This window comes from Anoxybacillus sp. CHMUD, from assembly GCF_013096965.1.
GTDB lineage: Bacteria > Bacillota > Bacilli > Bacillales > Anoxybacillaceae > Anoxybacillus > Anoxybacillus kestanbolensis_A.
In genome coordinates this window covers 1-57,671 of sequence record NZ_SDLG01000001.1, presented here as the reverse complement: position 1 = coordinate 57,671, position 57,671 = coordinate 1, and the positions used below count along the sequence as shown (strand labels likewise).

At 41.9% G+C, this 57,671-nt stretch carries 63 protein-coding genes (1 of these 63 running past the window's edge); 57 read left to right on the top strand and 6 right to left on the bottom strand.

Translation table 11 applies throughout. From position 1 onward, the window contains the following. From ETB99_RS00315 to gndA, 3 genes are all read left to right on the top strand, one after another. Positions 1 to 581, top strand: the 3' portion of a protein-coding gene (locus ETB99_RS00315) for a M20/M25/M40 family metallo-hydrolase (protein ID WP_171699649.1). 544 nt of this gene lie to the left of the window's left edge; only the last 581 of its 1,125 coding nucleotides appear in the window; its start codon lies beyond the left edge, outside the window; it ends in the stop codon at positions 579 to 581. Between the two features lie 4 nt (positions 582 to 585). Continuing rightward, positions 586 to 1,053, top strand: coding sequence for a chemotaxis protein CheW (locus tag ETB99_RS00310; protein WP_077428713.1), 468 nt, complete (start codon positions 586 to 588; stop codon positions 1,051 to 1,053). A gap of 64 nt (positions 1,054 to 1,117) precedes the next feature. Next, a complete protein-coding gene (gndA, locus tag ETB99_RS00305; protein ID WP_129000504.1) occupies positions 1,118 to 2,527 on the top strand; it encodes an NADP-dependent phosphogluconate dehydrogenase in 1,410 nt (469 codons plus the stop codon). 37 nt (positions 2,528 to 2,564) lie between these two features. On the opposite strand, the gene ETB99_RS00300 is transcribed toward gndA, so the two are convergent. Further along, positions 2,565 to 3,176 carry a cyclase family protein gene (locus ETB99_RS00300; protein ID WP_171699648.1) on the bottom strand — a complete coding sequence of 204 codons (612 nt, stop codon included), beginning with the start codon at positions 3,174 to 3,176 and terminating at the stop codon, positions 2,565 to 2,567. Between the two features lie 13 nt (positions 3,177 to 3,189). Beyond that, the gene (gene zwf, locus ETB99_RS00295) at positions 3,190 to 4,677 is read right to left on the bottom strand and encodes a glucose-6-phosphate dehydrogenase (protein WP_171699647.1); all 1,488 of its coding nucleotides are present in this window, start codon (positions 4,675 to 4,677) and stop codon (positions 3,190 to 3,192) included. Between the two features lie 120 nt (positions 4,678 to 4,797). Here zwf and rnz point away from each other — a divergent pair, with 120 nt between their 5' ends. Further along, positions 4,798 to 5,736: a ribonuclease Z gene (gene rnz, locus ETB99_RS00290; protein ID WP_171699646.1), complete on the top strand. Its 939-nt coding sequence runs from the start codon at positions 4,798 to 4,800 to the stop codon at positions 5,734 to 5,736. Beyond that, complete coding sequence (locus ETB99_RS00285; RefSeq protein ID WP_077428708.1) at positions 5,733 to 6,050, top strand: CHY zinc finger protein; 318 nt, start codon at positions 5,733 to 5,735, stop codon at positions 6,048 to 6,050. The genes rnz and ETB99_RS00285 overlap by 4 nt, the downstream gene beginning before the upstream one ends. Positions 6,051 to 6,086: 36 nt before the next feature. On the opposite strand, the gene namA is transcribed toward ETB99_RS00285, so the two are convergent. Next, the gene (gene namA, locus ETB99_RS00280; RefSeq protein ID WP_171699645.1) at positions 6,087 to 7,085 is read right to left on the bottom strand and encodes an NADPH dehydrogenase NamA; all 999 of its coding nucleotides are present in this window, start codon (positions 7,083 to 7,085) and stop codon (positions 6,087 to 6,089) included. Positions 7,086 to 7,157: 72 nt separating this feature from the next. After that, complete coding sequence (gene proI, locus ETB99_RS00275; RefSeq protein ID WP_077428706.1) at positions 7,158 to 7,979, bottom strand: pyrroline-5-carboxylate reductase ProI; 822 nt, start codon at positions 7,977 to 7,979, stop codon at positions 7,158 to 7,160. A gap of 438 nt (positions 7,980 to 8,417) precedes the next feature. Here proI and ETB99_RS00270 point away from each other — a divergent pair, with 438 nt between their 5' ends. From ETB99_RS00270 to ETB99_RS00260, 3 genes are read left to right on the top strand one after another with little or no spacing between them, the layout of a single operon-like run. Next, positions 8,418 to 9,365 (top strand): MBL fold metallo-hydrolase, encoded by a 948-nt coding sequence (locus ETB99_RS00270; protein ID WP_077428705.1) that lies wholly within the window; start codon positions 8,418 to 8,420, stop codon positions 9,363 to 9,365. After that, a complete protein-coding gene (locus tag ETB99_RS00265) occupies positions 9,362 to 10,147 on the top strand; it encodes an SDR family NAD(P)-dependent oxidoreductase (protein ID WP_171699644.1) in 786 nt (261 codons plus the stop codon). The genes ETB99_RS00270 and ETB99_RS00265 overlap by 4 nt, the downstream gene beginning before the upstream one ends. An 11-nt stretch (positions 10,148 to 10,158) precedes the next feature. Continuing rightward, a complete protein-coding gene (locus tag ETB99_RS00260) occupies positions 10,159 to 10,476 on the top strand; it encodes an iron-sulfur cluster biosynthesis family protein (RefSeq protein WP_077428703.1) in 318 nt (105 codons plus the stop codon). Between the two features lie 31 nt (positions 10,477 to 10,507). Here the strand turns inward: ETB99_RS00260 and ETB99_RS00255 are convergent, their stop codons facing one another. Beyond that, on the bottom strand, positions 10,508 to 10,714 hold the full coding sequence (locus ETB99_RS00255) for a CDGSH iron-sulfur domain-containing protein (protein ID WP_077428702.1): 207 nt from the start codon (positions 10,712 to 10,714) through the stop codon (positions 10,508 to 10,510). A gap of 187 nt (positions 10,715 to 10,901) precedes the next feature. On the opposite strand from ETB99_RS00255, the gene ETB99_RS00250 reads away from it, so the two are divergent. The 28 genes from ETB99_RS00250 to ETB99_RS00115 all read left to right on the top strand — a co-directional run bounded on the left by ETB99_RS00250 (position 10,902) and on the right by ETB99_RS00115 (position 40,421). Beyond that, the gene (locus ETB99_RS00250; RefSeq protein WP_171699643.1) at positions 10,902 to 12,017 is read left to right on the top strand and encodes a TIGR04053 family radical SAM/SPASM domain-containing protein; all 1,116 of its coding nucleotides are present in this window, start codon (positions 10,902 to 10,904) and stop codon (positions 12,015 to 12,017) included. 210 nt (positions 12,018 to 12,227) lie between these two features. Further along, on the top strand, positions 12,228 to 13,400 hold the full coding sequence (locus ETB99_RS00245) for a nitrate/nitrite transporter (protein ID WP_077428700.1): 1,173 nt from the start codon (positions 12,228 to 12,230) through the stop codon (positions 13,398 to 13,400). 134 nt (positions 13,401 to 13,534) lie between these two features. Next, positions 13,535 to 14,866, top strand: a complete 1,332-nt coding sequence (locus ETB99_RS00240; protein WP_253263513.1) for a NarK family nitrate/nitrite MFS transporter — start codon at positions 13,535 to 13,537, stop codon at positions 14,864 to 14,866. A 67-nt stretch (positions 14,867 to 14,933) separates the two neighbouring features. After that, positions 14,934 to 15,686, top strand: a complete 753-nt coding sequence (gene modA, locus ETB99_RS00235; protein ID WP_216366011.1) for a molybdate ABC transporter substrate-binding protein — start codon at positions 14,934 to 14,936, stop codon at positions 15,684 to 15,686. 2 nt (positions 15,687 to 15,688) lie between these two features. Next, complete coding sequence (modB, locus tag ETB99_RS00230; RefSeq protein ID WP_003394288.1) at positions 15,689 to 16,384, top strand: molybdate ABC transporter permease subunit; 696 nt, start codon at positions 15,689 to 15,691, stop codon at positions 16,382 to 16,384. After that, a complete protein-coding gene (locus tag ETB99_RS00225) occupies positions 16,365 to 17,408 on the top strand; it encodes a sulfate/molybdate ABC transporter ATP-binding protein (RefSeq protein ID WP_171699641.1) in 1,044 nt (347 codons plus the stop codon). The genes modB and ETB99_RS00225 overlap by 20 nt, the downstream gene beginning before the upstream one ends. 736 nt (positions 17,409 to 18,144) lie before the next feature. Next, a complete protein-coding gene (gene cobA / locus ETB99_RS00220) occupies positions 18,145 to 18,873 on the top strand; it encodes a uroporphyrinogen-III C-methyltransferase (RefSeq protein WP_171699640.1) in 729 nt (242 codons plus the stop codon). 227 nt (positions 18,874 to 19,100) lie between these two features. Next, complete coding sequence (nirB, locus tag ETB99_RS00215; RefSeq protein ID WP_171699639.1) at positions 19,101 to 21,530, top strand: nitrite reductase large subunit NirB; 2,430 nt, start codon at positions 19,101 to 19,103, stop codon at positions 21,528 to 21,530. A gap of 12 nt (positions 21,531 to 21,542) precedes the next feature. Beyond that, positions 21,543 to 21,848 (top strand): nitrite reductase small subunit NirD, encoded by a 306-nt coding sequence (gene nirD / locus ETB99_RS00210; RefSeq protein ID WP_035019520.1) that lies wholly within the window; start codon positions 21,543 to 21,545, stop codon positions 21,846 to 21,848. A gap of 15 nt (positions 21,849 to 21,863) precedes the next feature. Then, a complete protein-coding gene (nasC, locus tag ETB99_RS00205; protein ID WP_171699638.1) occupies positions 21,864 to 24,005 on the top strand; it encodes an assimilatory nitrate reductase catalytic subunit NasC in 2,142 nt (713 codons plus the stop codon). 31 nt (positions 24,006 to 24,036) lie between these two features. Beyond that, on the top strand, positions 24,037 to 25,290 hold the full coding sequence (locus ETB99_RS00200) for a nitrate/nitrite transporter (protein WP_253263512.1): 1,254 nt from the start codon (positions 24,037 to 24,039) through the stop codon (positions 25,288 to 25,290). Positions 25,291 to 25,657: 367 nt separating this feature from the next. Next, a complete protein-coding gene (gene moaA / locus ETB99_RS00195; protein WP_077428692.1) occupies positions 25,658 to 26,659 on the top strand; it encodes a GTP 3',8-cyclase MoaA in 1,002 nt (333 codons plus the stop codon). A 4-nt stretch (positions 26,660 to 26,663) separates the two neighbouring features. Next, positions 26,664 to 27,161, top strand: coding sequence for a MogA/MoaB family molybdenum cofactor biosynthesis protein (locus ETB99_RS00190; protein ID WP_006318146.1), 498 nt, complete (start codon positions 26,664 to 26,666; stop codon positions 27,159 to 27,161). Then, on the top strand, positions 27,158 to 27,727 hold the full coding sequence (gene mobA, locus ETB99_RS00185; protein ID WP_077428691.1) for a molybdenum cofactor guanylyltransferase: 570 nt from the start codon (positions 27,158 to 27,160) through the stop codon (positions 27,725 to 27,727). The genes ETB99_RS00190 and mobA overlap by 4 nt, the downstream gene beginning before the upstream one ends. A gap of 154 nt (positions 27,728 to 27,881) precedes the next feature. Further along, positions 27,882 to 29,135 (top strand): molybdopterin molybdotransferase MoeA, encoded by a 1,254-nt coding sequence (locus ETB99_RS00180; protein ID WP_077428690.1) that lies wholly within the window; start codon positions 27,882 to 27,884, stop codon positions 29,133 to 29,135. Next, positions 29,126 to 29,629, top strand: coding sequence for a molybdopterin-guanine dinucleotide biosynthesis protein B (gene mobB, locus ETB99_RS00175; protein WP_077428689.1), 504 nt, complete (start codon positions 29,126 to 29,128; stop codon positions 29,627 to 29,629). Before ETB99_RS00180 ends, mobB begins: the two co-directional genes overlap by 10 nt. Further along, positions 29,610 to 30,065, top strand: a complete 456-nt coding sequence (locus ETB99_RS00170; protein ID WP_077428688.1) for a molybdenum cofactor biosynthesis protein MoaE — start codon at positions 29,610 to 29,612, stop codon at positions 30,063 to 30,065. Before mobB ends, ETB99_RS00170 begins: the two co-directional genes overlap by 20 nt. Then, positions 30,062 to 30,295, top strand: a complete 234-nt coding sequence (gene moaD, locus ETB99_RS00165; protein WP_077428687.1) for a molybdopterin converting factor subunit 1 — start codon at positions 30,062 to 30,064, stop codon at positions 30,293 to 30,295. Before ETB99_RS00170 ends, moaD begins: the two co-directional genes overlap by 4 nt. Positions 30,296 to 30,299: 4 nt before the next feature. Next, a complete protein-coding gene (moaC, locus tag ETB99_RS00160) occupies positions 30,300 to 30,788 on the top strand; it encodes a cyclic pyranopterin monophosphate synthase MoaC (RefSeq protein WP_077428686.1) in 489 nt (162 codons plus the stop codon). Beyond that, a complete protein-coding gene (locus tag ETB99_RS00155) occupies positions 30,788 to 31,801 on the top strand; it encodes a ThiF family adenylyltransferase (protein ID WP_171699725.1) in 1,014 nt (337 codons plus the stop codon). Before moaC ends, ETB99_RS00155 begins: the two co-directional genes overlap by 1 nt. Before the next feature lie 15 nt (positions 31,802 to 31,816). Continuing rightward, a complete protein-coding gene (locus ETB99_RS00150; protein WP_171699636.1) occupies positions 31,817 to 32,506 on the top strand; it encodes a Crp/Fnr family transcriptional regulator in 690 nt (229 codons plus the stop codon). 108 nt (positions 32,507 to 32,614) lie between these two features. Beyond that, on the top strand, positions 32,615 to 33,142 hold the full coding sequence (locus tag ETB99_RS00145; RefSeq protein WP_171699635.1) for a hemerythrin domain-containing protein: 528 nt from the start codon (positions 32,615 to 32,617) through the stop codon (positions 33,140 to 33,142). Positions 33,143 to 33,282: 140 nt separating this feature from the next. Next, entirely contained in the window at positions 33,283 to 36,966 is a 3,684-nt protein-coding gene (locus ETB99_RS00140; protein WP_171699634.1) for a nitrate reductase subunit alpha, read from the top strand. Then, positions 36,956 to 38,431, top strand: coding sequence for a nitrate reductase subunit beta (gene narH, locus ETB99_RS00135; RefSeq protein ID WP_077428681.1), 1,476 nt, complete (start codon positions 36,956 to 36,958; stop codon positions 38,429 to 38,431). Before ETB99_RS00140 ends, narH begins: the two co-directional genes overlap by 11 nt. 15 nt (positions 38,432 to 38,446) lie before the next feature. After that, positions 38,447 to 38,998 carry a nitrate reductase molybdenum cofactor assembly chaperone gene (narJ, locus tag ETB99_RS00130; protein ID WP_077428680.1) on the top strand — a complete coding sequence of 184 codons (552 nt, stop codon included), beginning with the start codon at positions 38,447 to 38,449 and terminating at the stop codon, positions 38,996 to 38,998. Then, positions 38,999 to 39,682, top strand: a complete 684-nt coding sequence (gene narI / locus ETB99_RS00125) for a respiratory nitrate reductase subunit gamma (protein WP_171699633.1) — start codon at positions 38,999 to 39,001, stop codon at positions 39,680 to 39,682. It abuts the gene before it with no gap. Between the two features lie 109 nt (positions 39,683 to 39,791). Continuing rightward, a complete protein-coding gene (locus tag ETB99_RS00120; protein WP_009373834.1) occupies positions 39,792 to 40,031 on the top strand; it encodes a YqkC family protein in 240 nt (79 codons plus the stop codon). A 189-nt stretch (positions 40,032 to 40,220) separates the two neighbouring features. Continuing rightward, entirely contained in the window at positions 40,221 to 40,421 is a 201-nt protein-coding gene (locus ETB99_RS00115; protein ID WP_006318172.1) for a DUF3886 domain-containing protein, read from the top strand. 19 nt (positions 40,422 to 40,440) lie between these two features. On the opposite strand, the gene ETB99_RS00110 is transcribed toward ETB99_RS00115, so the two are convergent. Beyond that, complete coding sequence (locus ETB99_RS00110) at positions 40,441 to 41,355, bottom strand: aldo/keto reductase (protein ID WP_077428678.1); 915 nt, start codon at positions 41,353 to 41,355, stop codon at positions 40,441 to 40,443. A 98-nt stretch (positions 41,356 to 41,453) separates the two neighbouring features. On the opposite strand from ETB99_RS00110, the gene ETB99_RS00105 reads away from it, so the two are divergent. The 21 genes from ETB99_RS00105 to ETB99_RS00005 all read left to right on the top strand — a co-directional run. Continuing rightward, positions 41,454 to 41,993: an NUDIX hydrolase gene (locus ETB99_RS00105; protein WP_006318175.1), complete on the top strand. Its 540-nt coding sequence runs from the start codon at positions 41,454 to 41,456 to the stop codon at positions 41,991 to 41,993. An 83-nt stretch (positions 41,994 to 42,076) separates the two neighbouring features. After that, positions 42,077 to 42,721, top strand: coding sequence for a stage II sporulation protein M (gene spoIIM, locus ETB99_RS00100; protein WP_004889696.1), 645 nt, complete (start codon positions 42,077 to 42,079; stop codon positions 42,719 to 42,721). 104 nt (positions 42,722 to 42,825) lie between these two features. After that, a complete protein-coding gene (gene fur / locus ETB99_RS00095) occupies positions 42,826 to 43,278 on the top strand; it encodes a ferric iron uptake transcriptional regulator (protein ID WP_004889697.1) in 453 nt (150 codons plus the stop codon). A 96-nt stretch (positions 43,279 to 43,374) separates the two neighbouring features. Next, a complete protein-coding gene (locus tag ETB99_RS00090; RefSeq protein ID WP_077428677.1) occupies positions 43,375 to 43,587 on the top strand; it encodes a YqzK family protein in 213 nt (70 codons plus the stop codon). A gap of 7 nt (positions 43,588 to 43,594) precedes the next feature. Next, on the top strand, positions 43,595 to 44,491 hold the full coding sequence (gene xerD, locus ETB99_RS00085; protein ID WP_171699632.1) for a site-specific tyrosine recombinase XerD: 897 nt from the start codon (positions 43,595 to 43,597) through the stop codon (positions 44,489 to 44,491). A gap of 156 nt (positions 44,492 to 44,647) precedes the next feature. Continuing rightward, entirely contained in the window at positions 44,648 to 45,829 is a 1,182-nt protein-coding gene (gene deoB / locus ETB99_RS00080; RefSeq protein ID WP_077428676.1) for a phosphopentomutase, read from the top strand. A gap of 13 nt (positions 45,830 to 45,842) precedes the next feature. Beyond that, positions 45,843 to 46,667, top strand: a complete 825-nt coding sequence (locus tag ETB99_RS00075; protein WP_077428675.1) for a purine-nucleoside phosphorylase — start codon at positions 45,843 to 45,845, stop codon at positions 46,665 to 46,667. Between the two features lie 18 nt (positions 46,668 to 46,685). Then, positions 46,686 to 47,987 carry a pyrimidine-nucleoside phosphorylase gene (locus tag ETB99_RS00070; protein ID WP_171699631.1) on the top strand — a complete coding sequence of 434 codons (1,302 nt, stop codon included), beginning with the start codon at positions 46,686 to 46,688 and terminating at the stop codon, positions 47,985 to 47,987. Between the two features lie 89 nt (positions 47,988 to 48,076). After that, a complete protein-coding gene (locus ETB99_RS00065) occupies positions 48,077 to 49,234 on the top strand; it encodes a D-alanyl-D-alanine carboxypeptidase family protein (protein ID WP_171699630.1) in 1,158 nt (385 codons plus the stop codon). Positions 49,235 to 49,334: 100 nt separating this feature from the next. Then, the gene (gene spoIIAA / locus ETB99_RS00060) at positions 49,335 to 49,685 is read left to right on the top strand and encodes an anti-sigma F factor antagonist (protein WP_035018571.1); all 351 of its coding nucleotides are present in this window, start codon (positions 49,335 to 49,337) and stop codon (positions 49,683 to 49,685) included. After that, positions 49,686 to 50,126 (top strand): anti-sigma F factor, encoded by a 441-nt coding sequence (spoIIAB, locus tag ETB99_RS00055; protein ID WP_004889709.1) that lies wholly within the window; start codon positions 49,686 to 49,688, stop codon positions 50,124 to 50,126. A gap of 13 nt (positions 50,127 to 50,139) precedes the next feature. Next, a complete protein-coding gene (gene sigF, locus ETB99_RS00050; RefSeq protein WP_004889712.1) occupies positions 50,140 to 50,877 on the top strand; it encodes an RNA polymerase sporulation sigma factor SigF in 738 nt (245 codons plus the stop codon). A 78-nt stretch (positions 50,878 to 50,955) separates the two neighbouring features. Beyond that, a complete protein-coding gene (locus ETB99_RS00045) occupies positions 50,956 to 51,576 on the top strand; it encodes a stage V sporulation protein AA (protein ID WP_077428671.1) in 621 nt (206 codons plus the stop codon). Beyond that, positions 51,566 to 51,985 (top strand): stage V sporulation protein AB, encoded by a 420-nt coding sequence (locus tag ETB99_RS00040; protein WP_171699724.1) that lies wholly within the window; start codon positions 51,566 to 51,568, stop codon positions 51,983 to 51,985. Before ETB99_RS00045 ends, ETB99_RS00040 begins: the two co-directional genes overlap by 11 nt. Positions 51,986 to 51,995: 10 nt before the next feature. Then, positions 51,996 to 52,340, top strand: coding sequence for a SpoVA/SpoVAEb family sporulation membrane protein (locus ETB99_RS00035; RefSeq protein WP_077428670.1), 345 nt, complete (start codon positions 51,996 to 51,998; stop codon positions 52,338 to 52,340). Positions 52,341 to 52,351: 11 nt separating this feature from the next. Next, on the top strand, positions 52,352 to 53,359 hold the full coding sequence (gene spoVAD, locus ETB99_RS00030) for a stage V sporulation protein AD (RefSeq protein ID WP_077428669.1): 1,008 nt from the start codon (positions 52,352 to 52,354) through the stop codon (positions 53,357 to 53,359). Between the two features lie 2 nt (positions 53,360 to 53,361). Next, positions 53,362 to 53,679 (top strand): SpoVA/SpoVAEb family sporulation membrane protein, encoded by a 318-nt coding sequence (locus tag ETB99_RS00025; protein WP_129000479.1) that lies wholly within the window; start codon positions 53,362 to 53,364, stop codon positions 53,677 to 53,679. Further along, complete coding sequence (gene spoVAEA / locus ETB99_RS00020; protein WP_077428668.1) at positions 53,676 to 54,278, top strand: stage V sporulation protein SpoVABEA; 603 nt, start codon at positions 53,676 to 53,678, stop codon at positions 54,276 to 54,278. Before ETB99_RS00025 ends, spoVAEA begins: the two co-directional genes overlap by 4 nt. Next, positions 54,235 to 55,704: a spore germination protein gene (locus tag ETB99_RS00015; protein WP_077428667.1), complete on the top strand. Its 1,470-nt coding sequence runs from the start codon at positions 54,235 to 54,237 to the stop codon at positions 55,702 to 55,704. The genes spoVAEA and ETB99_RS00015 overlap by 44 nt, the downstream gene beginning before the upstream one ends. 68 nt (positions 55,705 to 55,772) lie before the next feature. Then, positions 55,773 to 57,092: a diaminopimelate decarboxylase gene (lysA, locus tag ETB99_RS00010; protein WP_129000975.1), complete on the top strand. Its 1,320-nt coding sequence runs from the start codon at positions 55,773 to 55,775 to the stop codon at positions 57,090 to 57,092. Positions 57,093 to 57,250: 158 nt separating this feature from the next. Next, positions 57,251 to 57,671 (top strand): DUF6444 domain-containing protein (locus ETB99_RS00005; RefSeq protein WP_253263511.1); only part of this gene is annotated, 421 nt, incomplete at its 3' end.

Below are 57,671 nucleotides of genomic sequence, written 5' to 3'. Positions count from 1 at the left end.
TGAAAGTGACTGTTCACGGAAAGACGGCTCATGCGGGTGTCGCTCCAGAGCGTGGTGTATCAGCCATTACGATCGCCGCAAAAGCAATTGCGCAAATGCCGCTTGGGCGCATTGACGAAGAAACAACCGCAAACATCGGCCGTTTTGAAGGGGGAACACAAACGAACATCGTATGTGATCGCGTGGACATTTTAGCTGAGGCACGTTCCCTTGTGCCAGAAAAAATGGAAGCACAAGTCGCAAAAATGAAAGAAGCGTTTGAGCGTGTAGCAGAACAAATGGGTGGTCGTGCAGATGTTCATGTGGAAGTGATGTATCCAGGATTTAAATTTGGCGACGGAGATCATGTTGTTGAAGTGGCAAAACGAGCGGCTGAAAAAATTGGTCGTCCACATGAGTTGTTGCGCAGCGGCGGCGGTAGCGATGCGAACGTCATTGCAGGATTCGGCATTCCAACGGTCAATTTAGCGATCGGTTATGAAGATATTCACACAACAAATGAACGAATGCCAATTGAAGAACTTGTTAAAACAACGGAAATGGTCATTGCGATTATTGAGGAAGTGGCTGCAAGGGGGTGAAACGATGCATAAAGTCGTCGTTTTTCAACTATGTAATGAGCAATACGCCATTCCGGTTGAACATGTTGTTTCCATCGAAAAAATGAGCCATCCGACGCTCATCCCGAGCATGCCTTCGTATATGCTTGGCGTTGTGCGCATTCGCGGTGAACTTGTTCCCGTGCTTGATACGTCGCAAATTTTATATCGCCGTCCGTATGCAGAAACAGAAAAAACGCGGCTTGTCGTCGTACATACGGGCGATTTACATGTCGCGTTCATCGTAGACGATGCAAAAGAGATTATTGATATTCCACCACATATGATGAAGCAAGTGAATATGCTTGCTTATCAACAGACGCCATATTTCATCGGGATTGCCAACTTGCCTGATCGGCTCATTACTGTTATCGATCCGACGATATTGTTTGACAATTTAGAAGGAGCAAGCTCAATTAAAGAACATATGAGGAATGAGAAACAGAACACTTGAACGAGAAAAGAAGATTATGGTATGTTCTTTGTTGAACAAACAAAAATAGAAAGGAACGTTTACTATGGCGAAACAACAAATTGGTGTGATCGGTTTAGCGGTCATGGGAAAAAACTTGGCGCTTAATATTGAGAGCCGCGGATATTCGGTAGCCGTATATAACCGTTCGCGTGAAAAAACAGACGAGTTTTTACAAGAAGCGGAAGGAAAAAACATCGTCGGTACATATAGCATCGAACAGTTTGTTAACGCACTTGAAAAACCGCGCAAAATTTTATTAATGGTAAAAGCAGGAGCGGCAACAGACGCAACGATTGAACAATTAAAGCCGTATTTAGAAAAAGGCGATATCGTCATCGATGGCGGCAATACGTATTTTAAAGATACACAACGTCGCAATAAAGAACTTGCGGAACTCGGCATTCATTTTATCGGGACAGGCGTTTCCGGCGGAGAAGAAGGGGCGCTGAAAGGTCCTTCCATCATGCCGGGCGGACAAAAAGAAGCACACGAACTCGTTCGTCCGATTTTTGAAGCGATCGCGGCAAAAGTCGATGGAGAGCCGTGCACGACGTACATCGGTCCAGACGGTGCGGGCCATTACGTAAAAATGGTGCATAACGGCATCGAATACGGCGATATGCAATTAATTGCCGAAGCGTACTTTTTATTAAAACATGTGCTCGGCTTAAACGCACAAGAGCTTCATGAAGTGTTTGCCGAGTGGAATAAAGGGGAATTAGACAGCTATTTAATCGAAATTACGGCAGATATTTTCACGAAAATTGATGAAGAAACAGGAAAGCCGCTTGTCGATGTCATTTTAGACAAAGCAGGGCAAAAAGGAACAGGGAAATGGACGAGCCAAAACGCGCTCGATTTAGGCGTTCCGCTTCCGATTATTACGGAATCGGTATTTGCTCGCTTCATTTCGGCGATGAAAGAAGAGCGCGTCAAAGCAAGCAAGCTATTAGCTGGTCCTGCCGTGAAACCGTATGAAGGAGATCGTGCGCACTTTATTGAAGCGGTACGCCGCGCGCTTTACATGAGCAAAATTTGCTCGTACGCCCAAGGCTTTGCGCAAATGAAGGCCGCATCTGAAGAGTACAACTGGAATTTACAATACGGTAATATCGCGATGATTTTCCGCGGCGGCTGCATTATTCGTGCACAATTTTTACAAAAAATTAAGGAAGCGTACGACCGTGATCCAGCGTTGCCAAACTTATTGCTTGACCCATACTTTAAAGACATCGTCGAAAACTATCAACAATCGCTCCGTGAAATCGTCGCAACAGCAGCGATGCGCGGCATCCCGGTTCCGGCATTTGCCAGCGCTTTAGCATACTACGACAGCTACCGGATGGAAACATTGCCAGCGAACCTTATCCAGGCACAGCGCGACTACTTCGGTGCGCACACATACGAGCGTATCGACAAAGAAGGCGTTTTCCATACGGAATGGTTGAAATAAACGAACCCCCTAGGGCAAATGGCTCTAGGGGGTTCGTTTATTGTTCAAACAATAATACACGCGCTGGGGCGGCGTCGGTGCCGACGAGTTTAAGCGGAGCGGCAACCATCCAATATTCGCCTGCTGGAACGTCTTTTAGCCGAAGTCCTTCGATCACGATAATACCGTGACCGAACAACGTTTTATGCGTTGGGTGTCCCGCTTGGTTGCGTTCGACACCGAGGGCATCAATGCCGACGCCGCGAATGCGTTTTTCTGCTAAATATGCCGCTGCATCTTCAGCAACGTAAATAAATTCAAAGTTAAAAGCGTCGTCGAACGAGTTTTTCGTTTTGAATAAGAGAAAATCGTTTTCTTGAATATCAAAATGAATGAGATCTTCTTTTGTAATGCGATCATGGACGTTTGTGACGTCTAATACTTTGCAGTAGCCGACGAGTTTTTCAAGCGGGATCGTTTCGAACGTTTCACCGTCTTTTACCATATGAAGCGGTGCGTCAATATGCGTACCTGTATGCACATCCATATCAATACGCGATTCGGTGACGTAATCGTTCGTGACGGTTGTTAGTTTCGGTTGTTTTTCCGGTTTATTTTTATACACAGGCATCCCTTCAAAAATTGGAGCGGTGACATCGTACATTTTCATGTTTCGTTCCTCCTTATATTGTTCCATTTAATGGCCACCAGTGGAAGCCGTCTTTTTGCAATAGTTCATCCGCTTTTTTCGGCCCCATCGATCCAGCTTCATAGTTCGGGAAGTCCACCGCTTTCGTATTTGCCCATACTTCAGAAATTGGGTCGACAAAGCTCCAAGAAGCAGCGACTTCGTCCCAGTGTGTAAAGTTTGTCGCATCGCCGCGCATGCAGTCGTATAACAATTTCTCATACGCTTCCGGCGTATTAATGCCGTCGATGCAGTTGTTGCAGTAATCGAGCTTAATTGGTGTCGTTTTCATGCTTTCGCCGCTTTTTTTCGCATTTAAATGAAGGGTGATGCCTTCATCAGGTTGAATATGAATAACAAGTAAATTTGGATGAACGTGCTCGCTTGTGCGATAATATAAATTCATCGGCACATCTTTAAATTGCACAACAATTTTTGTTGATTTTTCTGTCATTCGTTTTCCTGTTCGTATGTAAAACGGCACACCTGCCCAGCGGAAGTTGTCGATCATTAGTTTCCCTGCAACAAATGTTTCCGTATTGGAGTTTGGATCGACACTATGTTCTTCACGATACCCGACGACTTGTTGTCCGCGCACGATACCACGCCCGTATTGTCCACGCACGAAATATGTTTCTACGTCATCGTGCGTCATCGGACGAAGCGCACGAAGCACTTTTACTTTTTCGCTACGAATATCGTCTGTCGTTAACTTAATTGGCGGTTCCATCGCCAAAAGGGCAACCATTTGCAACATATGGTTTTGTACCATATCGCGAAGCGCGCCGGAATGGTCGTAGTAACGACCGCGATCTTCCACTCCAAGCGTTTCGCTTGATGTAATTTGAATATTAGCAATAAAGCGGTTGTTCCAAAGCGGCTCGAAAATGGCGTTCGCAAAGCGAATGACTTCGATGTTTTGCACCATTTCTTTGCCGAGATAATGGTCAATTCGGAAAATTTGCTCCTCCGAAAACGATTGGCGAATTTCTTCATTTAATCTTTGTGCACTTTGTAAATCGTGACCGAACGGTTTTTCAATGACTAATCGCGTCCATCCGTTTGTGGCCGTCACCCCCTCGGATTTCAAGTGCAATGTAATCGTTCCGAAAAACTCAGGCGCCATCGCCAAGTAAAAAATGCGGTTGCCTGGAATATGAAATTGTTCTTCCACATGAGTTAATAATTCATTCAATTGTTCATATGATTGCGTATTTGTTGCATCTAATGAATGATAGTAAAAATGAGAAATAAATTTGTCATCGATCAGTTCTTGTTTCGTTGCTTCCTCAATCGTTTCTCTTACATAGGAACGAAATGACTCGTCAGTATGTGGACGGCGGGCAACACCAACAACCGCAAACTGTTCAGCAAGCTTTCCTTTTTGATAAAGTTTATAAATAGATGGGAATAGTTTACGTTTTGCTAAGTCGCCAGTCGCACCAAAGATGACGATTGTCGCTTTTGGTTGTACGTCGTTCACGGACCATATACCTCACTTTTATTCATTTTTTGAAAGGTTCATGATAATGTAATTTTAGAGGTTTATTGTGGTAAACGCAAATGTTTTATCTAAATGAAAAAAAAGAGAGGAGATTGTTGTGTGGAATTATTGTTTTTAGGGACGGGTTCTGGTGTCCCATCAAAAGGTAGAAACGTATCAGCCATTGCCCTTCAGTTGTTAGAAGAAAGAGGAGCGACGTGGCTATTTGATTGTGGAGAAGCAACACAGCATCAAATTTTACATACGTCTATCCGTCCAAGGCGCATTGAGCGCATTTTTATTACGCACTTACACGGCGATCATATTTTTGGTTTGCCGGGGTTGCTTGGAAGTCGCTCATTTCAAGGTGGAGAGACTCCTCTTTTTGTTTACGGTCCGGCTGGTATTCGTTCGTTTATCGAAACATCACTAACGGTAAGCGGTACGCGACTGAAATATGAGTTGTATATTGAAGAGTTTACAGAAGGAGTCATATTTGAAGATGAGCAGTTTATTGTTACAGCGAAATTGCTTGATCATGGTTTACCTTCATACGGTTTCCGAATTGTTGAAAAAGATTTACCGGGTACGTTGCTCGTTGACGAGTTGCGTGCCCTCGGGGTGAAGCCAGGTCCCATTTATCAACAAATTAAACGCGGAGAGCTTGTTACGTTAGACGATGGAACGGTGATTGATGGACGCAAATTTGTTGCCCCGCCAAAAAAAGGACGTATGATTGCGATTATGGGAGATACGCGTTATTGTGAGGCAAGTGTGGAACTTGCCGAAGGAGTGGACGTGCTCGTACATGAAGCAACGTTTAGTGCAAACGAAGCCCATTTAGCGCGAGATTACTATCATTCCACAACGGTGCAGGCGGCTGAGGTGGCGAAGCGGGCTGGGGCGAAGCAGCTTATTTTGACACATATTAGCTCGCGTTATCAAGGAAATATGTGTGATCAGCTCGTTGAAGAAGCGAAAACGATTTTTCCGAATGTCACGCTTGCCTCTGATTTTTCATCATTTCCGATTATAAGAAAAGGGAATGATGAGAGATGATCGAAGTAAAAGGAAGCGTCATCGACAAACAGACGAGATGCGTACATTACCATAGTGAACGTGATGTCATTGCGATTAAGTTTTATTGTTGTCAAACGTATTTCCCGTGCGTGTACTGTCATGAAGAACATGGTTGTGGCAAGCATGCGGTATGGCCGAAAGAGCGTTTTTATGAAAAAGCGGTTTTATGTGGTGTTTGTCAAACGGAGCTGACGATTGAACAATATATGACAAGCAATTACCATTGCCCACATTGCAACGCGGCGTTTAATCCGGGATGTCAACTCCACGCACATTATTATTTTGAAGTATAAAAAGGATGTCCACGATGTGACATCCTTTTTCGTGTTTTACCATCCTCTTACATATGGTTTCGGTGCTTCAAGCTGAATGCCAAGTTCGTTTGCGGCTGTTTTTGGCCAATATGGGTTGCGAAGAAGTTCGCGCCCGATGAAAATCAAATCGGCGCGGCCGTTGCGCAAAATTTCTTCCGCTTGCCGTCCGGAAGTAATAAGTCCAACAGCACCAGTTGCGACATTTGCTTCACGGCGAATCGTTTCGGCAAACGGCACTTGATAACCTGGATACGCATCAATTTTTGCTGGAACGACGGCGCCAGAGCTGACGTCAATGAGGTCAACGCCTTGTGCTTTCATACGTTTGGCATATTCGACGTAGTCGTTCACCGTTAAACCGTCTGGGTGATAGTCAGAAGCAGAAATACGAACAAACAACGGTCCGCTCCATACTTCTTTTACCGCTTCAATCACTTCACTTAAAAAGCGGTAGCGATTTTCCCCGTATTCATCTGTTCGTTTGTTTGTAAGAGGCGATAAAAACTCGTTAATGAGATAGCCGTGAGCAGCATGAATTTCAATGACATCAAATCCTGCTTCCTTGGCGCGACGTGCACCTTGTTGAAACGCATGAATCGTTTCTTCAATGTCCGCTTTTGTCATCTCTTTTGGCGTGCGCATCGTTTCATCAAATGGAAGTGGTGATGGCGCGATGATTTCTCCGGCAACCATCGCTTTTCGTCCGGCATGGGCAAGTTGGATGCCGATTTTGGCGCCTTGTTCGTGAACAAGTGAGGTAAGTGTACGTAATCCGTCAATATGGTCATCATTCCAAATGCCTAAATCGCGAGCTGAAATTCTTCCTTGTGGTGTCACGGCTGTCGCTTCGACAATAATAAGCCCGACTTGCCCGACAGCACGAGATGCATAATGAATGAGATGCCAATTGTGCACCGTTCCGTCTTCGCGATCGCACGCATACATACACATCGGCGACATAACAATGCGGTTTTTAAAGGTAACATCTCGAATCGTATATGGTGAAAATAACATGGCTAATCCCTCCCACAGTATGTTTCATAACAAATGATACCATGGGTATTTGGAAAAGAAAAACAACTTGCACTATTGAACGGAGGAAAGCAGCGCCTCACCGAGTTCTTTTGAACGTTCAGTCGCTCGTTTAATGCAGGCAATCATCGCTTCTTGATAGCGATAACGTTCAAGTACGCCAATGCCTGCTTCTGTTGTTCCGCCTGGACTTGTCACTTCTTTGCGTAAGATGGAAGGATGCTTATTTGTTGCTTTTAACATATGGGCCGCGCCGATAATCGTTTGTAAAATAAGCTCTTTGGCAATATCACGCTCAAGCCCAATTTCATCCGCTGCTTTTTCCATCGCTTCAACTAAATAGTAAACGTACGCTGGTCCGCTGCCGGATAATCCTGTCACTGCGTGTAAATGCTGCTCATCAACAATCGTAACGATCCCGACTGTTTCAAATAGCTCTTTTGCCATGTGTAAATGTTCAGCTGTTGCATAGGTACCTTTTGCTAGCGCTGTGGCGGATTGCCCGATCGCCGCTGATGTGTTTGGCATGGCGCGAATGACAGGCATTTGTTTTCCAATGAGCGATGCAATTGTATCGGTCGTTACTCCCGCAAGCAATGAAATAATAAGTTGCTGTTCGTTAAATGCATGTTTGATCGACGTCAAGCTATCCGCAACGTCTTTTGGCTTCATCGCTAAAATCACGATATGAGCTTCTTTCACTGCTTTTGCTTTATCTGTGTCGATTCGTACCCCGTATGTTTGTTGCATATATGTCAGTCGTTCCATTCGAGAGCGATTCGTTACGATCATTTGCTCTGGCTTATATAACGTTTGTGTCACCCCAGAAATAAGTGCTTCTGCCATCGATCCTGCACCGAGAAACGTGATTGTCATACTTTCTCCTCCTCGTCTCCAAAATAAAAAAGACCTTTCGTCCGATAAAGGACGGAAAGGTCTTTATTTCCGCGGTACCACCTTTGTTGGCACAATGTGCCCACCTCTTATGCCGGTATCGTCGGCAAGACGGTTAGGTTTGCCTAACAGCTCATAGGGTAGGTTCCATGATAAAGAGGGTAATGAAACCTTTCAGCCAATGGGTTTCACTCTCTTTTACCGTTTATCATGTACTGGCCCTAGTCATCGCTTCGTACATATATGATTTGTTTGCAATTATGCATGAAAAACAAGCGTGTTGTCAATAGGTTTCACGGTTTTATTTTCTGAATTTTTTTAATAAATAAATAAAAATAAATGACAAACAGAGAAAATAAGTGTAAACTGATAAACAGACGAAACGGAAAATTATGATGATATAATGAAGGAGTCAGAAAAATGGAACAGTTACATCGCATTGTCGTTCCCACGCCATTTGCTGTTGGGGATGTGAACATGTATATTATCGAAGGGGATCGTTTAACGCTCATCGATGCGGGTGTAAAAACGGAAGAAGCATGGCATGTGTTCGTTCGTGAATTGCGCGAACTCGGCTATAAACCGGAACATATTGAACAAGTGATCATTACACATCACCATCCGGATCATGTTGGATTACTTGATTATTTACCTTCGACCATTCCCGTCATCGGTCATCGGAAAGCCGCCCCTTGGATTGCAAAAGATGCTGCCTTTTTTGCATGGCATCAACAATATTTTGAGCAGTTTTTAATGGAATGTGGAATTGGTGAAGAAGGAATAGCGAAACTTGGAAACTTCCGACGCTCCCTTCGTTTTTCGTGCGAGCGCTCGCTCACACAAGAAGTGAAAGAAGGGGATGTGATCGAAGGATGGATGGTTATCGAAACGCCAGGTCATGCGCAAAGTCATATTGTATTATATCGTGAATCGGACGGTCTGATGATCGGAGGAGATCATTTGTTAGCGACCATTTCATCGAATCCGTTGTTAGAGCCGCCTGCGATCGGTGAACAAGAGCGCCCAAAACCACTTTTGCAATATAACGATTCATTGAAAAAGTTGTTGAATTATGACATTACAACAATTGTTACAGGACACGGGGAAAATGTGACAGATGTTGCACCACTTGTCGAAAAGAGGTTAGAAAAACAAAAAGAGCGTGCCGAACACGTATGGAAATTGTTGAGTGAAAAACCGATGACAGCATTTGACGTATGCCGTGCGCTTTTCCCAACCGTATATGAACGGGAATTTTTATTGACGATGTCTGAAGCGATTGGTCAACTTGATTATTTAGAAGCGATCGGAGCGGTGAAAAAACAAAAAGATGGTCAAATATATATGTACGAAGTGGTGAGATCATGAAGTTAGCAGGGAAATACGTCGTCATTACAGGAGCATCGAGCGGTATTGGCGAACAAATCGCATACGAAGTAGCGAAGCGCGGGGGAATACCGATATTGCTCGCTCGCTCAAAAGAAAAGTTGGCGCAAATTGCGCAACATATTGAACAAACGTACAACATCCCCTGCGTATATGAATCGCTAGATGTTAGTAATCAAGAAGAAGTAGATGCTGTATTTGATCGATTACTTGCGTCCGTCGATATCGATATTCTCGTCAATAATGCGGGGTTCGGTGTGTTTCGGTATGTCGAGCATATCGATCTCTCAGAAGCGAAGCAAATGTTTGATGTCAATGTGCTCGGATTGATCGCGTGTACAAAAAAAGTGTACACACATATGATGAAGAAGCGGTCCGGCCACATTATTAATATCGCATCGCAAGCAGGAAAAATCGCAACGCCAAAATCGAGCGTATATGCCGCAACAAAACATGCTGTCCTTGGATTTACAAATAGCTTGCGAATGGAAGCGTCCATGTATGGCATTTTTGTCACTGCTGTGAACCCAGGACCGATCAAAACAAACTTTTTTACTGTCGCTGATACGTCCGGAGAATATGTGAAAAACGTGAAACGATGGATGCTTCGTCCGGAATTTGTCGCCAAGCGCGTCGTTGATGTGATGCTTACCCCTACGCGCGAAGTGAATTTGCCGTTTTGGATGCATATAGGAAGTCGCGTGTATCAATTATTTCCATCGGTCGTCGAAAAAATGGGAAAACGGGCATTTTTAAAAAAGTAAGCGAGGTGTAAATGGTGAAAATTACGATCACGGAACGAGCGATCGAACAACTTCGTCGTGTTCGTGGAAACAAGCACGTCAAGCTTACATATGATACAGATGATTGTGGTTGTGCTGTCAATGGAGTGCCTATGTTACTGCTTGTCGAGCAATTAGACGAACATGATGTAGCGATTGAAACAAACGATATGCCGATTTGGATGGAAAAACATCGGCTCATTTTCTTTGATGAACAAATGACGATTGATGTTGTCGATGGGGCAGGATGTTTTCAATTAAAAAGCCCCAATCAAATATTGAATCCGCGCATGTCGCTGATGGAGCGCTAACAAAGTAAAAAGCCCGGAATAAAAGCCGGGCTTATTCGTTTTTTGGTGCGCGAACGACGGATTGAAATTTTCCTTTATGAGATGCATCACAAAATGGCATATTTTGTGAGAGCCCGCAACGACAGAGAGAAAATGTTTCTTTTGTTTCAAACTTGTTTCCTTCCATATCAATTAATTCAACATCTCCGGTCACACGAAATGAACCGTTATCCATCACTTTAATTTGCACTTTCGCCATATATTCCACCTCCTTGTATACCTTATATCGTATATACTATCTATTTTATATTAGAAATGCAAGGACGTGCATATTTGTCAGAACAGTGACAAGATAAATGGATGTGATTTTTTGTGATCAATGTCACATGATATAAATATTCCTTCTTGTACAATGAGAAGTAGTGAGCGAATCGGAGGGATGAAATATGCGTGATTTTCAACAAAATCCGTTTATTGTTATATGGGAGTTAACACGGGCATGTCAGCTCAATTGTCTTCATTGTCGGGCCGAAGCACAGTATCACCGTGATCCGCGTGAATTAACGTTTGAAGAAGGGAAGCGATTAATTGATGATATTTATGAAATGGATCAGCCTCTTCTCGTGTTTACAGGTGGAGATCCGCTTATGCGTCCAGATGTGTACGATATTGCTAAATATGCGATTGATAAAGGACTTCGTGTATCGATGACCCCAAGTGCAACACCAAACGTGACAAAAGAAGCGATCCGAAAAGCAAAAGAAGTAGGCCTTGCTCGTTGGGCGTTTAGTTTAGATGGACCAAACGCTCAAATTCACGATCACTTTCGTGGAACATCTGGCTCGTTCGACTTAACAATGAAAGCGATTCAATATTTACACGAACTCGACATTCCCATTCAAATAAATACAGTCATCTCTCGTTATAACGTTCATGTGCTTGACGAGATGGTGCAACTTGTTGAAGAGCTCGGCTGCGTGCTTTGGAGTGTATTTTTTCTCGTACCGACGGGCAGGGGAAAAAAGACAGATATGATTTCGCCTGTTGAGCATGAAAAAGTGTTTCGTTGGCTTTACGAAACGAGCAAACGTGTACCGTTTGATATAAAAACAACAGCAGGACAACATTATCGTCGCGTTGTTTTACAACAAAAAATGCGAGAACGTCAAATTCACGGTGACATTCGTTATGAAGATGTGCTAATGAAAGGATTAACTGGACAAGTAGACGGACTAGGGCGTGCCCCAAAAGGAGTAAACGATGGAAACGGTTTTGTATTTATTTCGCATATTGGTGACGTATATCCAAGTGGACTATTGCCTGTAAAAGCAGGGAATGTACGTGAACAACCGTTATCCCATATTTATCGCCATTCTCCAATTTTCAAACAGTTAAGAAATCCAGACGGATATAAAGGAAAATGTGGCATATGTGAATTTCGTTACGTTTGTGGTGGATCGCGTTCAAGAGCATATGCGGTTACAGGCGACTACTTAGCAAGCGAACCGTACTGCGTCTACATCCCAAAAGCATGGCGTCAAAAAGAAAGGGTCGGCGAATAGCCGCCTTTTTTCTATTCATCCATACAGGCGATAAGTTCCTTATTTGTGTAAATTGGGAACTTGTCTTTTTTCTACAAACATTTTATTCATATGAAAGAACGTATGAAAGTTTTGTGAACATAACAAAAATTGTGAACAATATAACAGTACTGATCGATAAATTTTTTTACGATAAAATTGTCAAACGATAAAGCGAGGGGGGGAATAAAGATGGAACGATTAAAACAATTTCTTCGAGTTGGTCATTTACCGACACTTCTTTCGTCTTTTTTGTACTTTGATATTAGTTTTATGATCTGGGTGATTCTTGGGGCAACAGGAACGTTTATTGTGGAAGATTTAAGATTGACCCCTGCACAAAAAGGAATGATGGTAGGAATCCCTGTATTAGGAGGAGCGTTGCTTCGTATTCCAATGGGACTATTAGCAGACCGATTCGGTGGTAAGAAAATGGGAATGATCGGAATGGTTTTGACATCCGTGCCTCTTTTATGGGGTTGGTTGTTTGCTGATACATTGACACAAATTTATGCGCTTGGATTGTTATTAGGAGTAGCAGGAGCTAGTTTTGCCGTCGCTCTTCCTTTAGCAAGCCGTTGGTATCCGAAAGAACATCAAGGTTTGGCGATGGGAATTGCAGGTGCGGGAAATAGCGGAACGGTTTTAGCAATGTTGTTTGGTCCTCGTATCGCAGAAGAGTATGGTTGGAATAGTGTATTTGGATTAGCGCTCGTTCCTCTCTTTGTTGCTTTTATTGTATTTATCATCTTCGCAAAAGAATGCCCGACTGCGGTAAAACCAGCAAAAATATCGGAATATATGCGCGTGATGAAAATGAAGGAAACGTGGTTGTTTAGCTTTTTTTATAGCTTATCTTTTGGTGGATTTGTCGGAATGACGAGCTATTTAACACTATTCTTTTTCGATCAATACGGAGTAGATAAAGTGACGGCAGGAGATTTTGTGACGCTTGTCGTATTTGCGGGAAGCTTTGTTCGGCCAATTGGTGGCTATTTAGCTGATAAATATGGTGGAATGAAATTGCTCGTTTGGCTGTTTACAGGCGCTACTGTTACATTGGTGATTGTCGGTATGCTTCCGTCTGTTTATGTTGCATTAGCTCTTTTGTTTACCACACTTATTTTTTTCGGTACAGCGAATGGGGCACTATTTCAAGTCATTCCAAATGTATTCCCGAAAGAAGTCGGATTATTGACAGGTTTTGTCGGTGCAGCAGGTGGATTAGGAGGGTTCTTTTTACCTAATATTTTAGGTTTATTTAAACAATGGACGAATTCATATTCGTATGGCTTTTGGTGGGTAGCAGCAACTATGTTTGTTGCAATGCTTATTATGAGACGATTGCGAAAAACGATCGCTTAAATATTATTTTTTAACATTGTATGAACGTTTCTGAATATGTGATGCACATCACATTCTTATTTATGTGGTTTCTTTATGATGAAAGTACAACAATCATTTTTATAAATCATACTTCAAAAAGGAGAGATAACGTTATGAGTCAACCATTGAAAACGGCTTCAGAAAACGGTGAACGGACAAGTCGAATTGGTTCTTATTGGAACCCAGAAGACCCAGTATTTTGGGAAAAAGAAGGAAAAAAACATGCTCGTCGAAATCTGTGGATCTCTGTTCCAACGTTAATGTTGGCATTTATCGTTTGGCAAATTTGGTCTATTACTGCAGCACGTTTGAATGACATTGGATTCCAGTTGACGCAAAGTCAATTATTTACGTTAGCCGCTGTTCCGGGGTTAGTAGGTGCAACATTTCGTTTTGTTTACACGTTTGCTGTTGGGAAATTTGGCGGAAGAAACTGGACTGTTTTTTCGACAGGAATACTACTTGTTCCCGCAATCGGTGTAGGATTAGCCGTACAAAATCCCAATACACCGTATTGGCTCATGTTGCTGTTAGCGGCATTCTGTGGACTTGGTGGTGCAAATTTTTCCTCAGCATTAGCGAATATTAGCTTTTTCTTCCCGAAAAAAGAAAAAGGGACAGCACTTGGTATCAACGGCGGTCTTGGAAACATGGGAGTGTCTGTCGTTCAATTTGTGACACCCCTAATCGTAACTATTGGTGTATTTGGAGCGATCGGTGGTGAACCACAAGTACTCGCAGACGGCTCAAAAGTTTGGTTACAAAACGCTGCATTTATTTGGGTCATTCCGATTGTGTTTTTTACGATTTTAGCATATTTCGGTATGGATAACTTACCAAACGCAAAGCAATCTGTATCGGAGCAGTTTGTCATCGTCAAACGAAAACATACGTGGGTAATGACATGGCTATATACAGCGACATTCGGTTCGTTTATCGGGTATGCAGCGGCCTTTCCACTTTTATTAAAATCACAATTCCCAGAACACGTATCACTTGCCTTTTTAGGAGCATTTTTAGCGGCGGCATTCCGTCCGGTTGGGGGATGGTTATCTGATAAATTGGGTGGAGCACGTGTAACAAACTATGTCTTAATTATCATGGGTCTTGGTGCTGCAGCAGTCATGTATTTTACAACGGAAAAACACTTTATCGGATTTATCGTATCTTTCTTGATCTTATTTATTGCTGCAGGGATGGGATCTGGATCGACATTCCAAATGATTCCAATCATCTTCCCGCCAAAAGAAGCGGCACCTGTTCTCGGTTTTACAGCCGCATTTGCAGCGTATGGTTCATTCTTTATTCCGAATTTATTCGGTTGGGCAGCTCAAAATACTGGCACACCAATTACAGCATTTTACTTCTTTATCGCATTTTATGTTGTATCAATTGCATTAAACTGGTATTATTATGCTAGAAAAAATGCGGAAGTGAAATGTTAGAAGAATAAAAGGGGATATCTGTAATAGATATTCCCTTTTGATATATGGAGGGACTAAAGTGAGAAAAATGTGTTTTTTTATTATGATTTTGTTATTAGTGGCATGTAATCCTCACGCCGCCCAACCAAATGCGACACCATCCATTAAAGTTGCGGCAGCTGCAGATTTAACCCATGCATTTAAAGAAGTTGGGGAGCAGTTTAAAAAAGAAATGGGAATAGACGTTACATTTATTTTCGGTTCGAGTGGTCAGCTAGCAGAACAAATTAAGCAAGGGGCTCCATTTGACATGTTTGCTTCAGCGAATGTAGCGTATGTCGATGAACTTATTCGTGACCGTGTTGCTCTTGAACAAACAAAAAACATATACGCCTTTGGGCGCATTGGGCTTGCCGTAAAAGAAGGAGTAGCTGTAACGTCATTACAAGATTTACTGAAACAAGAGGTAAAAAAAGTGGCAATCGCTAATCCAGATCATGCACCATATGGATTAGCAGCAAAACAAGCGTTAATAAAATCTGATATTTGGGAGCAAGTAAAACCGAAGCTTGTTTATGGCAAAAATATTGCTGATACACTTGCTTATGTGGAATCGGGCAACGTTGAAGTGGCGATCGTGGCACTTGCACTAATGAAGGATCATCATCTTCCATTCTACCTTATTGATGAACATATGCACGAACCGATTCGCCAAGCTGTCGTCGTCGTAAAAACGACGAAACATGAAAAAGAAGCGCGCGAATTTCTCACATTTTTAAAAGGACCAATCGGTACAAGCATCATGAAAAAGTATGGTTTTATCATTCCTGAGGAGGAATAATCGTGCAGGCAATGAATCTTTTTCCGCTCTTTTTATCATTAAAAGTAGCAACAATTGCAACAAGTTGTGCACTAGTTGTCGGACTGCCCATTTCCTATTATTTGAGCCGCTCTAACCATAAAATAAGTGATATACTTGATTCATTGTTTACGTTGCCGATTGTATTGCCCCCGACAGTTCTTGGCTATTATTTACTTGTGCTACTCGGGCGATCTAGCCCAATCGGTCGTTTTTTAGAAGATACGTTTGGGATAATGATTGTGTTTACGCCAACGGGAGCGGTTGTTGCTGCATTTGTTGTCGCTTTGCCGTTTTTCGTGAAAACGGCACGTGCAGCATTTGCGAGCATTGATGAGCAATTGCTAAATGCTGCAAGAGTGCTCGGTCGATCTGAATGGGATATTTTTTTCGCCGTTGTCATCCCGCTTTCTTGGCGTAGCATTGCATCTGCAACTACACTTGTCTTTGCACGTGCGCTCGGCGATTTTGGAACGACGTTAATGGTTGCAGGAAGCATTCCAAATGAAACGATGACGATGCCTATTGCCATTTACGATGCGTTGCTTGCGGGGGATAAAAAAATGGCGAATATACTCGTCCTTATCATGACCGTTGTATCTATTGCTTTGTTGTACACAATGAAACGATTAGAAAAACGAATGATTCGAGGAGAAAACGATGCTGTACGTCGCCATTAAGAAAACATTTCCACACTTTCAGTTAGACGCTCATTTTACAATTCAAAACGGAATTGTCGGGATTTTAGGTGCATCGGGATGTGGAAAAAGTTTAACATTGCAAAGCATTGCAGGATTACAGCAGCCGGATGAAGGAATTATTCAATTGTACGATCGGTTATTTTTTCATTCAGACAAACGGCTCCACGTTCCTGCCCGTTACCGAAACGTAGGCTATATGTCTCAACATTATGCCCTTTTTCCCCATTTGACCGTTTACGAGAATATTGCGTTTGGCTTAAAAAAATGGCCAAGAAAGCAAGTGCAACATACGGTTATGAACATGATTGAAAATATCGGATTAAAAGGGTATGAGAATCATTACCCCCACCAATTATCCGGAGGACAGCAACAACGAGTGGCACTTGCACGAACGCTTGTTACAAAACCGAGTATATTATTGCTTGATGAGCCGTTCTCAGCGTTAGATCACCATACAAAACGAGCGATGGAACAACAATTTTTTTCTTATTTACAACAACATTTTTCAGGAATCGTTCTTTTTGTGACACATCATTTAGAAGAAGCCTATCGGTTATGTGACGAACTTATTTTATATGACCGTGGTCGCGTCATACAACAAGGAAAAAAAGAACGTGTATTTCATGAACCAGAAAATGTACAAGCAGCAAAAATTGTTGGATGTAAAAATATATTTCCTTGTACGTTTGTTGAAAAGGGAGACGAGGTGATTGGTTATGTCAACGGTGCACAATTAATCGTCCCTGCACATAGAAAAAAGAGCGGGGCGACATATGTTGGTATTCATTCGCACCATATTCGCTTTGTTGATGATGCGATATGCAACGCATTTCCTTTTCGTATCATTCGTGTTGCTTCACATGTATATACGTATGATGTGACGATACAAACAGATCATTTTATATTGCAAGCTAGTGTGAGTGAAGAAGAGTGGCGACATATGCATAATAAAAAAGTGTATTTGCCACCAGAGCATTTGTTTTTTTTGAGAGAAGGAGGTTGACTCCAAAAGTCCGTTTTTTAGCGTACTTTTGGAGTTAGCCTCTTTTCTTTCCCTCGGCTCTTCTCAACAAGTTGAAGCTATAGGTATGCATAGGGAAAATAGATGGTACGAAAATAGGAATGTTCTTGTATGTTGAGGGTGCTAAACCATCGGAGGAAAATTCCCATGTATGCTTAGTTTATCGAAGAACTCATTGGTATGCAGATATTTTGATCTAAAAAGTACAAAAAGAAGAATGTTTGATTTTTGAAATTTCTCTGCTCGAATAATACCTGTTGCACAATCAAATTGACCCTCGGAGCGCAGACATCACACGACATGGCACTTATCCAGCAATATCCCCTCGAAGTGTGACAACGGATGATTTTCAACAATGGATCGTGCAATATTGCATCGGAACATCCATTCAGTCAGTAGCTTGAATCTCAAGCTTCCTTATAGAACAAACTACATGGGAAATTTTTCTCATTTTGATGAAGTGTTAGGGATACGGAAATATCCAACGTTTTGCATTGTGGCTTCGGCTAAAAACAGCTAACATACCTTGATGACCAGATACAAGTACATCTTTTTTGATGAACATATTTTATAAAAAACGGGACTGTTACAAAACACATTAACGTCCTGAGACAGTTTTTTAGGCGAATTTTATGTCATGTTTTATTACATTATCGATGTTTATTTTTTATTTATGTAATAAAATGTGACGTGATGATATATGGAAAGGGGAAGGTGTATGGGGAAAGTATATCTGGTTGGTGCTGGACCGGGTGATCCGGGGTTAATTACGTTAAAAGGGATTCGTTGTATTCGTGAAGCAGATGTGATTTTGTATGATCGGCTCGTCAGTCCACAACTTTTGGTGGAAGCAAAAAGAGAGGCTGAGATTATCTATTGCGGAAAAGGTCCCGATTGTCATTTCATGAATCAGAATGAGATAAACAGTTTGCTTACTCGATATGCCCGTGAAGGAAAAATTGTTACGAGATTGAAAGGTGGGGATCCGTTTGTCTATGGAAGAGGAGGTGAGGAAGCAGAAGTGTTAGCCAAGAACCATATAGCATTCGAGATTGTTCCTGGTGTTACGTCAGGGGTGGGTGCTTGTGCTTACGCTGGCATTCCTTTAACGCATCGTTATATTAGTTCTACAGTAGTTTTTGTAACAGGACATTATTGCGATGAGAAAAAGATAAGGTGGGACAATATTGCTAGTATAGAGACGGTTATTATTTATATGGGTATTAATCAGGCTGTGTATATTGAACAACAAATGATATCAAATGGTCGCTCGCCAAATACACCAATTTGCATTATACAAGAAGGGACAACGAGTCGACAACGAGTGCTTACAGGGGAATTGAAAGATTTATCTCTAATTATTGAAAAACATCGTGTTAAAAGTCCAGGGTTGATCGTCATCGGAGAAGTCGTTCGTATGAGATCTATCATTTCCTGGTTTATGTAAAAAAGTATGTTATTTTTTATTACAAAACATGTGACATTATATAACCAACTAGTATAATGTTAAATAAAAAAGGAGAAGGATAGAATGAATAAAAAAAACAGAAAAATCGGAACATTAACATTGATTGTTTTAATATGTAAATTTTGGTTTAGGTAAAAACTTATTTGTACTTCATTGATAAACAAAATATGAATTCAAAACTTATACTGAATGGAGGTTGAAGATAAATGAGAAAAAGAAAGCTTGTATTGATCGGCAACGGGATGGCTGGAGTGCGTTGTGTTGAGGAAATTTTAAAGATTGATGGTGATGCATTTGATATTACGATCTTTGGAAGTGAGCCTTATCCAAACTACAATCGTATTTTATTATCAACTGTGTTGCAAGGAGACATGTCAATCGATAGCATTACGATGAACGATTGGGAATGGTATCGAAAAAATAACATCCGACTTTTCGTTGGTGAAACGGTTATAAACATCGACACAGAGAAGCGGTTTGTACGGACAGACAAAGGGCGAACTGTTCAATATGACAAATTAATCATCGCCACAGGCTCTAAGCCTTTCATTCTTCCGATACCAGGAGCGAATAAAAAAGGGGTCACCGCGTTTCGCGATATTAAAGACTGCGAAATGATGATGGAATATGCAAAAACGTATAAAAAAGCCGCAGTGATTGGCGGTGGATTGTTAGGTTTAGAGGCTGCGAGAGGTCTTTTAAATTTAGGGATGGAAGTTGATGTCATTCATATTTTTGACTATTTAATGGAACGCCAATTAGACCCAACTGCGTCGAAACTGTTGCAGCGTGAATTAGAAAAACAAGGAATGAATTTCCTGCTTAAAAAGGAAACAGCAGAGATTTTTGGAGATGGCCGCGTCGAAGGGGTTCGCTTTAAAGACGGAACAGAAATTGCAACGGATTTAGTCGTCATGGCCGTAGGGATTCGTCCGAACGTTGATTTAGCGCGGGAAAGCGGAATCGCGGTAAACAGAGGGATTGTCGTGAATGATTACTTAGAAACGAGCGTTCCTCATATTTATGCGGTCGGTGAATGTGCGGAACATCGGGGAATTGTGTATGGTCTTGTAGCGCCGCTTTACGAACAAGGGAAAGTATTAGCCGAAGCGGTTTGCGGTATTAAGGGACGTCCATACGAAGGTTCGGTTGTTTCTACGCAATTAAAAGTTTCTGGCGTCGATTTGTTTTCTGCCGGAGAATTTATGGATGGGGAAGGAACGGCATCGATTAAAGTATATGACGAATTCCGTGGAATTTATAAAAAAGTTGTCATTCGTGACGGAAAAATCGTTGGTGCGGTTTTGTTTGGCGACACAAGCGAAGGGCGGAAACTACTGGATATGATTAATAAAAATGAAAATATTTCTAACTCGTTCCAATTATCGTTTTTCCAATCAACTGCGAATTCATCCAATAAAAGCATGGTGGCTGCAATGGCAGATACGGATGTCGTTTGTGGTTGTAACGGGGTAACGAAAGGAACGATTTGTAAGGCAATTGCGGAGCATGGGTTAAAAACTGTTGAAGAAGTGCGTGATTGTACGAACGCTTCACGTTCCTGCGGAGGATGCAAAGGGTTAGTAGCGGAGTTATTAGAGTATACACTTGGTGAGGAATTTGATAAATATGCGATGAAAGAAACGATTTGTGGATGTACAACATTAAGTCGTGAAGAAGTGATTGATGAAATTAAAGCGAAAAATTTGAAGTATGTGAAAGAAGTGATGAACGTCCTTGGTTGGAAAAATGAAGAAGGTTGTTCGAAATGCCGCCCGGCGTTGAACTATTATTTAAGCATGTTGTATCCAAGTGAATACGTCGATGAAGCGGAGTCACGTTTTGTGAATGAACGGCTTCACGCGAATATTCAAGCAGATGGAACGTATTCGGTTGTTCCGAGAATGTATGGAGGGGTCACAACGGCGGAGCAATTGCGGAAAATTGCTGATGTCGCTGAAAAGTACAACGTGCCAATGATTAAGTTAACAGGTGGACAACGCATTGATTTATTAGGAGTGAAAAAAGAAGACTTGCCACGCATTTGGGCCGAATTAGACATGCCATCTGGATATGCATACGCAAAAGCGCTGCGCACAGTCAAAACGTGTGTTGGTAAGCAATTTTGCCGTTTCGGTACACAAGACTCTACAAAACTGGGGATTGATATGGAAAAGAAATTTGAACGGTTGAATACGCCGCATAAAGTAAAAATGGCTGTTTCTGCTTGTCCGCGCAACTGTGCAGAATCAGGAATTAAAGACGTCGGCATCGTCGGTGTCGATGGCGGCTGGGAAATTTACGTCGGCGGAAATGGCGGTACGCATTTGCGCGCGGGAGATTTGCTATGCACTGTAAGGACGGAAGAAGAAGTGATTGAAATGACAGGGGCGTTTCTCCAATATTACCGTGAGTCTGCTAACTATTTAGAACGCACATCCAAATGGGTTGAGAGAGTCGGGCTTGAGCATATTCGTGAAGTGATTTTTGATCAGGAAACTCGCCGGCAATTGCTGGATCGTTTGGAGGAAGCGCTAGCAGCCACGAAAGATCCATGGAAAGAGATAGTTGAAAATAAAGAGATGCAAGAAAAGCTGTTCACAAGTCTACAAGTCAAAGTGCCAGTGAATCGGTAGGAGGAGAGTTAGATGACACGAATGGAGATCGGAACAGTACAACGCCTTTCTGAAAGATTAGGAAAATGCGTAAAAGTGGGACAAATGGAGCTGGCGTTATTTCGGTTGTCAGACGGCCGTATTTATGCGCTTGAAAACCGCTGTCCGCACAAAGGAGGAGATTTGTCTCAAGGAATTGTCAGCGGGGAGTTTGTGTTTTGTCCTCTTCATGATTGGAAAATTTCCATAAAAGATGGGAAAGTGCAAGCGCCTGATCACGGTTGTGTGAAAACATATAAAGTAGAAATTGAAAATGGAAAAATATATATACAACTGTAAATAAGGTGAATGAATATGACAAAAGAATTGTTACGTTATTTTCGGCACAAGCAAAAAGATCATGCGTCGGAAACGTTATTTGATACACAATGCCCGTTTTGTAGCGTTCAATGTGCGATGCAGCTCGTTGAAGAACGCGTGGTTGGAAGAAATTGTTATAAAGTGATTCCGAAAGACAATCCCACTTCAAACGGACGGCTTTGCATCAAAGGGCTTCATGCGCATCAGCATGCATTGCATACCGAGCGATTGCAATTTCCGTTGCTGAAAAGAAATGGTCGGTTTGTCCGAGTGAGCTGGGAGGAGGCGCTCTCTTTTATACAAATAAACTTCAAGAATATTCAAAAAGAATTCGGAAATGATGCTATTGGAGTATATGGAGGCGGCTCGCTAACGAACGAAGAGGCGTATTTATTAGGAAAATTTGCTCGCGTTGCTTTGAAAACGAAATATATCGATTATAACGGTCGCTACTGCATGTCCGCTGCAGCGGCGGCCATGAATGCTACATTTGGCCTTGATCGCGGGTTGACGAATAAACTTTCAGAAATCCCTCATGCTCGCTGCATCATATTAGCAGGTACGAATGTTGCGGAATGTCAGCCGACGATTATGCCATATTTTCATCAAGCAAAGAAAAATGGGACGTTTTTCATTGTCATTGATCCGCGGGAAACGGCTACATGCGGGCTAGCTGATTTGCATATTAAAATCAAACCGGGGACAGATGTGGCATTTGTGAACGGCATGCTGAAAGTCATTTTTGCTGAAGGGTATGTTGATGAACAATTTGTTAAAGAAAGAACAGAAGGATACGACGAGTTAAAGAAACATATTGAGCAAATTCAGCTAGATGAAATGGCGGAGATGACAGGAATTGCTCCGGAAGTGATTCAGTTTGCGGCAAGGCAGTATGCCACGGCACCAACCGGTATGATCTTTACCGCAAGAGGCGTTGAGCAGCAAACAAACGGATATATGACTGTCCGTAATTTTCTAAATTTGGCGCTTGTAACAGGAAAAATTGGGAAAATTGGCTGCGGCTGTGGGGCGATTACTGGGCAAGGCAACGGACAGGGGGGACGGGAACACGGGCAAAAGGCTGACCAGCTTCCTGGCTACCGTTCGATCGAAAATCCGGAGCACAGGAAATATATTGCAAGCGTTTGGAGAGTTCCTGAAGAAGAACTGCCGAGGAAGGGGGTTTCCGCCTATGAAATGATACAAAAAATAGATGAAGGGGAAATTAAGGGCTTGTTTGTGATGGGTTCCAACCCCGTTGTATCCAGTCCGAACGCTCGCTTTGTAAAAAGAGCGTTAAAAAAATTGCAATGTTTAGTCGTCGTCGATCTATTTTTATCGGAAACAGCGGAACTCGCTGATTTAGTATTGCCAACCTCGTCTTATTTAGAAGATGAAGGAACGATGACGAACCTAGAGGGCCGCGTGACGTGGCGTCCGGCTTCGCGGAAACGTCCGGGGGAGGTGAAGCATGACTGGGAGATTCTTTGTGAGATTGCCCGAGTGCTAGGAAAAGGCGACTATTTCCGTTTTTCGTCAGCGGAAGAGATTTTTCATGAACTGCGAGTTGCCAGCCGCGGCGGTTTGGCAGATTATTATGGCATTACGTACGAACGTTTGCGAAACGAGCGTGTGTATTGGCCTTGTCCTTCGCCCGACCATCCCGGCACCGCAAGACTGTTTGAACAATCGTTTGCTTACCCAGACGGCAAAGCACGTTTAGCGGTTGTAGATAATGAATATCAAAAAGAACAAACGACGGAACAATATCCGATTTATGTGACGACAGGACGAGTGTTGTCTCACTATTTAAGCGGAACGCAGACGAGAAGAAGCCCAGCGCTTGCGTCTCGACAAATTGAAGCATTTATGGAAATTCACCCAAATACAGCAAAAAAATATAAAATCGAAAACAACGCATTAGTAAAACTTGAAACAAAACGAGGATATGCCATTGTAAGAAGCAAGTACTCCTATAAAATTCGGGAAGATACTGTATTTGTTCCATTTCATTGGAGTGGGTTTCAAAATATTAATCAGATTACAGATGATGAATTGGATCCATACTGCAAGATGCCTGGATTTAAGCGATGTGCTGCAAGAATTATTCCTGTTGTTGATCTAGAAAGAAACTAAAACATTCTATGATAAAAGGAGAGAGATGTTGATGGGAATAAAAGGATTTTTAAAGAGTGGTCATACTCCGACTCTGTTTAGTGCATTTTTGTATTTTGATGTTAGTTTTATGATATGGGTGTTACTTGGACCACTATCGGTCGTGATTATGAATGATTTTCAAATGAATGAGGCACAAAAAGCTAGTTTGGTTTCACTACCTATTTTAGGTGGAGCTATTTTACGTCTTATTCTCGGTTGGTTGGCCGATTATATTGGACCAAAAAAAACCGCTCAATTAGGTATGCTCGTTACCGTAATCCCACTCGTCTGGGGATGGTTATTTGCTAATCATTTGTCAGAGCTTTATATTGTGGCACTATTGCTTGGAGTATCTGGAGCTAGTTTTGCCGCAGCACTCCCTCTCGCAAGCCGTTGGTATCCACCACAATATCAAGGATTAGCTATGGGGATTGCTGGCGCTGGAAATAGTGGAACAGTCTTTACTACTTTATTTGCTAATCGTATTGCCCAGTACTATGGTGATTGGAGTATTGTTTTTGGATTTGCCCTTATTCCGCTTGTAATTACATTCATTGTGTTTACATTGTTTGCAAAAGATAGTCCGAATCAACCAGATCCAAAAACATTTATTGATTACAAAAATGTACTTAAACAGAGAGATACATGGTTGTTTTGTGTTTTCTATAGTGTAACTTTCGGAGGATTTGTAGGTATGTCAAGTTATCTGACTATTTTTTTCTTTACTCAATACGGACTTGATCCGGTAAGGGCCGCAGATTTTACAACTATTTGTGTCATTGCTGGGAGTTTTTTTAGACCCATTGGTGGATGGTTAGCGGATCGATTCGGTGGTGTGCGTATGCTACTCTGTTTATATACGATCATAGGGTTCATGTTTGCTGCGATTTCCTTCCTCCCGAGTTTAGATAAAGTGATTATATTATTATTCATTGTAATGATGAGTCTTGGAATGGGAAACGGTTCTGTATTTCAATTAGTTCCACAAAGGTTTAAAGAAGAAATAGGAATGATTACAGGAATTGTTGGAGCGGCAGGAGGAATTGGTGGGTATTTTCTTCCTAAGGTGTTGGGGAACTTAAAGTTAGTAACTGGTTCTTTCTCATCAGGATTTCTTGTATTAAGTACAGTTTCATTTCTATGTATGTTGTTATTAGTCGTTGCGCAAAAACAGTGGAAAAAATCGTGGATGATTAGTGAAAGAAGGGAACAAACATTATATAATCTAAATCATATGTCTAAAACTAGACGATTTGTAGAGTGAAAGTTCATACGTACAACGTACCTTTTTCTATACAAGAATGTGAGAAGATCAAATAGAGTTTGTTACAAAAAACATCCATGAGCGAGTTTTGCTCACCATCCACGCATGAAAATAACCGCTCATGGATACGTTATTTTCACAGAAAATTAAGTGCAAACCTACAGTGAAGAAGTAGAGTAACGTAGAAGTCGGACTTTATGGATTGCAACTGAAGTGTCTTTAAGAGGATTAAGGTCCTATGGAAGCATATAAAAATTTACGAATTTTATATGAACATATATGTTTGTGTGACGTACGTCACATTTGTTTACTAGTAAATTTAGTAACATGGACATAGAACCTCGGTAAATGAAATGAGGGATTGAAGATGGTGTATGACGTATATGAACGTCCATTATTAGACTTACGTATGTCGGTAACGGATCGATGTAATTTTCGCTGTACGTATTGTATGCCTAATATAGAGGGACAAACTTATTGTTTCATGAATCGGGAACAACTGATGACATTTGAAGAAATGGAACGTTTTGCTCGATTATTTGTAAAACTTGGCGTAAGAAAAATCCGTTTAACGGGCGGAGAGCCGTTACTAAGAAAAAATATCGATGTGCTTGTGGCGATGTTGACGAACATTGACGGTGTTCACGACGTATCGTTAACGACAAATGGATTTTTTTTAAAAAAGTATGCGCAAAAATTGAAAGATGCAGGGATGAAGCGAGTGAATGTGAGTTTAGATGCACTCGATAATACCATTTTTACAAAAATGAATGGAGTTGGCGTACGTTCTGAGCACATTTTAGAAGGAATTGATGCAGCGCTTGCAGAAGGGCTCCATGTGAAAGTAAATATGGTTGTCAAAAAAGGGCTAAACGATCATGAAATTTTACCGATGGCTTACTTTTTCAAAAAGAAAGGTGTAACGCTTCGTTTTATTGAATTTATGGATGTCGGTTCTTTAAATGGATGGAAATTAGACGACGTTGTGACGAGTAAACAAATTTATAACATCATTTCTGAACATATGCCGCTTGAGCCGATTGCTCCTAGCCATGTTGGTGAGGTAGCCAAACGTTATCGTTACGTAGGAACGAATGTGGAAGTTGGCTTTATTTCTTCTGTATCAGCCGCCTTTTGCTCAGACTGTACACGTAGCCGATTATCTGCTGATGGAAAGTTATATACATGTTTATTCGCGACAAACGGAACAGATTTATTAAGTATGATGCGAGCAGGAGCGAGCGATGAACAGCTCATTTCATGCATTGAATGTGTTTGGCGAAAGCGAGTCGATCGTTATTCAGAAGAGCGCGGAAAACAAACAACGTGGAATGGGAAACGAATTGAAATGTCATATATTGGAGGGTGACGATATGGGCGTTCATGATCATAAAAAGCAAGCGACACTCCCTGTCCGATGTAAAATTGTGACCGTTTCTGATACGCGCACATATGAAACAGATACGAGCGGACAATGGATACGTGATCAATTAGAGCAATCAAACATAGTTGTTGTTGCATATGAAATTGTGAAAGATGATGTATTTGCCATTCGACAAGCCGTTCAAACAGCTGAACAAATAGACGTTATTTTAATCAATGGGGGAACGGGATTTACAAAACGTGATGTGACGATTGAAGCCATTCAGCCGTTACTTGAAAAAGAAATGGTTGGCTTTGGTGAGCTGTTCCGCTTTTTGAGTTATGAGCAAATTGGGAGTGCAGCCATGTTAAGTCGTGCGCTTGCTGGTTCGATGAACGGTACAATCATTTTTTGTATGCCCGGATCGACAAACGCTGTTCGCTTAGCAATGGAAAAGTTAATTTTGCCGGAAATTCGTCATCTCGTCTGGGAGCTTCGTCGCCAATGAAAACGATTGGTATCGTTTTAGCAGGAGGGCAGTCGAAACGTTTTGGAGAACCAAAAGCGCTTGCATTGCGACGTGGAAAACCTTTTCTTTTGTATAGTGTAGAAGCGTTGCATCCGATTGTTGATGAGATCGTTATTGTTGCACAGCGATGCATTCAAAAAAAATTACCGCTTCAAGATGTATTATGGATAGAGGATGAGCCACAGTACAAAGGAAAAGGACCATTAGCGGGAATTTATTCCGCTATCGTACATCATGAAGCGACATGGTATATTGTATTGCCGTGTGATACCCCATTTATTCATAAGAAGATCATAAACAAGCTTAAGGAGCAAGCAGATGACTCATTTGACGTCATTGTGCCACGTGTGAACGGAAGGTTGCAACCGCTCATTGCCATGTATCACTATCGAGTAAAATCACTTATATACAATTGCCTTCAACGAGAAGAGTATCGCATGCATACACTTCTTTCTGCTTGTCGAGCAAAGCATATAGAAATGACAGAAGAGCTACCGTTTATGAATATTAATACAAAAGAACAATTCCATAAGTGGATTGGCTAGAGGCAATACGCCTCTTTTTTTATCAATATTTATGAAAAAAATGTGAACCTCGTCACAACATATCGCATTTTTGTGACATACATCACACGATTTTATAATTAAAAAGCGATATAGTAAAAGTAGGGATAGATTGTTTAAGAAAGGATGAACATATATGCGCAAGCCCATTCCTGTTGATGAAGCAATCGAACGAGTCATGGCTTGGTGTCGTGAGGGGGAAAAAGAATATATTTCGTTAGAACAATGTGATGGGCGCATTTTAGCGGAACATATCGAGGCAACGATGCCAATTCCTTGGTTCGACCGTTCACCATATGACGGTTATGCTCTCTCAGCTGAAGCGACAACAGAAGCATCATCCGATCACCCTATATTATTAGAAGTCGTTGCCACAGTTGGCGCTGGAACTGTTTGGGATGGTTTATTGACGCCAAAGCAAGCGGTAAAAATTATGACCGGTGCAGCCATTCCAGATGGTGCAAATGCTGTCATCATGGTTGAATTGACGAAGGAAATTGAAAAAGAAGGGAAACGTTTTGTACAAATAAGAAGAAAAGTGGATGAAGGTGAAAATATTTCGCGTGTTGGCGAGGATATGAAACAAGGTGAAATTGTTGTTGAAAAAGGAACGATGATTCATCCGGGTATCGTCGCTGTTTTAGCGACATTTGGATATGATCGCGTACCTGTGATGAAAAAACCGAAAGTCGCCATTATTTCAACTGGAAGTGAACTTCTTCATGTTTATGAGCCGCTTGAAAAAGGGAAAATCCGAAACAGCAACGCTTACATGCTTCAAGCACAAATTCGACGCGCCGGTGGGGAGCCGATTTTATTCGGAAAAGTAGCAGATACATTTGAACATACGTTACAAGTCATACAAAAGGCATTGCGAGAAGCGGATGTTGTCATCACAACAGGTGGGGTATCTGTTGGGGATTTCGATTATATGCCTCACGTATATGAACATCTTGGCGCTCAATTGTTATTCAATAAAGTAGCGATGCGACCAGGAAGTGTAACGTCCGCGGCAGTATTTGAAAAGAAAATGTTGTTTGGGTTATCGGGAAATCCATCGGCTTGCTATGTTGGTTTTGAGCTATTTGCACGCCCGTTTATAAAGGCGATGTTAGGGCAGTCGAAACGCTATTTAACAAGAGCGCAAGCGGTTTTACAAAAAGACTTTTTGAAACCAAATCCGTTTACTCGTTTTGTTCGTGCAAGCGTATCTCATCAAGATGGGATGTTACACGTGGAACCTGTTGGAAAAGATAAATCAAATATTGTTTCATCTCTTGCGCAGGCGAACGCTCTTCTCGTTTTACCTGGAGGAACGCGAGGATTTCAAGCAGGTAGTCGCGTCGATGTTCTTTTACTTCATGATGAGGGAGATTGTGTTTGGTCATGATCATTTTGCAAGTCGTGGGTTATCAAAATAGCGGAAAAACAACGCTTATTGAAAAAATAATTAAACGGTTATGTATAAATGGGTATCGTGTCGGAACGTTAAAGCACCATGGACATGGCGGAAAAGTGGCGTTACCGGAAGAAAAAGATACGACACGTCATGCGGAAGCTGGTGCTGTTGTATGTGCAGTTGAGGGGGATGGCACGTTTCTTCTTCATGCGAAAGGACATTGGGAACTTGATGAGCTACTATCCGTATATGAACGATTTCCGCTTGATGTGCTGCTTATTGAAGGCTTTAAACACGCACCTTATCCGAAAATTGTTTGTTTGCGCAGTCGAGAAGATGAGCATTTATTACACTTAAAAAATGTGCTTATTTCAATCAGTTGGCAACGTACGGACGGATCTTTTTTTATTGAAGATGAACAAGCGTATATGGAGCGCATTATTGCCTATGTAAAGGGGGAACAACATGTTTGCGATCGTTCGTGAGCCCATTCATGTAGGAAGTGTTATTGAGGCGGTCGTTGATCGTAACGCTGGTGCAATTGTGACGTTTTTGGGGACAGTGAGAGAATTGACGAACGGAAAAAAGACTGTATATTTGCAATATGAAGCGTATGAGTCGATGGCGCAAAAAAAGTTACAACAAATTGGTCGCGAAATTGTTGCGCGCTTTCCACACGCAAAAGTAGCGATTGTACATCGCGTTGGACGGCTCGACATTACTGATATTGCAGTCGCCATTGCTGTTTCAACCCCTCATCGCGCAGATGCATACGAAGCGAATCGCTATGCCATTGAACGAATAAAAGAGATCGTTCCAATTTGGAAAAAAGAATATTGGGAAGATGGAGAAATGTGGGTTGGTGATCAGAAAGAAACCGTTCGCTACGATGGGGGCGCGCCGAGGGAGGAAGAGGTATGATTCGTGTATTATTGTTTGCATATATAAAGGAGCGGCTCGGTACAGAGGAAGTGGTGCTTCATGAGCAACAAATGACTGTTCGACAGCTTCGCGAACGGCTACAACATGAATATGATTTACAAACAGCTTCGTCGCTCATGATTGCGATTAACGAAGAATTCGCAACAAATGATGATATCATACATGCCGGTGACGTTGTTGCGCTCATTCCACCGGTAAGTGGAGGGTGATCACATGGGAACGTTTACACATTTCAATGAACAAGGTCGTGCAAAAATGGTTGATATTTCTGAAAAAGGAGAAACGGTTCGAACCGCCTGTGCTCTGTCTCACGTGATCGTATCAAAAGAGGTATACGAAAAAATTGTGCGCTCGGAAGTGAAAAAAGGAGACGTATTAGCCGTCGCTCAAGTGGCTGGCATTATGGCAGCGAAACGCACAGCCGATTTGATTCCGATGTGTCATCCTCTTTCGTTAACGGGAGTAGACATTTCGTTCACGTGGCAAACGAAAGAAACAAATTATGAGTTGAAAATTGAAGCGTTTGTCAAAACAAAAGGAAGTACAGGAGTAGAAATGGAGGCGCTAACAGCTGCTTCAGTTTGTGCTTTAACCGTTTATGATATGTGTAAAGCAATGGATAAAGGGATTGTCATTGGTCCAACGTATTTAGTAGAAAAAACGGGTGGAAAAAGTGGAAATTTCAAAAGACAAGAGGGATAATCATGGAGCGATATTCACGGCAAATATTATTTTCACCGATTGGCGAAAAAGGACAACGAACTCTTCAATATAAACATGCTCTCATCGTAGGTGCAGGAGCGCTCGGTTCAGCGAATGCAGATATGTTGGCGCGAGCAGGCGTCGGTCGACTGACAATCGTGGATCGCGATTATGTTGATTGGACGAATTTACAGCGTCAAACGTTATATAGTGAAGAGGATGCTGAAAAAGGGTGGCCAAAAGCTGTTGCTGCCAAACGCCGTCTTACTGCTGTGAATCGTGACGTTCATGTTGAAGCGCTTGTCATGGATGTGCAAGATGAATCGTTCACTTCGCTTTTTGAGCAACAAATTGACATCATGATTGATGGAACAGATAATTTCGAAACGCGTTTTCTACTAAATGATTTATCACAAAAATATCGAATTCCATGGATATACGGTGCTTGTGTAGGAAGTTATGGTCTTTCTTTTACGATCATTCCCGATGAAACGCCATGTTTTCGCTGTTTCGTCAATCATTTGCCTTCTTATCATTTGACTTGCGATAACGTTGGTGTTATTTCTTCTGTTGTACAAATGGTTGCTGCGTATCAAACAACGGAAGCGTTAAAAATATTAGTGGGAGATGTTGCAAAGATCCGACGTTCGCTCGTTATGTTTGATGTTTGGCAAAACGAACATCGGTTTTTACGAGTTGATAAACTAAAAAACGAACATTGTCCGTCTTGCGGGAGAGATCGCACATATCCAGCTTTGCACAGAGAAAAAGCGAAGATGTCCGTCTTATGTGGACGAGATACAGTACAAATTCGTCATGGTCATCCATTTCGTATAACTGAAATGATGGAACACATGAAAACAAGCGGTCAACAAGTACACGGGAACGAATATTTGTTGATGACCCAACTTGAAGGACATCGTGTCGTTTTATTTGCTGACGGTCGCATGCTTGTGCACGGTACAAAAGATGTTACATTTGCTCGTTCGTTATATCAGAAATATTTTTCATGAAAAGGAGGCATACGTATGTCTCAGTTCATTAGCAAAAAAAATTTTGAACAACTAAAAAAGTTAGCGTATAAAACGCTGAAAGTGAAAAAAGGAATGTTTTTATTTCAGGAAGGGCAAATGGGCGAAAACTTTTTTGTCGTCTTATCTGGCAAATTTCAAATTAGTAAATTTTCTGGTGATGGAAAAGAGTTATGTTTGCGGTTATGTGGGCCGAATGCTGTCATCGGTGAGTTGATGATTTTTTCAGATAATGGGAGATATTTATTTAACGGTCGTGCGCTCGAGGATAGTGAAGTACTTGTAATTAAAAATGAAGATATTGAAAAAGAGTTGCTTGTCAACTCAGAGTTTGCTGTTGAGTTTTTGAAAATGATGACCGATCATTTCCGCAAACAACATACGAAATTTCGTGATCTCGTTTTATACGGCAAAAAAGGAGCGTTATATTCTACACTCATTCGTATGGCTAATAGTTATGGTATTCAGACGAAAGATGGCATTTTATTAGATGTTCCTGTTACACATCAAGATTTAGCGAATTTTAGTTCTACATCGCGTGAAAGTGTAAATCGTGAATTAAATACATTAAAAAGTAAAGGTATCATTTCTTTCAAGGGAAGAAAAATTATCATTCATAGCTTAGACTATTTAAAAAAGCAAATTAATTGTGAAGGTTGTCCATCGTCATATTGCAACATTGAATAGTCAATAAACGTTCATTTTTTAGACAAAAGGTGTGACGTGCATCACACGAAAAATCGTTTTCCTTCTATACAATAAATGTGTAAGCACATGAAGAAAAGAGGGATGACGATGGATTTTTCACCTTGCAGTCTCATTGGGCATGAACCCGTTTCATTATGTCCGCCATTGCAACGATTAAAAGACGAACACGGTCCATTAAATGAAGAAAAATATGCTCTTTTTGTTGCAGCGAAAGGCATTTACGATGGTAAAGAGGAAGATGTTGTTCAAGCACTTATTCGTTTACGTGAAAAAGTACAGCAATTTTTGCAAGAGCTCGATCCTCATTCTCGTCGCGAAGAAGATGTTCTTTTCCCTATGATGGTTCGATACATCGGCAGAGAATCTGGACCGATTGCGGTGATGGAATATGAACATCATGAAGCGAAAGAAAACATCTCGACGTTCTTAAAGAAAACGGAAACGATTGACATCCATGAGGCGAGAGAACTCGCTTCCTATGTGATGAACGCTTATATGATTTTAACCGATCATTTTACGAAAGAAGAATGCGTTCTTTTCCCGATGGCAGAAAAGCTATTATCATCTGAAGAAAAAGAAGAACTTGCGAAAAAAATAAACGAAATAGAAGGCTGACTAATGATTTAGTCGGCCTTTTTTATATATTTCGACATATTTGTGACAATTAAAAAACATGTGAGGTACCTCACATTTATTTATCACGTCCCGTTTTATAGTGAAGATAGAAGGATTTCATACAAAGAGGAGTGAGCGATGTGAAAAAGAAGTCACCGTTGTTCAAACGATTGAACTACGTGAAACCGATTGAACGTCATGCAGATGCGCATAGTGAAGTCACATATCAAGATCGCGATTGGGAGCAAATATATCGTAGAAGATGGCAACATGACAAGGTCGTACGCTCAACACATGGCGTAAACTGTACAGGTTCATGTAGTTGGGATATTTATGTGAAAGACGGTATCGTCACATGGGAAGGTCAAAAACTCGACTATCCAACAACAGGACCGGATATGCCCGATTTTGAACCGCGGGGCTGTCCGCGTGGGGCAAGTTTTTCTTGGTATATTTATAGCCCGCTTCGTGTCAAATACCCATACGTTCGTGGCGTGTTGTTAAATATGTGGCGTGAAGCATTGCAGCAACATAAAAATCCGATTGATGCTTGGAAAAGCATCGTTGAAAACCCGGAGAAAGCAAAGCGTTATAAGCAGGCGCGTGGAAAAGGTGGATTTGTTCGTGCGGAGTGGGATGAAGTATTAAAACTTGTTGCCACCTCTTTACTTTATACAGTCATGAAATATGGTCCAGATCGAAACGTTGGTTTTTCTCCAATTCCCGCAATGTCGATGGTTAGCCATGCAGCAGGTGCACGCTTTATGTCATTGATGGGTGGACCGATGTTAAGCTTTTATGATTGGTACGCTGACTTGCCACCAGCTTCACCACAAATTTGGGGAGATCAAACGGACGTTCCAGAAAGTAGCGACTGGTATAACGCTGGTTACATTATGACATGGGGATCAAACGTTCCAATGACGCGTACTCCAGACGCTCACTTTTTAGCAGAAGTTCGATACAAAGGAACAAAAGTCGTCTCGATTAGTCCAGACTTTGCTGAATCGACGAAGTTCGCGGATGAATGGTTGAGCGTTAAACAAGGGACAGACGGCGCTTTAGCGATGGCGATGGGGCACGTTATTTTAAAAGAGTTTTATGTAGATAGACAAGTACAATACTTTACAAACTACGCGAAAACATACACCGATTTTCCATTTTTAGTTACGTTGAAAAAGAAAGAAGATGGGCAATTTGTTGCTGATCGTTTCCTACACGCGTCTGATATTGGTCGAAATACGACAAATGGGGAATGGAAACCAGCGCTTTGGAATGAACGAACAAATGATTTTGCGATTCCGAATGGAACAATTGGTTCACGCTGGGAAAACAAAGGAAAATGGAACTTAAACATGGTAGACGAAGAAACAGAGGAAGCGATCGAGCCGCGACTGACGATGTTAGGCATAGAAGACGAGGTTGTAACTATACAAATTCCGTATTTTTCTCATGATGGAAACAAAATTTTAAAACGTGCTGTGCCTGTAAAACGCGTACAAACGGAGCATGAAGAATTATACGTTACGACCGTATATGATTTAGTGCTTGCTAACTATGGGGTTGATCGTGGGATCGGTGGTGAAGTAGCGAAAACATACGATGACCTTATTCCGTTTACGCCAGCATGGCAAGAAAACATCACAGGTGTAAAGCGGGATCTTGTCATTCAAATTGCGCGTGAGTTTGCGCAAAATGCGATCGATACAAAAGGTCGTTCCATGATTATTGTCGGTGCAGGAATTAATCATTGGTTTAACTCTGATACAATTTATCGAGCTGTTTTAAACCTTGTTTTATTCGTTGGAGCGCAAGGGGTGAACGGTGGAGGATGGGCGCATTATGTTGGTCAAGAAAAATTGCGTCCGGTAGAAGGATGGCAAACGATTGCCATGGCGCGTGACTGGCAGGCGCCACCGAAATTACAAAACGGAACATCATTTTACTATTTTGTGACAGACCAATGGCGTTATGAAGATACACCAGTTGGACAGCTCGTATCACCGCTTGCCAAAGAAGCACGTTATCAACATTATGCTGATTACAATGTTCTTGCGGTACGTTTAGGTTGGTTGCCTTCCTATCCAACTTTCGAAAAAAACGGAATCGATCTTTACAACGAAGCGGTCGCATCAGGGGCAAAAACAGTCGAAGACATTGGAGCATATATAGCGAAGCAGTTAAAAGAGAAAACGCTACGCTTTGCGATTGAAGATCCAGATAACGAGAAAAACTTTCCTCGCAATTTAATCGTGTGGCGTGCGAACTTAATTTCAAGTTCAGGAAAAGGACATGAATACTTTTTAAAACATTTGCTTGGTACATCGCACGGATTAATGAACGATGACAAAGATAGCCTTCGTCCGCAAGAAATAACGTGGCGTGAGGAAGCACCAGAAGGAAAATTAGATTTGCTCATTAACCTCGATTTTCGGATGGCTGGAACAGCTTTATATTCTGATGTGGTATTACCTGCAGCAACATGGTATGAGAAACATGATTTAAGTAGCACAGATATGCATCCATTTATTCATCCATTTAATCCTGCGATTGCGGTACCTTGGGAAGCGCGATCGGATTGGGAAATTTTCAAATCACTTGCGAAAGCCGTGTCACAAGTAGCGGAAGAAGTAGGAATGGCGCCGGTGAAAGAAGTTGTAGCGACACCGATTCTTCACGATACGCCACAAGAGTTAGCGCAACCGTTTGGAAAAATTAAAGATTGGAGTAAAGGGGAATGTGAACCGATTCCAGGAAAAACGATGCCGCAAATTCATGCTGTTGAGCGTGATTATACAAAAATATTTGAAAAAATGACAGCGCTCGGTCCAAACGTTGTCAAAGCACCTTTTGGCGTAAAAGGCATGACGTGGTCGGTAGAAGAAGAATATGAAAAATTAAAACATGTGTTAGGAACGGTTCGAGGCGCCACTGTTGCGAACGGCTGTCCAGATATAAGCGATGCGAAAAAAGTAGCTGAAGCCATTTTAACGCTTTCATCAACAACAAATGGGCATGTGGCGGTAAAAGCATGGGAATCTCTTGAGAAGAAAACGAACTTACAACTAAAAGATTTAGCAGAAGAACGGGAAGAAGAATGTTTCACATTTGAACAAATTACAGCGCAACCAAAAACAGTTATTACATCGCCGGCATTTAGCGGGTCCGAAAAAGGAGGACGTCGTTACTCGCCATTTACGACAAATGTTGAGCGACTCATTCCTTGGCGGACGTTAACAGGGCGTCAATCGTTTTATGTTGATCATGAGTTAATGCAAGAGTTTGGTGAAACGATGGCAACGTTTAAGCCAATTTTGCAACATAAACCGTTCCAAAAAAATCGTCCGGATGTAGAAGGAAAAGAGATTACGCTCAATTATTTAACGCCGCACAATAAATGGTCTGTCCATAGTATGTATTTCGATTCACAACCGATGTTAACACTATTCCGAGGCGGTCCAACGATTTGGTTAAGTAAAGAAGATGCAGAAGAAGCAGGAATCAAAGACAATGACTGGATCGAATGTTTTAACCGAAATGGTGTTGTTGTTGCGCGTGCAGTCGTTTCGCACCGTCTTCCAAGAGGAATTGCATTTATGCATCATGCACAAGATCGCCACATTAACGTGCCAGGGTCGAAGTTAACGAACAACCGGGGCGGTACGCACAACAGCCCGACGCGTATTCACGTCAAACCGACACATATGATCGGTGGTTATGCGCAATTAAGCTATGGATTTAACTATTACGGACCGACAGGAAATCAACGCGACTTGAACGTCATTATTCGCAAGTTGAAGGAGGTTGATTGGCTTGAAGATTAAAGCGCAAATTGGCATGGTAATGAATTTAGACAAATGTATTGGCTGCCATACGTGCAGCGTCACATGCAAAAACACCTGGACGAATCGTCCAGGTGCCGAATATATGTATTTTAACAACGTAGAAACAAAACCTGGCATCGGTTATCCGAAAAAATGGGAAGATCAAGAGAAATACAAAGGCGGTTGGGAGTTGAAAAACGGGGAGCTTCAACTAAAGTCCGGCTCGAAAGTAAACCGATTACTCAACTTATTTTACAATCCGAACTTGCCAACGATTGATGATTATTATGAACCGTGGAATTACGATTACGAGACACTAACAAATAGCCCTGAAAAGAAACATCAGCCAGTCGCTCGACCAAAATCCGCATTAACCGGCGAGTTTATGGAGTTAAAATGGGGTCCAAACTGGGAAGATGATTTAGCTGGAGCGCACATTACAGCGCTCGAAGATCCAAACGTAGTAAAAATGGAACAATCGATTCAAGCAGAATTTGAACAAGTGTTTATGATGTATTTGCCGCGTATTTGTGAGCATTGTGTGAATCCCCCTTGCGTATCAAGCTGTCCATCTGGGGCGATGTATAAACGCGAAGAGGATGGTGTCGTTCTCGTTGACCAAAACGCTTGCCGTGCTTGGCGATATTGTGTATCAAGCTGCCCGTACAAAAAAGTATATTTTAACTGGCAAACAAGTAAAGCAGAAAAATGTACATTATGTTTCCCACGATTAGAAGCTGGATTGCCAACAATTTGTTCTGAAACGTGCGTAGGACGGGTGCGTTACCTTGGCGTTATGTTATATGACGCAGATCGAGTAAAGGAAGCGGCGAGCGTCACGAATGAAAAAGATTTATATGAAGCACAGCTATCGATTTTCTTAAATCCGCATGATCCAGAAGTAATTGCGAAAGCGAAAGAAGAAGGCATTCCGCAAGCGTGGATTGAGGCGGCACAACAATCACCAATTTATAAAATGATCGTTGATTGGAAAATCGCATTACCGTTACATCCGGAATATCGAACATTGCCAATGGTATGGTATATTCCACCATTAAGCCCAATTACAAATATGATTGAAGGAAAAGGAAGCAGAGCAAGTGAATACGACATTTTCCCAGCGATTGATGAGATGCGCATTCCGATCGAATATTTAGCTCATTTATTAATGGCTGGTGATCAAGCACATATTCGTATAGTGCTGAAAAAAATGGCAGCGATGCGTTTATATATGCGTGCGCTACAAACAAATAAACAACCGAATGAACAAATGGTTCAGTCGTTAGGATTAACCGGAGAAGATATTGAAGAAATGTACCGTTTATTAGCGATTGCTAAATACAACGACCGTTTCGTCATTCCAGCATCGCATCGCGAACAAGTCGCTGAACTATATGCAGAACAAGGCACGTGTGGATTATCGTTTATGGGGGGGCCAGGTTCATGCGGCACTATTTCATCATAAAGGGGGAGAATTTGAATGGATTATGCTCATGTACAAACGGTGTTTGAAATCGTTTCGTATTTGTTATCGTACCCAGATCGACAATGGCGTGACCAACTTGATGATTGTGCAATGTTTAGTCAACAAATTCCGCATCGCCCTATTGTGCAAAACATACAAAAATTTATTGATTATGTAAAACAAACGGATGAAACGTCATGGATTGAAACATATGTGTATACGTTTGATTTTGGCAAAAAAACAAATTTATACGTCACATATATGAGCACGGGCGAACAAAGAGAACGTGGAATCGAATTGTTACAATTGAAGCAACTGTACAAATCCGCGGGTTTTGACATAACAGAGAGGGAATTGCCGGACTACTTGCCACTTATGCTTGAATTTGCGTCTCAAGCTGAACGTGTTCATGTTCAGTCGCTCATGCAAAAATATTTCAATCATATATCTCACATTCGTGAACAGCTCATTGCAGCTGAAAGTTATTACGCCATTTTATTCGATGTGTTACTTATGGCACTTGAAGAAATCGGTGTGCGTAAACTTGCGGAAGGGAGCGTGTCGTAATTGCTCGAACAATTCCTTTGGGGATACTTCCCTTACATCGTTTTGACGATTTTTATTGGCGGACATATTTATCGCTATCAGCACGATCAGTTTGGTTGGACGACAAAATCGAGCGAGTTTCTTGAAAAAAAATCGTTGCGACTCGGAAGTATTTTATTTCATTGGGGAATCGTCTTCGTTTTTATCGGTCATGTGATGGGTATTCTTATTCCAAAATCGGTCTATGATGCAATTGGCATTTCTGAACATACGTATCATACGATGGCGATTGCGTTCGGGCTTCCGGCAGGGATTGTTTCTATTGTTGGTTTAGCGATTCTTATTCAACGTCGTTTAACCGTTAAACGCATTCGCCTAACAACCAGTAAAGCGGATTGGCTCGTTCTCATTTTGTTAGCGATCGTCATGTTAACGGGTTTTGCTTCTACATCGCTGAACGTCAATGCTAATGAATTTGATTATCGCACAACGATCAGCCCTTGGTTTCGCACCGTTTTAACGTTTCGTGCTGATCCAACGTATATGGAAAGCGTACCGATTTGGTTTAAAATTCATATCGTCTCCGCTTTATGTATTTTCGTTGTTTGGCCATTTACGCGATTAGTTCATATATTTAGTATGCCGTTTCGTTATTTAAGCCGAAGTTACGTTGTTTATCGTCGTCGAATGCCGAAACAACAATGAAAGAAGCGATAATGAAAAGAGGTCTCTTTTGCGAGAGCTCTTTTCTTATTTTCCGACATTGAGTTAAAATAAGGATGTATATGTAAATGACATAGAAAGAGTGATAGTTGTGAACGATCAAGTAAATCGTCTCCGAAAAATCGTAAAAGAAAAAACATGGGTGTCGTTTTTGTACAACAACCATCCGTATAGTTTACTTCATTGGTCCGTTGCAGGATTTTCAAACGACGAACGCGACGTTTGGCTTTTGCAAGATGAAATGACGTTCGAAACACAGTCGTTCGTTCAACTAGATGAAGCGCTTGCATGGATTGAGCAACATATGCCACATATTACAGATATTTTATAGGGGGACGAATCCCCCTTCTTATTGTGGAGAGTTTTGCCGTTTCGTCGGATGAATTGCTTTTTCTAATTCTTCCTTTGCGATCACAGGACGAACGGTATCGGCTGTTGGTTTTCCTTTTTGGCTTTTATTTGTTGCCATGAGAGCTCACTCCTTTATAGTTGTTCACAGTTAGTTTGAAAAAAGAAGGGGATGTTTATGCTAAAAGATCGATTAAATGAGCAATTGATCGAACAGCTAAAACAAAAACAAAAGCAGCTACAAGAAAAAGAACAAAAGCGAAAAGAAGAAGAGGAAGCAAAGCGTAAAGAAGAAGCTCGTAAACGTGAAAAAAATAAAACGTTTGCCGAATGGTTAGAAGAAAGTGACTTAGATTGGCGAAAATTCAAATAACCGAGGGCGCCCCCCTCGGTTACCGATGATCGGTGAATATCGTTTGTTTTGTTAGCTGTTTTAATAAAGCCACTTGTTCATCGCTCAATGTGACTGATTGAGCAGCGACGTTTTCGATGAGCTGTGTCAATCGGCTTGCGCCTGGAACAACTGTTGCGACGACTTCGTGCGCTAAACAAAAACGAAGAGCAATCGCCGTTAGGGTTTCATTTGGAGCAACGGCTTTTAGTTTTGGAATAAGTGTGACTAATTCATCGAATAAATAATCGACATAGCCGTTTTGTTTTATTTCTTCGCTTGCTTGGTCAAGTGGACGTTCAGTCAATAATCCTTTCGCTAGCGGCCCGCGTGCAATGACGCTAATGTGATGTTGTTTCAAAAGCGGAAACCATTCTTCAGCACGGCGATCGAGCAAACTATATGGCATCATAACAGAAACGATGCGCGAGCGTTTGACGTATTCGCGAATGACGTTTGGGCGCATGGAGGAAATGCCGTAATAACGAATCACGCCTTCTTGTTGCAATTCCTCAAACGCCTCAATTGTTTCATCAATCGGATCATCAATTGTCCCACCATGTAATTGATATACATCAATATAATCGGTTTGTAATCGTCGCAAGCTATGTTTCACAGCTTCTTTTATGTATGCTTTTGACGGGTCCCACGTCCAACGGCTTCCTTGTTCTGTCCAACGATTTCCTACTTTTGTTGCAATGATGACATCGTGGCGCTTTCCTTTTAACGCTTTTCCAACGATTTCTTCATTCACTCCACGATCATATAAATCGGCTGTATCGAAGTAGTTGACCCCTTTGTCGATCGCTTCATGAATGATGCGAATCGCTTCGCCCTCCGAAGTTCCAAGCGACATGCAACCGAAGCCAATTTCACTTACATATAAGTTCGAATGTCCGAGTTTCCGTTTTTTCATGTGCTCCCTCCTTTTTTAACATTATAACGAATAAGTTTTCCATTTGTCTTCGTAGATGTAGTACAATCGATATGAAACGATGACATGGTGGTGAAATAATGGATCATTTATATGAAAAAACGATGAATCAACAGCGTATTTTTTCCGGAAAAGTGATTGATGTGTATGTTGAAGATGTATTATTGCCAAATGGAGAAACGAGCAAGCGTGAAATTGTCAAGCATCCTGGAGCAGTTGCGGTACTTGCGATAACGGAAGAAAATAAAATCGTGCTCGTTCGTCAATATCGAAAAGCGCTAGAGCGGGTGCTGGTGGAAATTCCAGCAGGGAAGCTCGAGAAAGGGGAGGCACCGCTTGAAACGGCCAAGCGTGAGCTAGAAGAAGAAACAGGATATGTATGTGAAAAAATGGAGCCGCTTCACTCTTTTTACACATCGCCTGGGTTTGCAGATGAGTTAGTACATATATTCCTTGCGAAAGGACTGACGAAAAAAAGCGAAAAGCAAATGCTCGATGACGACGAGTTTGTGGATGTACTCGAAGTCACGTTAGAAGAAGCGTTGAAAATGGTTGAAGACAAACAAATTTACGATGCAAAAACGATTTACGCTCTTTTATATTGGCAATTGCATATGTAAAGCGGTCATCGCGACCGCTTTTTGTCATATCACGCCCCTTTTCCCATACAATGTAGTAACAGAGCGTGTAGGGGGATGGGGCGATGAGAAAACGATCATGGACGACAACATGGGGGCAACACGTACAAGAACATTATACGACATATGTATTCACCGTCGTTCTTTTTGTGATGGGCATTATTTTTGGTGCTATTGTCGTCAATAGCTTAAGCTTTAGCCAAAAAGAAGATTTATATTATTATTTAACGAATTTTTTTGGACAAGTTTCTGCAGGAAACATGGCGAGTGCACATGATGTATGGAAAGAAAGTTTTTTGCAAAATTTGAAATATATCGGCTTGATGTGGATTTTAGCTATGTCGCTTGTGGGGCTACCACTTATTTTAATTTTATTATTTTTAAAAGGCCTCGTTGTTGGATTTACAGTTGGGTTTTTAGTCAGCCAAATGGGTTGGAACGGATTTTTGCTAGCTTTCGTATCTGTCGTTCCGCAAAATATCATTCTCGTTCCGATCTTTATTGTGATGGCGGCTGTATCCATTTCATTTTCTTTAAAAATGATTCGTCACCAATTTGTGAAGCGAACACATGAACCAATTTTTCGTGCGATGCTTCGCTATACGTTTGTTATGTTATCGTTTAGTATCGCTTTAGCGTTAGCCTCTTCTCTTGAGGCATATGTATCCCCGTTGCTCATGAAAGAAGTTGTGCAATGGATAGAAAAATAATTATTATTTAATAATCATTTTATTTATCAATTTGTAATCATTTTATTTTGACACGTTCCTTTCTTTTGTTATAATGAGAATGAGTAACGAGGGAGGGAAAGGAAATGGAAAGTCGGCTTGACCGAATAAAAAAACAACTGCATGCAGCAAGCTATAAATTAACGCCGCAACGTGAAGCGACAGTACGGGTGTTGCTCGAACATGAAGAAGATCATTTAAGCGCGGAAGATGTTTACCTCCTCGTGAAAGAAAAAGCGCCTGAGATTGGGTTAGCTACTGTATATCGCACGTTGGAGTTATTAACAGAGTTGAAAATTGTCGATAAAATTAACTTCGGGGATGGCGTTTCCCGCTACGATCTTCGTAAAGAAGGTGCGGCGCACTTTCACCATCATTTAGTGTGCATTGAATGTGGCGCGGTCGATGAAATTCAAGAAGATTTATTAGAAGATGTCGAGGCGATTGTGGAACGAGATTGGAATTTTAAAATTAAAGATCACCGCTTGACGTTTCACGGCATCTGTCATCGTTGTCAAGATAAGCATGAGGAGCAGTAAAACCTTTTCGGCTATGAAAAGGTTTTTTCACTTATGTATAAAATGCAATGAAACAGGCATATCCTCTTACTATATGACAGTTAACGGGGGTATGCCATGAGAACAATCGTGGATGTATTAAAGGTTTTTCTTTTATTTACGGGATGTACGATTTTATTTTATTATAGTATTGTATGGATGAGTGAAGAATATAACTATTATCGTCGCTACGATGAGCCGATGGGATCAGCAGTGAAAGTATCGACAATGGAGCAGCAAGAAACACATTGGCTCGATCGGCTATTGCTTTTCTATCAAAACGGGGAGTAGGGTGCGCGTGGAAGATCAAGTAAAAGATTTTATTCATTATTTAATTGTTGAGCGCAATTTAGCACATAACACGATCGTATCATATGAGCGTGACTTAAAAAAATACGTTCAATATTTACAAAAAGTCGAACAAATATGTCATTGGAACGATGTAACCCGTTTTCATATTATGCAATTTTTAAAGTTTTTAAAAGAAAAAGGAAGCTCGCCGAAAACGATTGCCCGTCATCTAGCATCTGTTCGATCGTTTCATCAATTTTTATTGCGTGAAAAAGCGGTTGATCAAGATCCGACCGTTCATATCGAGACGCCGCAACTGCCACGAAAATTGCCTAACGTGTTATCGATGGCGGAAGTTGAGGCTTTACTCGAGGCACCGAAACAAAACACACCGTTTAGCATTCGCGATAAGGCGATGTTAGAACTTTTATATGCGACAGGTATTCGTGTAAGCGAGCTCATTCAATTGAACATATCTGACGTTCATTTGACGATGGGATTCATTCGTTGTTACGGAAAAGGTCGAAAAGAGCGCATCGTTCCAATCGGGAAAATGGCGACAGAAGCATTAAAGCGGTATATAGAGCAAGGTCGACCAGAACTGTTACAAAGAAAAAAGGGCACGACAGACGCGTTGTTTTTAAATCATCATGGTGAGCGTTTAACACGACAAGGATGCTGGAAAATTTTAAAGCGACTCGCTCAAGAAGCGAATATTCAAAAACAATTAACTCCTCATACGTTGCGCCATTCGTTTGCGACTCATTTATTAGAAAATGGGGCCGATTTGCGCGCCGTACAAGAAATGCTCGGACATGCGGATATTTCTACAACGCAAATTTATACGCACGTAACGAAAACGCGTTTAAAAGATGTATACAAACAGTTTCATCCACGAGCGTAACTGTGACGATAATTTGTCACAGTTTTTTTATTGCAATTCATTATGAAAACGTTTTATAATTTAGTTGTCAGACTTCTGACAAATAGGAACAATGCGTGATTTTGTTTCATAGTGAGCATGCTATGAAATGAGTGAAGCGATTGAGGAGGTAAAACGGTGAAACCTACATATAAACGTGTATTTTTAATTGTGATGGATTCAGTTGGAATTGGCGAAGCGCCAGATGCTGAAAAATATAACGATAAAGGCGCGGATACGCTTGGGCATATTGCACAACATCGCGGAGGTTTGCATATGCCGAACATGGCGAAGTTAGGCTTAAGCAACATTCGCGAAATCGAAGGGATTCCAAAAGCAGAGAAGCCGCTCGCGTATTTTACGAAAATGCAAGAAGCGTCCGCGGGAAAAGATACGATGACAGGTCATTGGGAGTTAATGGGTCTTCGTATCGATACACCGTTTCAAGTATTTCCTGACGGATTTCCAAACGAGTTAATTGAGGAATTAGAAAAACGAACAGGAAGAAAAGTGATCGGCAATAAACCAGCAAGTGGCACAGCGATTATTGATGAGCTCGGCCCTGAACATATGGAAACAGGTGCGCTTATTGTATATACGTCAGCTGATTCAGTGTTACAAATTGCAGCGCATGAAGAAGTCATTCCATTAGAAGAACTATATCGCATTTGTAAAATTGCGCGTGAATTGACGCTTGATGAAAAATATATGGTCGGTCGCGTCATTGCTCGTCCATTTATCGGGAAGCCAGGAAGCTTCCAACGGACAGCGAATCGTCACGATTATGCGTTAAAACCGTTCGGACGGACAGTGATGAACGAACTGCAAGATGCTGGGTACGATGTCATTGCGATCGGAAAAATTGCTGACATTTACGATAACGAAGGTGTGACACAAACGTTGCGCACAAAATCAAACATGGACGGAATGGACAAATTAGTTGATACGTTACAAATGAACTTTACAGGACTCAGCTTTTTGAATCTTGTTGATTTTGATGCACTATACGGTCACCGTCGCGACCCGAAGGGATATGGTGATGCGTTAGAAGAGTTCGATGCACGTTTGCCGGAAGTGTTTGAACGTTTAAAAGAAGACGATTTATTAATCATTACAGCAGACCATGGAAACGACCCTGTTCATCACGGCACAGATCATACGCGCGAATACGTACCGCTTCTTGTGTATAGCCCAAGCATGAACGGAGGTAAACAACTTCCATTGCGTGAAACGTTTGCAGATGTAGGTGCAACGATTGCAGAAAACTTCGGTGTGAAGATGCCAAAATACGGAACAAGTTTTTTACAAGAGTTGAAATAAGGAGCGTGAACAAATGAATCGAGCAGCTATTGAACAAGCGGCACAATTTTTAAAAGAAAAGTTTCCAACTTCACCGCAAATCGGCTTAATTCTTGGCTCTGGCTTAGGTGTGTTGGCGGATGAAATTGAACAAGCCATTAAAATTCCGTACAGCGACATTCCGAATTTCCCTGTATCGACGGTTGAAGGGCATGCCGGTCAGCTCGTATACGGTCAGTTAGAAGGGGCAACAGTTGTCGTTATGCAAGGGCGCTTCCATTATTACGAAGGATACAGCTTTGATAAAGTCACGTTTCCGGTCCGTGTCATGAAGGCACTCGGCGTCGAACAGCTCGTTGTTACGAACGCGGCAGGTGGTGTAAATGAATCGTTTGAACCGGGCGATTTAATGATTATTTCAGATCATATTAATAACATGGGCGGCAATCCGCTTATCGGTCCGAATGATTCTGCACTTGGGGTGCGCTTCCCAGACATGTCGGAAGCATATAGTAAACGACTTCGTCAACTTGCCAAAGATGTAGCAAACGACATCGGTTTACGTGTGCGCGAAGGCGTGTATGTCGCTAATACGGGTCCAGCGTATGAAACGCCGGCAGAAATTCGTATGATTCGTGTCATGGGTGGCGATGCTGTTGGTATGTCAACGGTGCCTGAAGTGATCGTTGCTCGCCATGCTGGAATGGAAGTGCTCGGTATTTCGTGTATTTCGAATATGGCTGCAGGTATTTTAGATCAGCCACTCACACATGATGAAGTAATCGAAACGACGGAAAAAGTAAAAGCCGACTTTTTACGATTTGTGAAGGCGATCGTACGCAACATGGCGAAAAATTAAACGAGAAGGTGAACGACGATGAGAATGGTCGATTTAATTGAGAAAAAACGTGATGGTCATGCGTTAACGAAAGAAGAAATTCAGTTTATTATTGAAGGTTACACAAAAGGCGATATTCCTGATTATCAAATGAGCGCATTAGCGATGGCGATTTTTTTCCGCGGCATGAATGAAGAAGAGACAGCGGAATTGACGATGGCGATGGTGCATTCGGGCGATACGATTGATCTTTCGAAAATCGAAGGGATTAAAGTTGATAAACATTCAACAGGTGGGGTAGGCGATACGACGACTCTCGTTTTAGGTCCGCTTGTTGCTTCTGTCGGTGTTCCGGTTGCGAAAATGTCGGGGCGCGGCCTTGGACATACGGGTGGCACGATCGATAAACTAGAATCGGTGCCAGGTTTTCACGTTGAAATTACGAACGATGAATTTATCGATCTTGTGAATAAAAATAAAATTGCCGTTGTCGGTCAGTCTGGTAATTTGACGCCAGCGGACAAAAAGTTGTATGCGCTTCGTGATGTGACGGCAACGGTCAATAGCATTCCGTTAATTGCCTCATCGATTATGAGCAAAAAAATTGCCGCAGGGGCAGATGCGATCGTACTTGACGTAAAAACAGGTGCGGGCGCGTTTATGAAAGATTTAAACGATGCAAAAGCATTAGCGAAAGCGATGGTCGATATCGGAAATCGGGTTGGGCGTAAAACGATGGCAATTATTTCTGATATGAGCCAGCCGCTCGGTTATGCGATCGGAAATGCGCTTGAAGTGAAAGAAGCGATTGATACGTTAAAAGGAGAAGGTCCAGAAGATTTACAAGAGCTGTGCTTAGTGCTTGGTAGCCACATGGTATATTTAGCGGAAAAAGCATCTTCGCTTGAAGAAGCTCGTCATATGTTAGAAAAAGCGATGAAAGACGGTTCAGCCCTTCAAACATTTAAAACGTTCTTAGCTGCACAAGGTGGCGATGCATCTGTTGTCGATGACCCAAGCAAATTGCCGCAAGCAAAATATATTATTGAACTAGAAGCGAAAGAAGATGGATACGTATCCGAAATTGTCGCGGATGCGGTCGGAACGGCGGCGATGTGGCTTGGTGCAGGGCGAGCGACGAAAGAATCAACGATCGATTTAGCTGTCGGTCTCGTGCTTCGCAAAAAAGTCGGCGATGCGGTGAAAAAAGGTGAATCGCTCGTTACAATTTACAGCAATCGCGAACAAATTGATGATGTAAAACAAAAACTATATGAAAACATTCGCATTTCAGCAACTCCTGTGCAAGCACCAACATTAATTTACGATAAAATTTCGTAACCTGAAGGATTCATTCCTTCAGGTTTTTTTATGTATAAAAAAATAAAAAATGGAAAGGATGGCAAGTATAAAGAAATGGAGGGTTGGAGATGAAGCGATTTTTTTGCATGTTTGCTATCGCGTTTCTTTTTCTTCCAAGCGTCGTTGTGCGCGCGGAACAGCCGAAAATTGAATTAGCACCTGAGGCGCGATCAGCAATTTTAATTGAGAGAGACACAGGGGCTGTTTTGTATGAAAAAAATGCCCATGAGCCGCTTCCACCAGCGAGCATGACGAAAATTATGACAATGCTTCTCATTATGGAAGCGATTGATCAAGGAAAGTTGAAGATAGACGAGCGAGTGCGGGCAAGTGAATACGCTGCATCGATGGGTGGTTCGCAAATTTTTCTTGAACCAGGAGAAGAAATGACGGTTGACGATTTGTTAAAAGGTATTGCGATCGGATCGGGCAATGATGCGTCCGTTGCGTTAGCGGAACGAATTGCAGGATCAGAAGAAGCGTTCGTCCATATGATGAACGAAAAAGCAAGGCAACTTGGTTTAAAACATACGGCATTTGAAAATACGACAGGTTTACCAGCGAAAAATCATTATAGCACTGCGTACGATATGGCGGTGATGGCAAAGGAACTATTGAAATATGATTTAATTACAAAATACACAGGTACGTATGAAGATTATTTACGAGAAAATACGGACAAAAAGTTTTGGCTCGTCAATACAAATCGACTTGTCAAATTTTATCCGGGTGTTGACGGGTTGAAAACAGGTTATACGAGCGAAGCAAAATACTGTCTAACCGCGACAGCGAAAAAAGGGAATATGCGCGTTATTGCTGTTGTGTTTGGAGCGCCAACACCAAAGGCAAGAAACGCACAAATTACAAAAATGTTAGATTATGCGTTTAGTCATTACGAAACGAAACCGCTTTATAAAAAAGGCGAAACGATCGCCATGCTTCCTGTCAGTAAAGGAAAGAAAAAGTCGGTCGCCGTTGTGACGTCTGAGCCCATTTCTGTTTTGTTGAAAAAAGGGGAAAAATCTGAAGCAGTAAAAACGACATGGAAGTTGAATAAAAAAGCGAAAGCTCCCGTAAAAAAAGGAGATGTGCTCGGTACGCTCGTTGTGAAAAAAGATGGAGCGGTGATTGCCAAAAGTCCTTTAGTAGCAAAAGAGCAAGTGGAAGAAGCAAATATGTGGGAGTTGTTTAAACGAATGTTTAACTCATTCTCGCGCACATCTTGACGAAACAGGGCGAATGGCGACTAGTTTTGTCGGGAAGAAGGATTGACGCATAAACAAATCGAATTCTTCCTTAACCCAAGAGGATAAGGAGGAAATGATCGTGAGTTTATCGATTCAATTAGAAGTGAAACAACATGTATTGCTCGTACGATTAGCTGGAGAGCTCGATCATCATACAGCAGAACAGTTGCGTGCAGAAATTACGGATGTATTAGAACGAGAACGAATAAAAGCAATCGTTTTAAACTTAAATGAGTTAACGTTTATGGATAGTTCAGGATTAGGTGTTATTTTAGGAAGATATAAACAAATACAACGCATGGGTGGGGAGATGGTTGTTTGTTCCGTTTCTCCTTCCATTAAGCGTTTATTTGATATGTCAGGGCTGTTTAAAATTATTCGTTTAGAAGTGAATGAACAGTACGCATTACAAACGTTGGGGGTGGCGTAAATGAGAAATGAAATGCACCTTCAGTTTTCCGCCCTCAGCCAAAATGAATCGTTTGCTCGTGTGACGGTTGCAGCGTTTGTTGCGCAACTCGATCCGACGCTCGATGAGTTAACCGAAATTAAAACAGTCGTATCCGAAGCTGTAACAAATGCGATTATTCACGGCTACGAAAATGATCCAAGCGGCGTTGTCTACATTTCTGTCATCATTGAAGGACATACGGTTCATTTAACGATTCGCGACCACGGAAAAGGGATTGAAAATGTGGAAGAAGCGCGACAGCCGTTATTTACGACAAAGCCAGAGCTCGAGCGTTCTGGCATGGGGTTTACGATTATGGAAAATTTCATGGATGAAGTAAACATTTACTCAAAAGTGAATGAAGGAACAACGGTGGAGCTGATTAAGCATTTAACGAAAAGCAAAGCGCTATGTAATTAAGGGAGACGTGCCTATGGATGTCGAGGTACAAGCTGTCAAAGACCATGAGATCAAAGAATTGATTCGGAGGAGCCAGCAAGGTGACCAGCAAGCGCGCGATGAGATTATTGAAAAAAATATGCGGCTTGTTTGGTCGGTTGTGCAGCGGTTTTTAAACCGCGGATACGAGCCTGAAGATTTGTTTCAAATCGGTTGCATCGGTTTAATGAAATCGGTCGATAAATTTGATTTATCTTACGACGTCAAATTTTCAACGTATGCGGTACCGATGATTCTTGGGGAAATTCAACGATTCATTCGCGATGATGGGTCCGTCAAAGTGAGCCGTTCATTAAAAGAAATTGGCAATAAAATTAGAAAGGCAAAAGACGAATTGTCGAAACAAAACGGTCGCGTCCCAACGGTGAATGAAATTGCACAGTTTTTGCAAATTTCACCCGAGGATGTTGTGCTAGCTCAAGAAGCTGTTCGTTCACCGACGTCCATTCATGAAACGGTGTACGAAAACGACGGTGATCCGATTACGTTGCTTGATCAAATTGCGGACGAGCAAGACGTTTGGTTTGACAAAATCGCATTAAAAAAGGCAATGGAAGAGCTAGATGAACGAGAGCGACTCATCGTCTACTTGCGCTATTATAAAGACCAAACCCAATCAGAAGTGGCAGCTAGATTAGGCATCTCTCAAGTACAAGTGTCTCGTTTAGAGAAGAAAATATTGCAACAAATGAAAGCCCGAATGGATGAATAAGTCCGTTCGGGCTTTCATGCATATACATAACGATCATATCTCATACTACTAGTACAACGATGGAGGCAAGGTGTCAGTATGAAAGAAACGATTTTTTTGAAAATGCGTCATCGTATTCAAGTGAAGCCGAATGCAACGATTCGGGTAGGGGATGTGGCACAAGTTGTCGCAACAAAACGAATCGATGATATTGTACAAACTCCTATTTATACGGTGCAGAAAAAAGATCGCAACATTGTCATTATCGATGTGATGCATGTGATGAAAGCGTTAATGAACGTTGTTCCTCAAGACGATATTCAATCACTTGGACCGTCGCAAACGATCGTTGAAGTCGTTTGTGAGAAAAAGCGATGGGGGTATTTGTACGTCCCGATCGTATGGCTTCTTCTATTCATTGGCTCCGGTCTTGCGATTATGAACTTTCACGAAGATGTGAGCATGCAGCAAGTACAACAACGGCTGTATCGGGTAATTACAGGGAAAGAAGTAGAAAAACCGTTATGGTTTCAAATTCCGTATTCGCTCGGGCTTGGACTTGGCATGATTTTATTTTTTAATCACTTTTTTAAAAAGCGAATTAACGAAGAACCGAGCCCGCTTGAAGTTGAGATGTTTCAATACCAACAATCGCTCGATCAATATGTCATTATGCATGAAAATAAAGAGGCGATGAGGCGAATGGATGATGATTCGTGAGTTTGTTGTAGCTTTTGTTGGATTGGCAGGAGGGCTAGCTGTCGGTTCTGGTTTTGTTGCATTTTTAACTGTTCTCGGTGTTATTCCACGCTTGACCCAACTCACAAAAACGATGAAATGGATTGCGACGTATGAATGGGGTGTTGTACTTGGTGCGGTTGTAAGTAGCTGGGTTAGCTTGCGCGATCCGTTGCTTTCTTTTCCGCCAATTGTGACAAGTGTCATTGGTTTATTGAGCGGTGTGTTCGTCGGTATGCTTGCTGCGGCATTAACGGAAGTGTTAAATGTGTTTCCGATTTTAGCAAAACGGCTTGGTATCGATGAACAAATTGTCATGTTACTCATGGCGATGGTGTTTGGTAAAGTCGCAGTATCTCTTTTCCATTGGATATATTTCGTTGATCGCTAGGAGGAGGCGTATGTTGAAAGCTTTTTTAGTCGGTGGATTCATTGCGGTCGTTGCCCAAGCGCTTCGCGATATGTACATCATATTGTTTCATATGGGTGAAGCGGAAGCCGTTCGCTGGATGAACGGGACGTTGATGGTATGTGCTGCGATATTTACGCCAATCCGATTTTATCGCCGATTGACACAATTTGCAGGGGCGGGAATGATTGTACCGATGATGAGTCTAGCAAACATATGGAGTGCTAGCGCTCTTGAGTATCGCAATGAGGGAGTAGCAGAACATATGCTTTCTGTTGGCGGGAGTGTCCTTGTCACATTAGTTGTCGCATCATACGTTGCAGCGTTGTTTTTGTAAGGGGGGGTTCGATGAAAAAAATAGGAGAGCAAACGATTGTATTTGAGAAAAACATTTACATCGAATCGAGCGGCACCGTCGTTGGACCGAAAGAGCGTGAAGGTCCGCTCGGCTCATCATTTGATCGTGCTTACGACGATTTATATTGCGGTGAACAAAGTTGGGAGCTCGCGGAACGGCGACTTATGAAAGAAGCGATTATGATTTGTTTAACGAAAGGAAAAGTACAAGCGCACGATGTCGATTTATTTATCGCAGGGGATTTACTGAATCAAACGGTCACCGCGAATTATGTTGCAAGTGAATTACATATTCCATTTTTAGGAGTATTTAGCGCTTGTTCAACGATGACGGAAGCCATGCTTGTGGCTAGTACGTTCATTGATGGTGCATTTGCCCACCGTGTGCTAGTTGCAACAAGCAGTCACTATGGTGCAGCGGAACGTCAATTTCGTTTCCCGACGACAATTGGCGTCCAAAAGGGGGAAAGCGCATCGTGGACTGTAACAGGAGGAGCAGCAGCGCTATTAAGTACGACACGTTCGCCATTTCGGATTCGCACGGCAACGATCGGACGCGTGATCGATAGCGGTGTGACGGATCCGCTCGATATGGGACGAGCGATGGCACCAGCAGCATTTGCAACGATTAGGCAACATTTGATAGACTGTGGGCTTTCGATCGAAGCGTATGATGTGATTATCACAGGGGATTTAGGAAAAGTTGGGAGTAGTGAATTAAAGTCGTTATGCTATGATGCAGGCATGAACTTAAGTGAGAGATACGATGACTGTGGTGTGCTTATTTACGATACGGAACAACAAGCATTTGCAGGTGGAAGCGGATGTGCATGTTGTGCTGTTGTAACGTACAGTTATTTTCTTGAGAAAATGAGAGAGAGAAAAATAAAGACGATGCTCGTTGTTGCGACAGGAGCATTATTTAATAGTACGATGATGAAGCAAAATCAAACGATTCCGGCGATCGCTCATGCGATTGCGATTGAAGCGGTGACGTGAAGATGGAGTACGTATACGCATTTATCATTGGCGGTATGTTATCGCTTATCGGGCAATTATTGCTTATAAAATGGCCACTCACTCGCCTAGTGACAATATTTTTGCTTATTGGCGTGGCGCTCGAAGCGACAAGTTTATACGACCCTATGCAATCACTGGCGCATGCGGGGATCGAGATGACGCTTGTTCACGTTGGTGCTTCTTGTATACAAGCGGTGAAAACAGGGGACTTTACAAATATCGTTTTTTTTCTTTCTTTTCCGATCGCTATAGCTTGGGTGACCGCTGTTGTTTGTAAGCCGAGAGGACGGATGAAATGAAAAAAAGGAAAGTTATTTTAGTGACAGACGGAGATCAACATGTGCAACGTGCCCTTGAATGGTTAGCGAAAAAACTTGGTGCTCGTTGCATTAGCCAATCGCAAGGCAACCCATCGCGGTTGACAGGAAAACAGCTTGTTGAACTTATTTTGCAGACGCCGTATGACCCTGTTTTTGTTATGTTTGATGATAGTGGCATTATCGGTGAAGGGGCGGGAGAACAAGCGCTTCGCTATGTTGCAACACATGAACAAATTGATGTGCTCGGAGCGATAGCGGTGGCGTCTGATACGAACAATCAAGAGTGGACGAAAGTAAATATTTGCATCGATTATGATGGGAACTTCACAACATACGGTGTCGATAAAGAAGGAATTGCTGAGTGGGAATTCGGTCGAGTGAATGGTGATACAGTATATTGTTTAGATGAATTATCTATCCCGATTGTTGTCGGAATTGGAGATATTGGAAAAATGAGACGTCGTGATGATATTCGCCACGGTTGCCCGATTACACGCAAAGCGATTGAATATATTCTTGAAAGGAGTAAACGTGATGAAACCAGAAAGTTACACACCGATTTCCCCGAAGTTGAATGAAAACGAGCAATTTTTCAAAGATGCGATCGGGGTTGGCACGAGCTTCGATTTAGGTGTCCGTAAACTAAACATTTTAAAAACAGATGTTCATTTATATTATTGTAACGGTCTTTGTGATACACAATATATTATCGAGTTACTTGAAATGCTTGTTCAAGTGAACGATCACGAGAGACAATCAGTAAAGTTGCCTGAAATTATTGAAAACCGTCTCGTTCATCAACAAGTGAATCCAGTAAAAAGTTTAGATGAGGCGGTCGACTTTTTGTTGACGGGTTTAATTTTATTGTTTATTGATGGAGAGACGAAAGCGTTTGCTGTTGATGTCCGCAGTTATCCAGGACGTTCGCCTGAGGAACCAGATACAGAAAAAGTGGTGCGCGGGGCGCGCGATGGGTATGTAGAAAATATTGTCGTCAATACAGCACTCACTCGCCGACGCATTCGTGATGAACGGCTTCGCTTTGAGATGATGCAAGTGGGTGAGCGTTCAAAAACGGACATTTGTATCGCCTATATTCAAGATGTCGCCGATCCGGGGCTTGTTGAACTCATTAAGAAGGAATTAAACGAAATTAAAATTGATGGGTTAACGATGGCAGATAAAACAATTGAAGAATTTTTAGTGAAACAAGGATACAACCCGTATCCGCTCGTTCGTTATACAGAAAGACCTGACGTCGCAGCGACTCATTTGTTAGAAGGGCATGTGATTATTATGGTTGATACGTCGCCAAGCGTTATTATTACACCAACGACGTATTTCCATCACGTTCAACATGCGGAAGAATATCGGCAATCGCCAGCTGTAGGAACGTTTGTACGATGGGTGCGGTTTTTAGGCATCTTTGCTTCACTTTTCTTACTCCCGCTTTGGTTTGTATTTGTCCTTGACCCTTCGTTATTGCCAGAAAAATTATCATATATCGGTCCGAATGAAAAAACAAATATCTCGATTTTTGTGCAACTTCTCATTGCTGATATTGGTATTGAGTTTTTGCGTATGGCTGCAATCCATACGCCAACACCACTATCGACAGCGATGGGCTTAATTGCGGCGGCGTTAATTGGACAAATCGCTATTGACGTCGGGCTGTTTGTGCCGGAAGTGATTTTATATGTGTCTATTGCTGCGATCGGTTCTTTTGCGACACCGAGCTATGAACTAAGCATTGCAAATAAAATTTTCCGTCTTTTATTTTTAGTGGTCATTGCGTTGTTTGGCGTCCCAGGATTTATGATTGGCGTTACGGGGTTTTTACTTTTCCTTGCGAACATTCGCTCGTTGAATACTCCATATTTATGGCCGTTTATTCCCTTTGATCCCGGGGCATTTATGCAAATTATTGTACGACGATCTGTGGCTGGTTCATCGATTCGCCCAAGCATCGTACATCCGCAAAATAAACAAAAACAATCGACATAAAAAGGTTGAAACGTACCAAAATTTATGGTACGTTTTCTTTAATTATTTCGGAATCATCAGGAGGATGTATAATTATGCACGGAACGATGGGAATAAACGAACGGGGTCATTTAGAAATTGGCGGCGTAGATACGATTGACTTAGCTCATCTATACGGAACCCCACTCTACATTTATGATGTTGCCCTTATTCGCGAGCGTGCTCGGGCGTTTAAGCGTATGTTTGATAAACATCGTGTACGTGCGCAAGTCGCGTATGCAAGCAAAGCGTTTTCGACAATAGCGATCGTGCAATTAATGGAACAAGAAGGATTATCTCTCGATGTCGTCTCGGGCGGTGAGCTGTACACCGCGTTAGCTGCTGGATTTCCGGTCGAACGCATTCATTTTCACGGCAACAATAAAAGCGAAGAAGAGTTACAAATGGCGATTGAAGCAAAAATCGGTTGTGTTGTCGTCGATAATTTTTATGAGTTAGAGATGTTGCAACAACTTTGTCGCACTCATAAATATACGATGCCAATTTTATTACGTGTCACACCAGGCATTGAGGCCCATACGCACGACTATATTTTAACAGGGCAAGAAGATTCAAAATTTGGATTTGATTTGCATAACGGACAAGCAGATGAAGCGTTACAGCGTGCGCTCGCTTCTTCCTATATTCATGTGCTTGGCATTCATTGTCATATCGGTTCGCAAATTTTTGATGCGACAGGTTTTGTTCTTGCGACGAAAAAATTATTTGAAAAGCTTGCTATATGGCGTGATACGCATCATTTCACTGCGCAAGTTGTCAATCTTGGCGGCGGTTTTGGCATTCGGTACACGAAAGAAGATGATCCGCTCGCACCGGAACAGTACGTCGAACAAATTATTGAAGAAGTGAAACGGAACGTAGCCTCATTTCATTTACCATTCCCAGAAATTTGGATTGAGCCGGGGCGTTCGCTTGTCGGTGATGCTGGAACAACGATTTATACGATTGGCTCGCGTAAAGAGGTGCCAAACGTTCGTCAATATGTTGCGGTAGATGGGGGAATGAGCGACAACATTCGACCTGCGCTATATGAAGCGAAATATGAAGCAGTGCTAGCGAATCGGATGCATGACCATTGTGAAGAAGTCGTGGCGATTGCAGGGAAATGTTGTGAGTCAGGCGATATGCTCATTTGGGATTTACCGCTTCCGAAAGCGCAACCGGGCGATTATTTAGCTGTTTTTTGTACGGGAGCTTACGGCTATGCGATGGCAAATAACTACAATCGCATTCCGCGTCCGGCGGTCGTATTTGTTGAAGACGGTGAAGCACAGCTTGTTGTGAAGCGTGAAACGTATGAAGATTTAATTAGACTCGATTTGCCACTTAAGACGAAAGTAAAAAAATAACCGAGGTCTTCACCTCGGTTATTGCTCGTTTATGCATAGGTAGGCGTTATGCTCCAAATGCTCCGCGGTAACTATTCAGCCACATCATAAAGTGAGCTGAATATTTTTTGCTTTTCCTGTCTATGATGTGAATATTGATAGACAAGGAGGTGAATCGCATGTTGACGGTACAACAAGCTGTATTTACAGTTGAAAGCTTAATCAGCAAAGTCCAACAGCAAAAGCAGCTCATTACTCACCAACAACAAGTCATTGAGCAACTGTTGAAAGAAAACAAACAGCTACGCAAAGAAAATGAACAACTGAAGTACCGTGTTCAAGAGCTGGAAGCACGCACGAAAAAAAACAGCTCCAATAGCCATTTGCCCCCATCTTCTGACCGTTTTGCCAACACACGTTCTTCTCGTCAACCATCTGGCAACAAGCCAGGCGGACAAGAAGGACATCAAGGAACGACGCTCCGTCAAGTGGAACATCCACATCATCGTGTCGTCCACCGTGTGCATACGTGTCAAGGATGTGGGGTTTCTTTGCGCGACGTCAAACCGTTCAAAGTCGATGTCCGTCAAGTGTTTGATG

Bases quoted from the DNA above. Each gene is read 5' to 3' on its own strand.
- ETB99_RS00310 (WP_077428713.1), top strand. From the start codon at position 586: ATGCATAAAGTCGTCGTTTTTCAACTATGTAATGAGCAATACGCCATT.
- gndA (WP_129000504.1), top strand. From the start codon at position 1,118: ATGGCGAAACAACAAATTGGTGTGATCGGTTTAGCGGTCATGGGAAAA.
- ETB99_RS00300 (WP_171699648.1), bottom strand. From the start codon at position 3,176: ATGAAAATGTACGATGTCACCGCTCCAATTTTTGAAGGGATGCCTGTG.
- ETB99_RS00285 (WP_077428708.1), top strand. From the start codon at position 5,733: ATGATCGAAGTAAAAGGAAGCGTCATCGACAAACAGACGAGATGCGTA.
- namA (WP_171699645.1), bottom strand. From the start codon at position 7,085: ATGTTATTTTCACCATATACGATTCGAGATGTTACCTTTAAAAACCGC.
- proI (WP_077428706.1), bottom strand. From the start codon at position 7,979: ATGACAATCACGTTTCTCGGTGCAGGATCGATGGCAGAAGCACTTATT.
- ETB99_RS00270 (WP_077428705.1), top strand. From the start codon at position 8,418: ATGGAACAGTTACATCGCATTGTCGTTCCCACGCCATTTGCTGTTGGG.
- ETB99_RS00265 (WP_171699644.1), top strand. From the start codon at position 9,362: ATGAAGTTAGCAGGGAAATACGTCGTCATTACAGGAGCATCGAGCGGT.
- ETB99_RS00260 (WP_077428703.1), top strand. From the start codon at position 10,159: ATGGTGAAAATTACGATCACGGAACGAGCGATCGAACAACTTCGTCGT.
- ETB99_RS00255 (WP_077428702.1), bottom strand. From the start codon at position 10,714: ATGGCGAAAGTGCAAATTAAAGTGATGGATAACGGTTCATTTCGTGTG.
- ETB99_RS00250 (WP_171699643.1), top strand. From the start codon at position 10,902: ATGCGTGATTTTCAACAAAATCCGTTTATTGTTATATGGGAGTTAACA.
- ETB99_RS00245 (WP_077428700.1), top strand. From the start codon at position 12,228: ATGGAACGATTAAAACAATTTCTTCGAGTTGGTCATTTACCGACACTT.
- ETB99_RS00240 (WP_253263513.1), top strand. From the start codon at position 13,535: ATGAGTCAACCATTGAAAACGGCTTCAGAAAACGGTGAACGGACAAGT.
- modA (WP_216366011.1), top strand. From the start codon at position 14,934: ATGTGTTTTTTTATTATGATTTTGTTATTAGTGGCATGTAATCCTCAC.
- ETB99_RS00225 (WP_171699641.1), top strand. From the start codon at position 16,365: ATGCTGTACGTCGCCATTAAGAAAACATTTCCACACTTTCAGTTAGAC.
- cobA (WP_171699640.1), top strand. From the start codon at position 18,145: ATGGGGAAAGTATATCTGGTTGGTGCTGGACCGGGTGATCCGGGGTTA.
- nirB (WP_171699639.1), top strand. From the start codon at position 19,101: ATGAGAAAAAGAAAGCTTGTATTGATCGGCAACGGGATGGCTGGAGTG.
- nirD (WP_035019520.1), top strand. From the start codon at position 21,543: ATGACACGAATGGAGATCGGAACAGTACAACGCCTTTCTGAAAGATTA.
- nasC (WP_171699638.1), top strand. From the start codon at position 21,864: ATGACAAAAGAATTGTTACGTTATTTTCGGCACAAGCAAAAAGATCAT.
- ETB99_RS00200 (WP_253263512.1), top strand. From the start codon at position 24,037: ATGGGAATAAAAGGATTTTTAAAGAGTGGTCATACTCCGACTCTGTTT.
- moaA (WP_077428692.1), top strand. From the start codon at position 25,658: ATGGTGTATGACGTATATGAACGTCCATTATTAGACTTACGTATGTCG.
- ETB99_RS00190 (WP_006318146.1), top strand. From the start codon at position 26,664: ATGGGCGTTCATGATCATAAAAAGCAAGCGACACTCCCTGTCCGATGT.
- mobA (WP_077428691.1), top strand. From the start codon at position 27,158: ATGAAAACGATTGGTATCGTTTTAGCAGGAGGGCAGTCGAAACGTTTT.
- ETB99_RS00180 (WP_077428690.1), top strand. From the start codon at position 27,882: ATGCGCAAGCCCATTCCTGTTGATGAAGCAATCGAACGAGTCATGGCT.
- ETB99_RS00170 (WP_077428688.1), top strand. From the start codon at position 29,610: ATGTTTGCGATCGTTCGTGAGCCCATTCATGTAGGAAGTGTTATTGAG.
- moaD (WP_077428687.1), top strand. From the start codon at position 30,062: ATGATTCGTGTATTATTGTTTGCATATATAAAGGAGCGGCTCGGTACA.
- moaC (WP_077428686.1), top strand. From the start codon at position 30,300: ATGGGAACGTTTACACATTTCAATGAACAAGGTCGTGCAAAAATGGTT.
- ETB99_RS00150 (WP_171699636.1), top strand. From the start codon at position 31,817: ATGTCTCAGTTCATTAGCAAAAAAAATTTTGAACAACTAAAAAAGTTA.
- ETB99_RS00145 (WP_171699635.1), top strand. From the start codon at position 32,615: ATGGATTTTTCACCTTGCAGTCTCATTGGGCATGAACCCGTTTCATTA.
- narJ (WP_077428680.1), top strand. From the start codon at position 38,447: ATGGATTATGCTCATGTACAAACGGTGTTTGAAATCGTTTCGTATTTG.
- ETB99_RS00115 (WP_006318172.1), top strand. From the start codon at position 40,221: ATGTTTATGCTAAAAGATCGATTAAATGAGCAATTGATCGAACAGCTA.
- ETB99_RS00110 (WP_077428678.1), bottom strand. From the start codon at position 41,355: ATGAAAAAACGGAAACTCGGACATTCGAACTTATATGTAAGTGAAATT.
- ETB99_RS00105 (WP_006318175.1), top strand. From the start codon at position 41,454: ATGGATCATTTATATGAAAAAACGATGAATCAACAGCGTATTTTTTCC.
- spoIIM (WP_004889696.1), top strand. From the start codon at position 42,077: ATGAGAAAACGATCATGGACGACAACATGGGGGCAACACGTACAAGAA.
- fur (WP_004889697.1), top strand. From the start codon at position 42,826: ATGGAAAGTCGGCTTGACCGAATAAAAAAACAACTGCATGCAGCAAGC.
- ETB99_RS00090 (WP_077428677.1), top strand. From the start codon at position 43,375: ATGAGAACAATCGTGGATGTATTAAAGGTTTTTCTTTTATTTACGGGA.
- ETB99_RS00075 (WP_077428675.1), top strand. From the start codon at position 45,843: ATGAATCGAGCAGCTATTGAACAAGCGGCACAATTTTTAAAAGAAAAG.
- ETB99_RS00070 (WP_171699631.1), top strand. From the start codon at position 46,686: ATGAGAATGGTCGATTTAATTGAGAAAAAACGTGATGGTCATGCGTTA.
- ETB99_RS00065 (WP_171699630.1), top strand. From the start codon at position 48,077: ATGAAGCGATTTTTTTGCATGTTTGCTATCGCGTTTCTTTTTCTTCCA.
- spoIIAB (WP_004889709.1), top strand. From the start codon at position 49,686: ATGAGAAATGAAATGCACCTTCAGTTTTCCGCCCTCAGCCAAAATGAA.
- sigF (WP_004889712.1), top strand. From the start codon at position 50,140: ATGGATGTCGAGGTACAAGCTGTCAAAGACCATGAGATCAAAGAATTG.
- ETB99_RS00045 (WP_077428671.1), top strand. From the start codon at position 50,956: ATGAAAGAAACGATTTTTTTGAAAATGCGTCATCGTATTCAAGTGAAG.
- ETB99_RS00040 (WP_171699724.1), top strand. From the start codon at position 51,566: ATGATTCGTGAGTTTGTTGTAGCTTTTGTTGGATTGGCAGGAGGGCTA.
- ETB99_RS00035 (WP_077428670.1), top strand. From the start codon at position 51,996: ATGTTGAAAGCTTTTTTAGTCGGTGGATTCATTGCGGTCGTTGCCCAA.
- spoVAD (WP_077428669.1), top strand. From the start codon at position 52,352: ATGAAAAAAATAGGAGAGCAAACGATTGTATTTGAGAAAAACATTTAC.
- ETB99_RS00025 (WP_129000479.1), top strand. From the start codon at position 53,362: ATGGAGTACGTATACGCATTTATCATTGGCGGTATGTTATCGCTTATC.
- spoVAEA (WP_077428668.1), top strand. From the start codon at position 53,676: ATGAAAAAAAGGAAAGTTATTTTAGTGACAGACGGAGATCAACATGTG.
- ETB99_RS00015 (WP_077428667.1), top strand. From the start codon at position 54,235: ATGAAACCAGAAAGTTACACACCGATTTCCCCGAAGTTGAATGAAAAC.